The organism is uncultured Altibacter sp. (assembly GCF_963972995.1).
Lineage (GTDB): Bacteria > Bacteroidota > Bacteroidia > Flavobacteriales > Flavobacteriaceae > Altibacter.
Genome location: NZ_CAXAXI010000013.1, coordinates 1 through 57,671, shown reverse-complemented (window position 1 = coordinate 57,671; position 57,671 = coordinate 1). Strand labels below are relative to the sequence as shown.

The window sequence follows — 57,671 nt, the reverse complement described above, 5'->3', positions numbered from 1 at the left end:
TTGAGAACTGTGATTACATTGTTAACGATCACAAAGTCTTGACCCGAGGTGAGACGGATGGTAGCATTCTGATCTCCCGGTTGAATGTTGTTCTCGATATCGTAGAAATCGATGTCCATATTATACAGATCGTTCGCTCCCGTAAAACTGTTGGTGCTGTTAAATTGGTTATCTGCCGGATTCAGCGGTGGGTTGCTAATTACATTTCCATTGATTTCCAGTGTTTCATTTACAGCTAGCGATGCATCCCCTTCCCACGTAAGGAAACCGATCTTAGCACCCATATTATCCAACACATTCAAATTGTCCAAGGTGATAACTAATTCGCTGTTTACTGCTGAAACGAATTCGAACCCATCAAAAATATTTACCTGATTAAGTGGTAGTGTTGGATCCTCGTATATGATGTTAATAGCCCAACCCCCAAAATTCGTAGTACTACCGGCACAATAATTAATAATATCTGCTGTGATGTCGAATTCTGAAAGTGTATAGGTACCGTCACCTGTACTTTGTACAAGGTCCGTCACATCTGCGTACGCTCCAAAGTAAACACGTGTTGGATTTGTAATGAGCTCAAACGTGCGTTCGGCCACGATAGGCGTGCCGTTAAGTACTACCTCAAAGTCTCCTTCGCTCGAACCGGCCCAATAGAGTTGTGCGGCTATTAAAGTTCTTCCCGCTCCAAGAACATATTCGGCACTGCTCTCGGTTAAAATCTCGCAAGGTGCCGGATCCCCGTCTATCACAGTATTTTCGGTCAAGTTAAGCGTATTGCCAAACGCCAAGTAATCATAGCGACCATTGTATTGTTGAAAAAGTGTAACCTCCTGTGACAGTGCTGGGAAAGCTATCGATAGAAGTAATAGAATAAGTGTACATTTTCGGAATCCCATAGCGCATATTGATTGCTTTTTCAATATAGGGAAATTTATACTAGTTTCCGAAGAGAAAAGATCACTACTATTACAGATCTCTTCCTTTTAAGATAAGGAAGGACCAGTAAATAAATAAAAAAGTCCATACCAATGCGATGCCAATAGCAATGGGTGAAACATCATAACTTTTGGTAAAGGCATCTCCTAACTGACTCGCGGCAGATTGCACGGCCCCCAATCGCGAAAACGGTTCAATGATAAGATTTGACATCGCTTCCAAGGGAAAGAACTGCATGACCGTTTCTGCTACATCGCTGTCTCGAAACAACCTCCATTCCAATACGCCGTAAAGGATCTTTTCAATAATATACCAGATAATTAGGAACCCTAAGGCAAAAGCCGAACGTTTTACCAATACACCTAGAAATAGGCAGAAAGAAAAGAAGGCTACCAGCTTTATAAAATATGCCAAGATGTATTCAAAGTCACTAAAAATGATCCCTATCTCCTTGTAATCTGAAAAGCTCATCCCCAATATAAAGGATACTATAAAAAGAAATATCGTAGAAATGACGGCAAACAATAGCACCGTTAGAAATTTAGAGATCACAAACTCCCTCTTGCTCAAACCGTCTATTAGGTTTTGTTTTAGGGTTCTGTAGCTGTACTCATTGGACATCATAGAAACAATAACTATGGCTAAGAATATCTTCAGCAAAGCACCCATGTACGAGTTAAAATGCCATATAAAAGGGAAATTGAAGATCCCTTGATCGGCCACCCTAAAATTAAAACTTCCAAAATTAAATTCTATGGAAGCGATCAAAGCGATAAAGGTGATCAAAACAAAATACACAATGGATATCACCTTGGCCGCACGGTTGTATCTTAATTTTTGAAGTTCTATGTTGAGCAGTCGTAGCATGTTGTTAGTTTTGGTTTTTGGTAAGTTCAAGGAATTGTTCTTCAAGGCTTTCCTTGCGCTTTACTAAGTGGGAAACCACAATGCCTTTGTCAAACAAGAAGCGATTGAGTTCGGCACTGTCCATAGGGACATTCAAATAAGCGATCAATAATTCACCTTCACGCTTCAGCGTTCCAAAATTGGAATTTCCTTCGAGCGTAGTTTGTAATGCCGCCATATCTGCACTTTGCAACGTAAAGAAACCGTGACTGGCATTCATAGAATCAACACTTCCTACATAGAGACTTTTTCCTTTTCGAAGGATCACCACATGCGTACATACCTTTTCTACTTCATCTAGTAAATGGGAAGCCAATAAAATGGTTGTACCTTCTGAAGCAATGCGCTTGATGATCTCCCTAATTTGATGAATCCCCTGCGGATCCAAGCCGTTGGTGGGTTCGTCCAAAATAAGGATCTCAGGGTCGTTGAGCAATGCCGAAGCGATCGCCAAACGCTGTTTCATTCCCAAAGAAAAAGTACTGAATTTGCTGTTCTTTCGCTCCAGTAAACCTACGATTTCCAATTTTTCTTCCACCTTTGATGCATCGACCTCTTTAATCTTACATACCAGTTCCAAATTCTGAACGGCTGTCATATAAGGATAAAAATTGGGTCGCTCAATAATTGCGCCCACCTTCTTTAAAGCTTCGTGTGTGGTGCCTTTTCCATCGAACCAATGAAACGTTCCGCTGGTCTTATTCACTACATTGAGTACAATTCCCAAGGTGGTACTTTTCCCACTTCCATTGGGACCTAAGATTCCGTAGACATTGCCTTTCTCTATGGTGAATGTTAGATCGTCTACTGCCGTAATGGGTCCAAAACGTTTGGTTAGATTGTTAATGGTGAGAATGCTTTCCACAAGCTTGCGTGTTTGATTAGTTATCTATCTGACGATTGTCTCTAAGTTTTGTTACAAATTAGCTTTTTTGCTCTTGGTTGAAATATACAAGATAGTAATACATCTGCTTTTCCTCATCCCAACCTTTTTCAACGAATTTCTCGGCACTTTCGGCGTTGATAAAATCTAATTTAATTTGAATATTCGTATCGAGATTGATCACATTCTTGATTTTCTTTCGAGCAGCCGTGACCGCTGTATTGGCAATAGGAAAGGTGGTGAGGTCTTCGATGCTGTATTTGGGAGCACGTTCCGACTTGTAATGATTGAATTCAGGAATGAGGTCCGGGTTGTCTATCACTTCATTGACAAAGGCAGATTCTTCAAAAGTGTCGTTCTTTGCAAAATGATTGACTGCACGGTTCATGAACATCACCTCTTCCCTTTTATCTTCGGCAGGGAAAACAACATCTTTAGCGAAATCCTGACAAAATTTCAAATATTTCTTCGTCAAGAAATTCTCATCTTCAAAAGCATCAACACCCAAAAAACTTTCCAGCCAGTAGCGTGCATCGTAACGATTGCTGTCTACCGATAGTACTTTGTAACCCTCGTCCTTCTTTACGTTGAAGATCAAACAGCCCTTATCGAGCTTATTGAGATTCACCCCCTGCTGCAGGTTGGCTTCCAACTGATTCTCTTTTTCTGAAAACTGAAGGAAATCTTGTTTGATCTCCGATTTGAAAATGCCGATTCCGTCTACTTTTTCATTATCAATCTGAAGGTTCTCAAAGTATGCGACATACACTTCGCCACTCTTAATATGTGGATGTGTGGATTGGTCGTACAGGTGTTTGGTGATCTTCTTGGTCTGCTCATGAATGCTTTCCGGTTGCCCAAATACTTCGGAAGCAATGGTGAATAATTCATGAAATTCGAGATCGGTTTCATGCGTAAATTGATAGTAATTCTCTTCCTTGTCACGAAACGGTTTCAGAAAAAATTCCTTTAAGAGCGGGGTCAACTCATCGTTAGTTTTATATGGCTCCGAAGAAAGTAATATGGGTTCGTTTTTGCTCTTATTGCCTACGCGATGTATGGAAAGTGACGCAATATGCGCCGAATATAGATTTATCATTCGTTGGAATCGGGTTTTAAATATTTAGTGCGTGAAAAATGACGGGAATTATTTAGTTCCAATTCTCGTCAAAATCAAGGTTGTCATAATCTTCAGGGTCAAGATCGTATTCTTCGTCGAAGTCATCGTCCTCGTCTCCTTCTGCCAAAAACTCAGCTTCCGGAGCTTCTTCAGGGATCTCACCGTGTGCAAACATTAGATTGGGATAGATCATTCCTGCTTCTGCTTCCGCGATCGCTGCTAATTCCACTAAGAAGGTCCACATGGACAAAAAGTCGTAGATATAGATCATTTTGGTTTCCTCTTCAGAAACAACATCCTCAATAAGTGTTTCATTCATAACACGCAATGCACCGGGTTCTTCACTCATATCGAATAAAGCGATTTCCTCATTTTGCTCCCAAGCATCGTTACTGGTATAGAAGGAAGCCATTTCCTGACCCCCAAAACCGAACGCCTGGGTAATTGCATTGTGAAAATCTTCAAGAGTGTCACTTGCTTCAATTTCAATGTCTCGAAAAACATCTTCATGGGTGTCTAGAATTACTCTGAAACGATAGATCATGATACTGAAAAATTAAAGGGCAAAGTTACGAACTTTTCCACTCATTCCTTTGCTGAAAGACCTGTAAAACCATGTAAAATTGAATGCCGAATAGTACCGCAGCCAAAACCAGATGTATGGGTTGAGACAGTATAGGAAAATCGAAATAATACATAGAGATTCCTGTAATAGCCTCTGCGACCACTAGAAATAACAATAAAGTGGTTCGCTTTAAGCCGTAGTCTAAAACCCTGTTATAATACCAAATCACCAAATGCACCAGCACAATAAGTATTGAAAAACTGCGGTGAAAGTAAAATGTAAGATCGGGATTCGTAAGCCATTGCGATTTTGCTTCATACCCTACTAATGCGACCTGTTCATCCACAAATTGCCGTACTTGAGTGCCCAAAACGATCTGTGCAAAAGTGAAAATAAAAGCGAAGAGGACCACGTAGCGATACCCGAATGAGACATTGTAGTTTTTATGCTTTTTCTTGGCAATGTACAGCAAGTACAACAGCAGCGCAACGATCACGAGCGCCATGACCATGTGAACAGTGATCTTGGCAGGAGCCAATACCGAATATACCACTGTGGCCCCTAGCCAGGCTTGAAAACCCAATAAAAAGACGGCTAGCCAAGACAGCACGGGAATGCGTTTTTTCTGTTTCCACTTTCTGAAGGAAATTACGGCCATGATCAAGATCGCGAGACCGGAGAGCGCTCCAAATAATCTGTTGATATATTCGATCCACGTATGCCATACATTGAAGATGGCGTAGTCGTGTTTCGTATATGCCTTCCAAGAAGCAGGGTTATAGGTTGCCGAAGTTGTAAAATCTTCAACCGCGACCTTTAAACTATCATTGCGAATAATGACCTGTCCTTCTTTAAAACTTCGGTTAGGTTGCCACTCCAATTCTGAAGCATCGGTAGGAGGGATGTAATACCCAAAACATTTAGGCCAATCCGGGCAGCCCATTCCGGAGCCCGTCATGCGCACCATGGCTCCTGCAATGATTACCAAATAGACTAAGATGAGTGAAATTTTAACCCATTTACGGTACATTATTTTACAGGTGTTAAGTTAAGTTCAGCGCCTTTTTTCAGCATATAGTCTCGGGCAGCGGCATATTCATTAGGGATTTCTCCTTCGAGTATGGCCTCTTTAATAGCATCTTTAATGATCCCGATCTCACGGGAGGGTTTAAGACCGAAGGTTTCCATGATTTCTTCACCACTCACAGGGGGTTGGAAATTCCGAATGTGATCGCGCGCTTCTACTTCCTCGATCTTATCGCGTACTAATTTAAAATTATTTTGGTACTTGTTGAATTTCTTGGGATTCTTTGTGGTGATATCTGCTTCGCAGAGGGTCATAAGATCTTCTACATGATCCCCGGCATCAAAAATTAGGCGACGTACCGCGCTGTCGGTTACATCGCTGGCCAACACAATAGGACGAGAACTCATAAGGACCATCTTTTGAACAAATTTCATCTTATCGTTCAGAGGCATTTTCAACCGTTTGAACAATTTATACACCATTTTGGCGCCCACGAATTCATGCGCGTGAAAGGTCCAACCTATCTTTTTATCGAATCGCTTGGTTGGAGCTTTCCCTATGTCGTGAAGTAAGGCGGCCCAGCGAAGCCATAGGTCGTCGGTGGTCTTCGAGATGTTATCGACAACTTCCAAGGTATGCCAAAAATTATCTTTATGGCGTTGACCTTCTTTTTCTTCGATGCCTTCCAGTGCTACCAGCTCCGGAAAAATGTATGGTAACAATCCTGTTTTGTGCAAAAGGGTAAATCCCTTAGAAGGCTGATCTGCGAGCAGGATCTTATGGATCTCGTCTACGATTCGTTCTTCCGATATGATTTTTATGCGATCTGAATTTTTGGTAATGGCATCCAAGGATGCTTTTTCAATGGTAAAATCCAATTGTGTTGCAAACCGAATGGCACGCAACATACGTAGTGGATCATCACTGTACGTGATTTCAGGGTCGAGTGGTGTTCTAATTACTTTCTTCTCAAGATCCTCTCGTCCGTTAAAAGGATCTAAAAGCACTCCGTATGTATCCTTTTGAAGGCTTAGTGCCAATGCATTGATCGTAAAATCCCTGCGGTTCTGATCGTCTTCCAGGGTACCGTTCTCTACGGCCGGATTGCGGCTGTCTTCGGTATACGATTCTTTTCGAGCCCCCACAAATTCCAGTTCTATCGCTCCAACCTTCAGCATGGCAGTGCCGTAGGTCTTAAATATGGAAACCTTCGGCTTGCCGGGCAACAATCTGGCAACTTCTTTCGCCAAAGCAATGCCGCTGCCTACAGCAACGATATCAATATCCTTCGCATCTCCGCGGTTCAGAAGAAAATCCCTTACATAGCCTCCTATCACATAGCTATCCATTTTCAAATTACTGGCAGCTTGTGAGATCAAAGGAAAGATGGGGTGGTCTAATGCGGTTCTATACGTAGGATTTGGATGCATTCTTAAGGTCTAATTACGTGCACGGTACCATCCTTTTTTAGCTTGATGATCGACGAGGGCGAAACGGATTTTCTATCGCGATGCAAATTTACGACATAGTCCACGCCCTCCAAAATTTGAGGGCTCATTTCTTGAAAATGCATTGGGGTGGGTTCCCCGCTCATATTAGCCGAAGTCGATACCAAAGGTCGGCGCAACCTGCGGATCAAGCCGTTACAAAACGAGTCTTTGACTACGCGTATGGCGAGCGAGTTATCTTCAGCTATTAAATTTTCTGCCACGCGAATAGGGTCGTCATAAATAATAGTGGTGGGCTTATTGGCGAACTTCAGGATATCGTAAGCTACTTCCGGAATGCGCTCTACATACTGTTCCAACATGCGAAAATCGTTCACCAAACAGATCATGGATTTGCGCTCTTCCCGTTTTTTAAGTTGAAATATCTTTTGCACAGCGGCAGGTTGTGTTGCGTCACAGCCAATGCCCCAAACCGTGTCCGTAGGGTACAGAATGATTCCCCCTTTCTTTAAAACTTCCAAGCAATTGGTTATCTCTTGTTCCATTAGTACATTTTTTGAATTCTATTTTTTTCTGAAAGGTATTGAGGTGCGGTCTCGTGTAACGGGATGTCTTGCAGTATGCGCTCGTATAGAACGAGGTACTTTTTTGTCATCACTTCGGAATTAAACTTTGAAACAGCATACGCATGGCAATGTTCCGGATTGTATTGAAAGTCACGAATAGCTGTTACAAGTTCTTCCGAAGCATATGAAACCAACCCTACTTCGGGAATGATCAATTCCGGTAAGGACCCATTGGCGGATCCAAAAACGGCACAACCGGCATACAAACTTTCTATAATGGCAAGCCCAAAAGGTTCATGCCATTCTACCGGAAACACCAAGGCTTTGGATCGGGACATGATCTCTATTTTCTCGCGATCATGCACCCACCCTCTAAAACGGATCTTAGGATGAACAAGGTAACGAAAGCCTCGATGTACATTACGAAAGGTCCATCGGTCACCTCCCATTATATGTATGGGAATGTTAGATCTAACGGCAATGTTCGCAGCCCCGAACACGTTTTTTACCTTCCAAGAAACCTTTCCTAAGAAATGAAGGTATCTACGCTCATGATCTAGGACCGGCTCAGGATATTCACTCCAGTCCAATCCGTTATGCACAAACACTTCAGATCCGTAGCGCTGCGCCTGATTCTTGGATATGAAGACCGTATTAGGGTCTATTATTTCTCCAAGCGCGGGATTCCCGTGCATGGTGATGAGGTATGGCTTTTGTAAGGGACGGTCGGGTCTATAGTTCATGTGCACCACATCAATATCGTCCGGGATCTGTTCGTTAAGGTCCTTTGTGACATCTAACGGAAGGACTCGTGCAAATGTACCACCGGTTCCACCAGGAACCAAAAACGTAACTTCATGTCCCAAGGCATGCAAGGCTTTTCCCAAACCCCAGATCACACGTTCCGTTCCGCCATAGGTCGTAGCTGGAATTTTTCCCGAACGGTCTACAATCAATACCTTCATGAAGTTTTCTGTTAAAGCTCAAAATTACTATATATTTGTGACTTCAACGGCAGCAAATTCCTATGAAAATACTACACATTTCCGGAGCCCGAAGTTGGGGTGGTAACGAACAGCAGTTGGTCGATCTCATACCGGAACTGGAAAAACTGGATATCGAGAATACGATCTTTGGGGTTGCCGATGCTCCCCTACACAACTATATCAAGACAACCTCCATAGCCTTTATACCGTGTAAGGATCACAAGCTCAACAAGCGATCCAATTACAGGTATCTGAAAGAAGTAGTAAAAGAGTACGCTCCCGATGTGATCCATTTGCATACCAGTGACTCTGTAACTATCTTTACCATATCCGACCTGCTACATCGATTGAGAACACCGGCCGTCTTTTCAAAAAAAGGAATGGGAAACAGTATGAGCCGACTCAGTATTTTCAAGTACAACTACAAGAATATTAAAGCCATAATCTGCGTTTCCGAAGCGGTAAAAACATCCATGGAGCAGTTGGTGATGAAGCCTAAGAATGTACATAAATTAATGGTAGTCTACGACGGGATCAACACCAACAGACTCACTCCAAAACGATTCGAAAAACTTACCGAACTCTTTAATGTCCCCCAAGGCACACCGCTCATTGGTAACATTGCCAATCATGTAAATGCCAAAGACCTTCCGGTATTGCTCCGGGCGATCCATCACATGGTGCATGAATTACACTATACAAGCTTTCATTTGGTCCAAATAGGGGAGGGCAGCCGATCGACACCCGAGTTGGAACAACTAACAGCAGAACTTGGTATTTCATCGTATATTACATGGGCGGGCTTTCAAAAGAATGCCACCGATTTTCTACCTCAGTTCACCGTGTATGTGATGAGCTCACAGCGTGAAGGATTGCCGTTGACTATCTACGAGGCATTTTACAAAAAAGTACCTGTAGTGAGCACGCGCGCAGGGGGCATCCCCGAAGTGATCGCCGATGGTGACAATGGGTTTTTGGTTGCCATCAAGGATCATGAACATCTGGCAACGAAACTAAGAGATCTCTTGGAACACAAGGAATTGCAGGCACAGTTTGCAGAACGGTCGTATCAAAAATTTCTAGCACATTTTGAAGCAGCAAAAACGGCCGCAACTACGTTAAAGATCTATGAAGGGGTACTTTCCTAAAGATATTGATCCACACCTTTTTTAACATAAGTTAATTTTTTTTCAGTGGTCTCTTTTTCAATCACATCATTAAGGTGGATATGGTTCTTATCTTGTTCTTTGTGATAGATATGATACACGATCCCTTTGTACTTAAGGCGTTTGCCTTGTACTCCAATATTGATAAGACGTTGAATCATTTCACTGTCATCAAGTCCCCAACCTGTGAGATCTTCGTTAAATCCATTTACCTTAACAAAATCATCACGCCAAAACGACATGTTGCAGCCTCTTAATTTAGAAGAACGTTCATTCTCTTTTTGATATCGATTAGCTAAGAACGGGATATGTAATGTACGGCCTCTTTTTTTTATTCCTTTTGAAAAGAAATTAAAGTGTGTTCGTTTTTCTTTAAAAAGCGTTTCCAGATACTCCTCTTGAATATTTACCCGGCTCCCATATAGGAAGACATTTTTTTCGGCTAAAGAAAGATGGTCTTTTATAAACTCTTTGTGCATAATTATATCGCCATCGATTTCAATAATGTATTCATATTTGGCACTGGCAATGGCTTTGTTCATAATGGCTGGTTTCCGATTCTTGTTATCTTCGTGCCAAATATGATGCAAGGGAACCGGAAAGTTCTTTTGAAAATGTTGTATCAAACGGGTAGTCTCTTCTTTGGAGCCATCATCGGCAATAATCACCTCGTTCGGTAAATAACTTTGGTTCTTAACACTCAATAATAATAGTTCCAATGCCTCGGGCCAGTTGTAAGTAGGAGTCACTAGAGAACAAGTTGGAAAAGAAGATTCCTTAACGGACATAGGAACAGATTTAAGTGTTGAAATATAATTTTTAAAGGTATCTTTTTTTGAATAAAATAGAAACGAATTAATAAATGTATTTTTGTACAAAAGGATTAAAACCTGAATGAATTGAAAGATATTTCATACGGTGGTAAATTGAACTTGAAAGGAACTATCTGTGCCGGTTTTCAGCATAAAGTCAGTGAAATCGTCGAAATGATCACTCATTTTGAAACGAGAGGCACCCTCCTCGGCGACGGAGAACGGAACACGATAAAGCTTTTTAACTTGGACGAATTAACGGTCAATGTGAAATCGTTTAAACGCCCCAATCTCATTAATCGCATTGCCTATCGTTATTTCCGGAAGTCCAAAGCCGAACGTTCCTACACCTACGCCAACACCTTGTTGGAAAAAGGAATTGGTACGCCCCAACCTATTGCTTATTTCGAGAACCGCGATCTTCTTGGATTGAAGGATAGCTATTACGTTAGCGAACACCTGGACTACGACCTTACGTACAGAGAACTGGTGCATCAACCCGATTATCCCGATCATGAAACTATTTTACGTGCCTTTACGGCCTTTACCTGGAAGTTACACCAACATCAGGTGCTTTTTAAGGATCATTCTCCGGGTAATACGTTAATCGTTGAACAGAATGGTCAATACCAATTCTATCTGGTAGATCTAAATCGCATGATCTTTAAACCGCTTTCCTTTGAAGAGCGAATTCAGAATTTTGCCCGCCTTACACCAAAGAAGGAAATGGTTGCCGTAATGAGCGATGAATATGCCAAACTCACAGGCGAACCTTTTGAAAAAATATTCGGATTGATGTGGGACCTTACGTCCAAATTTCAAGAAAAATACCACCGAAAAGTGCGGCTCAAACAAAAGTATCTATTTTGGCGACGCAGACCGTAAACGCTTCAATTCTTTATAACGTTCTATTACGCTCAACGCATTCAGCTTGCTTATAATCCAGCCTTTTTTGCCGTCTAAGATTCCTAAACGAATTACATAATGGTTTAGGAATTTGTACAACGGCTTTAGGTATTGTTTGAATACAGTATAGCGCTCACCTTTCAAGAATAATTCTTTTCCTTTCAAACGACCGTAAGCGATCATCTTACCCTTATAGGTGTCGTAGTTGTCGTAAAAATAATGGAGCAATTTATGCTTCAGAATACCACTTTCGCCACATACCTCTAAATTTTCATGTACCAATTTCGACGGAATGTAGGTCGCCTTATCCTTCTGAAATAAGCGGTAGATCTTATCGCTCTGCAGTCCGCTAAACCGAAGCGGTTTTCCACAGAACATAAATTGCCGGTAAAAGTAATAAGCCGCTTTTGGCTGCGGAAGCACTAGTGTGTGTTCGATCTCCTTCCGAAGCGCATCGGGAATGCGTTCATCGGCATCAAGGAACAGGACCCATTCATAGGAAGCCAAGGAGAGGGCATAGTTTCGCTGGGAAGCATAATCCTCAAATTTCTTTTGGAATACCTGCACCCGCGCATCCTTTTGAAGAAACTCAAAGGTGCCGTCGGTGCTGTAGGAATCTACCACAATAATTTCATCTGCAAAAGAGACCGTATCTATGGCTTTCGGAAGGTGTTTCCGTTCATTGTAGACGATCATTAAGGCACTAAGTTTCGACATGAGCTGTGGTTCGCGATCAAAAATAGTTATTTTTGCACAATGGCAACGCCCAAACTTTCCGTAATCCTAAGTACGTATAACCAACCGGAATGGCTGGAAAAGGTGCTGTGGGGATATGAATACCAAACCGAAGCCGATTTCGAATTGATCATCGCCGACGATGGTTCTTCGGAAGAAACCCAACGAGTAATCAATCATTTTCAGAATCAATCTCAGTTAAAGATCGTGCATGTTTGGCATGAAGATAACGGCTTTCAAAAGACCAAGATCCTTAATAAGGCCATTAAAGCTTCCACTACCGATTATTTGCTGTTTAGTGACGGTGATTGCATTCCGCGTAAGGATTTTGTAGAAAAACACCTTCTCAACAGGGCTTTCGGTTATTTTTTATCGGGAGGGTATTTTAAACTACCCATGCACATTTCAGAAATGATCACCGAAGACGACATTCGGCACGAGCGATGTTTTGATGTAGAATGGCTAAAAAAGCATGGATTGAAGTCGTCCTTTAAGAACAATAAGCTCACTGCGCAAGGTGCCAAAGAAAAATTTCTCAACTGGATCACTCCTACCGAAGCAACTTGGAACGGGCATAACGCTTCGGGTTGGAAAGAGGATATTGTAAAGGTCAATGGATTCGACGAACGCATGCAATACGGAGGGGAAGACCGTGAGATGGGGGAGCGGCTCTTTAATTTGGGCATAAAAGCAAAACAGTTGCGTTATACGGCTATTTGTGTGCATTTGGACCACGCAAGAGGCTATGTAAAACCGGAGATGCTGAAGAAGAATGCCGCCATTCGGAAAACGACCAAAGAAACAAAGTCTGTCTACACGTCTTTTGGTATCCGGAAAAGTTAAGAGGTAATTGTATGTAAAAATGTTTTAAGCTCAGGAATGATGAAGTCCGGCGCAAACTGCTTGTAAAGCTGAGCACTTTGCTTTTTATACCTTTTAGGATGCTTCTGAAATAGACCGGGATAAAAATCCTTGAGGTGTACCGATCTATGTGTACCGTCACCTTCATAACTGTTCCAAGCCTCTTTTAATATCCAAGGAGCAAAAATAGAGAAGGTAGGAATATCCAATGCTTTGGCCATATTGACTGCGCCACCTTCGTTCCCTATAAGTGCATCACAATGCGCCGTAAGCGCTAAGAATTCCCGCAGATCGTTACCATACACATCTTTGTAAATATGCTGTCGGGTGGTTTTAGCACATAAGGATATGAGGTCATCGACCTTAGCTTGTTGTTTTGGAATATAATTGAAGAGTAGTTGCGCGTTGGTATCTGCGACAATAGCATCTAGAAGTGTTGCCATATAAGGCAACGGATATGTTTTTTCGGGGCCGCTACCTAAGACCCCTATCATAAATAAAGGAGACTCTCGTGGGATCTTTTTTTCTTGAAGCACCTTTTTGGCAGCATCCAATTCGGCAGTTTGCAGATAGATTTTTGGTCTTGGTATTTCCGAAACAGCACCAAGAAGAGGTTCCATCAAAAGCACCCGATTCTCAATGGCGAGCCCTTCATCTTTGTGTGAGGTGAGAGCAGGTTTAACGGTGTGTGTATACATATGCTGTGTATACCATTTAAAATAGGAGATACGCTTTTGGGCTTTCGTGGCTTTTGTCAACAAGGCACTTCTAAGTTTAGCATACACGTCGATCACGACATCGTACTTTTCTGCGACGATCTCCTTTTGAAAGGTGTTAGCCGCTTTCTTAGAGGTTTCTATTTCAGAAGTAAACAGCCATACCCTATCTATAAAAGGATGGTGCGCTACGACAGCTTGCGTGGAAGCATTAATAAGATAATCTAATTGTGCCGAAGGATATCGTTCTCGTAACAGTTCAAAAAGAAGCGATGTGGTAAGCACATCACCAATCATTTTATGTTGTATCACGAGAATTTTCATAGATTTCAGTTACACCGCCACATCGTATTCGCGCAGTGCATCATTCAATGACGTTTTTTTATTGGTACTTTCTTTTCGCTGCCCAATGATCAAAGCGCAGGAAACTTGATATTCCCCGGCCGGGAATTGTTTGGTGTAACTTCCCGGAATAACGACCGATCTCGCGGGAACAATTCCTTTCATTTCTTTAGGAGAGGAACCGGTGACATCAATGATCTTAGTAGACGCCGTAAGCACGACGTTGGCTCCCAATACGGCCTCGGTCTCTACCCGTACACCTTCCACCACAATGGATCGTGATCCAATAAACGCATTGTCCTCAATGATTACGGGGGCGGCTTGCAGGGGTTCTAGAACACCGCCTATCCCTACACCACCACTCAAATGTACATTTTTTCCAATTTGAGCACAACTCCCTACAGTGGCCCAAGTATCGACCATGGTTCCTTCATCTACATACGCACCAATGTTCACATAACTTGGCATCATGATCACACCTTTGGAGATATAGGCCCCGTGTCTTGCCACTGCATGTGGAACGACACGAATCCCTTTTTGGGCATATCCCTTCTTTAATGGGATCTTATCGTGATATTCAAAGATCCCGACCTCCATGGTTTCCATTTTCTGAATGGGGAAATAAAGGACCACCGCCTTTTTTACCCACTCATTAACTTGCCAACCTGTTTCGGTGGGTGCAGCACAGCGTAAGCTGCCCTCGTCACAAAGGCGAACGACTTCGCGAATGGCACGAATGGTATCCGGATCTTGCAGTAAGGAACGGTCGTCCCAAGCCTTTTCAATGGTATGTTGTAATGTAGTCATGTACGATTGGAATAGAGTTCTCAAGAAACCGGGATTGTTATCTGTTTTGATGCCCCGCGTTGTCCTGAAAAGTGTTCGTTAGTAGTACAAAGATACAGGTCAAAATGAAATGTATGTACTATTTAGCATACTATTATCGAAACCCTTATTTTTGCAGCATAATGGGACGCATACTCGCTATTGATTTTGGAACGAAACGCACGGGCATAGCCGTGACAGACGCATTACAACTAATTGCTTCCGGATTAACCACAGTTGCTACTGCCGAGTTGATCCCTTTTTTAGAGAAGTACATTGCTTCGGAAGGGGTTGAATTGGTGTTGGTAGGTGAACCCAAGCAGAAAGATGGGAGCCACAGCGAGGTCGAGAAAGAGATTCAAAAATTTCTGAAAGTTTTTTCAGAAACCTTTAAAACAGTACCGGTAGTAAGAGTGGATGAACGGTTTACAAGCAAAATGGCGTTCCAAACCATGATCGATAGCGGACTCAAAAAAAAACAGCGGCAAAATAAAGCTTTGATCGACGAGATTAGCGCGACCATACTTTTACAGGATTATTTGCTTACTTTGAATCGCTAATTTTTAAAAGCTCAAAAAGTACATGTCTCCATTGAATACATTAGAAACAATTTATTAAAATGATTTTACCCATAGTAGCATACGGAGATCCGGTTCTTCGAAAAAGGGGAGAGGAGATCTCCAAGGAATATCCTAAGCTTGATGCGCTTATCGAGAACATGTTCGACACCATGTACGGTGCGAGAGGCATAGGTTTAGCGGCACCTCAAATAGGTGTTCCAATTCGTTTGTTCATCGTGGACGCCACTCCTTTTGAAGACGACGAGGATCTTACTGAAGAGGAACAAAAATTTGTTTCTACCTTCAAAAAAGTATTCATCAATGCCAAGATCGTACAGGAAGAAGGAGACGAATGGGCCTTTAATGAAGGATGTTTGAGCATTCCTGATATTAACGAAGATGTGTTTCGGCAGCCTAAGATCACCTTGGAATACTTTGACGAGGATTTTAAAAAGCATACCGAGGTATATGAAGGAATTGTAGCAAGGATCATCCAACATGAGTATGACCATATTGAAGGAATTTTATTTACCGACAAACTATCCCCTCTTAAAAAACGTTTGATCAAAGGGAAATTGGCGAACATTTCCAAAGGCAAGATAGAACCCAAATACCGAATGCGTTTTCCCCTTGCTAAAAAGAAACGTTAACACTTTTGGAAATAAAAACGAAACCAAGCATATTTGCACCTTCCTTTTAAAATAACTTAAAGGACAGTTAATTATACAGGACTAATTTTATGAGTTTAGAAAAGATCTTATCTATTGCCGGAAAACCCGGTCTTTATCAATTAAAGACACAAACCCGAAATGGTTTTGTGGCCCAATCACTGCTCGATGGAAAGAAAATTACCGTAGGTACGCGACACAATGTTAGTTTGCTCTCAGAGATCGCCATCTATACGCTTACCGAAGAGGTTCCGTTGCGAGAAGTGTTCCAAAAGATTTCAGAGAAGGAGAGCGGTGGGGCAGCACTAAGTCACAAGGCTTCTAAGGATGAATTGGAGGAATATTTCTTCGAAGTACTCCCCGATTACGACGAGGATCGCGTGTACGCAAGTGATATCAAAAAGGTAATCCAATGGTATAACTTATTGCATAAGAGCGGGATCACCGATTTTTCTGAAACTGAGACGGATGCACCACAGGAGAAGGAGGCTTCTGAAGCAACAGCTTCGAAAGAGCCAAAGAAAAAGACGGCACCCAAAGCTGCGAAGCCAAAGACAGATGCTCCAAAAGCATCTTCAGCAAAAAAGGGAGGCGCCGCAAAGAATACGTCTGCAAGGAAAAAATAAAGTTTCAATCTCTACAACAAAGGCCTGTTACTCTTCGAGCGACAGGTTTTTTTGTTAGTACTTTTTAAAAGGAACAAGTGCATGGCCAATGCATTTCTATTACATTTGTTTTTATGAACTCTAGAAAAGATCAACTGGCTGCATTGGATCGACTGCTCACGATCATGGACGAACTCAGGGAGCAATGTCCGTGGGATAAGAAACAAACCATGCTTACTTTGCGGCATCTGACTATTGAGGAAACCTACGAACTGGGCGATGCCATCCTTGAAAATGATCTTCAAGAAGTTAAAAAGGAACTGGGAGACCTGCTACTTCATATTATTTTCTATGCAAAAATTGGAAGTGAAACAAACGATTTTGACATTGCCGATGTCGCCAATGATATTTGTGAAAAACTCATCTCACGTCACCCTCATATTTATGGTGATATCACTGTAGCCGATGAGGCCGAGGTGAAAAAGAACTGGGAAAATTTAAAGTTAAAAGAAGGGAAAAGCAGTGTACTCGAAGGTGTTCCTAATTCATTACCTGCCTTGGTAAAAGCAAATCGCATTCAAGATAAGGTAGCCGGGGTGGGCTTCGATTGGGAAGAACCCAAACAGGTTTTTGAAAAACTACAAGAAGAACTGGAAGAACTACAACAGGAAGTGGCTGCCGAGAATACTGCAAAGATCGAAGCGGAATTTGGGGATGTACTATTTTCCATGATTAACTATGCTCGCTTCCTAAAGGTCGACCCCGAGAACGCATTGGAACGTACCAATAAGAAATTTATAAAACGCTTCCAGTATCTTGAAAGCAAAGCGAAATCCATTGGGAAATCAATGAAAGACATGACCTTGGCCGAAATGGATGTGTACTGGGAAGAAGCGAAGCAGTTGAAGTAGTTTGGCGTAGTTGGGTAGGCGCGTTTGTGGATTTTTTTCTAACTCCTAATTTTCATTTTGTAAAATAGCTGAGCCGTCCCTCGATCTTCAAACTCGAAAACCCCAGATGCGAACGGATCCACTGCAAATTTTCTTCAGAATAAAAGACTACATGCGTAGGATCATTCTTGTAATACCAAGTTTCGAATGATTGTTTCTTCGGAAGAAGTTCCGTCATACAAAAAAGGACTCCGCCGGGGCGTATTAGGTTATATAATACTTTAAATTCCTTTAAAGGACGGTGAAAATGTTCAATCACCTCACAGCTTACGATAAAATCGTAGGTTTCTGAAAGTACGGTCGTTTTAGGATGAAAAAAGGGGTCGTAAAGCTGCATGGAATACCCTTTTTCTGAAAGCAATTTGGAGATCACCGGTCCGGTTCCTGCACCAAAATCCAGTCCGGATGCTCCTTGACGGAACGTGTCGGTTATGCGTTTTACGATAGGGGCAACAAAATTTTGATAATTGGGATCTTCCACATCGTTCTCATGGAGTAGATACCGTCCTTTTTCGGATTCAGCATCTAAAAAAACAGAGCGGTCCTTAAAAACGGTACTACAATTGTCACATTTCCAATACGAAATGGTATCATAGGTGCCTAGAAGCTCGACCTCACTGCTATGGCACAAAAGACATGGCACCACAGGCATGATCTACTAACGTAAGGATTTTATCTTGGAAAGTTTTTCCTTCCAAACTTCCAATTGTTCTTTATGTTTTGCGATGTTCTTGCGTACTTCTTTTACTAACGGATTATCACTTTTAGCGTCTTGGAAGAAGCCCAAATTATTTTCCAATTGCCTGATCTCATCTTTCGTTTCACTTATCTTTTTGGTGATAAAGAATTGTTCGTTCTGAAGTTTTCGCTCGTCTTCCTGTGAGACCATGCTATTCAACTTATTCTCGAACTTAATGAGATCGGCTTCTTTTTTACTCAGATCGAGTTTTTTGAACAGTCCGTCCAAGGTGGTGTTGAATTTCTGATCAATATCCTTTTTGTTGTACGGTACACGCCCCACCTTTTTCCAAGCGCTAATGGCCTGTTTGATCTTCGTAAGATCTTCTTTAGGATCATCGCTAAGTTCAAATTTTGAGAGAGTATCCAGTTGTTGTTGTTTGATTTCCAGATTTTCTTTCTCTTCTTTGCTGGCTTGATTCTTTTGTGCGTGCAAGCGATCAAAATAATGGTTGCAGGCACCCTTAAATTGTTTCCAGATTTTATCGCTGTCCTTGCGCGGTACGTGACCAATCTTTTTCCAGTCACTTTGGATCTTCTTCATAAGAGGGGTCACCTCATTGAAGTCGTCACTGTCCTTATGTTCTTCTGCGATCTTTATCAATTCAAGTTTCTTCTCAAGATTCTTGTATTGTTCCTTCTTCTGATTCTTATAGAACGAATTTTTCTCATGATTGAAGGATCGTGTCGCATCCTTGAACATGCTCCAGATCTCTTTGTTGTTAGCACGAGGGACCTTTCCGAGGGCAAAATAGGCATCGCGTAACGCTTGTACTTTTTTCATGGCATTTTGCCAAGATTGATGGTTTGGTTTTGTGTTGGCTGTAATGGAAGCGATCTCTTCCACCAATTCCTTTTTCTTTTCATAATTGACCACAAATTCTTTCTCCATCTCGGCAAGCTGCTCTTGCCTCCTATCGTGAATGACCTTGGTAGCAGCACTAAATTTATCCCATACTTCCTCGCGATATTCTTTGGCGACGGGACCAATATCTTCCTTCCACATTTTATGGAGCATCTGTAACTCTCTGAAAGCTTTATTGACGTCCTTCTCCTGTGCGAGCTCGTCTGCACGTCCTATTAATTTTAACTTTTGCTCGAGATTGTGCTTAAAGTCCAGGTCTCGAAATTCACGGTTGAGATGGAGAAAATCGTAAAAATTCTCAACATGATGGTGATAGGTATTCCAAACGATATTATACTTGTCGCGAGGAATGGCACCTGCTACGTGCCAGCGATCCTGTATGTCTTTAAAGTGTTTGTAGGTAGTATTTATGTTCTCTTCGGCATTGAGCAATCCTTTAAGTTCTTCAATAAGCTCTAAACGTTTATTGAGGTTTTCCTGCAGGTCTTTCTTTAGGCTCTTGTAATAATTGTTGCGCTTTTCCTTATAGTCAAAGTAAAGTGAATTGAATTCCTTTTTTAGAGGTGTGGTATATTGAAAATCGATAATATTCCCGCCTTCTTCCAAAAAGGCTTCCTTCTTCTGTTCCAGTTCTTCATTGAACTTTGCATTGAACTCGGTCTTGATCTCTTCTGCCTGATTCTTGATCTCCTGAACGGGTTTCGACTTTAAGAGTTTTTCAAATTCTGCGACAAGTTCTTTCTTTGTAAGGGAATGGTAATCGGTCTGTGCTTCGGAATCGTCGTTCTCATCATCTTCCTCCTCGTCCGATGAGCTTATTTCTTCCTCATCTTCCTGCGCGTGGTCCTCTTCCTCACCTTCGGGTTTTTCTGAAACTTTTTCGGTAGCAGATTTCTCTTCTTTTTCTTCCGAAGGAGTTTCAGTAACCTCTTTTTCTGAAGATTGCGCAGCTTCTTCTTCTGAAGCTTTTTCCTTTTTTTGAGCCCCAGCTTCTTCTACCAAGGCCGAAGCAAGTTCTTGGCTCTCAGCCTCCTTCTTTGGTGTTTCCGGTTTCTTTTCGGCAACTTTTTCTACCTCTTCCTGCAAGGCTTCACCAATGCCATTCTCACTTTCGAGAGCTTCCTTTTTTAAGGATTCTTTCGCAGCGGCCGATTCTTTTTCTTCAGGGATATCACTTTTATTCTTGTCAGACATATCTTTCAATGTTAGGTTCGTCATTCTTGAACGTTCAAGATACTAACAACTGTGCACTTGGCAAAGAAACCCTTTGAAATTTGGGTGAATTTTGAAGAAATTTATGATTTCCAGATACTGTAGGATTTCTTGGCTTGGTATTCGAGCATTTTCATGCCGTTGCACACGCGAGCTCCTTTGGCAAAGCCTCGTTTCATAAATTCGGTTTGTGTAGGATTATAAATTAGATCGAAGAGAAGATGATCTTTTGTTAGACTTTGATAGGGAAGCGAAGGAAATGCTTCGGTGTTGGGAAATGTTCCCAGAGGCGTGCAGTTTATGATGAGAAAATACCTTGCAATCATTTCTGAGGTCACATCGGTATAACGCAACTGTGAAGGAGCGGGTGTTCTCGACACAAAACGGTATTCAAAGTTCATCTCTTTCAGAACAAAAGCAATTGCTTTGGAAGCGCCGCCGGTTCCTAAAATCAAGGCTGTCTTAGCGCGCAGTGGCAAGAGGTCTGCCAGTGCTTTAGCAAATCCGTAATGATCGGTGTTGTAACCTACCAAAGTACCATCCTTATGTATTTTGATAGTATTGACCGCCCCAATCGCTGCTGCTTCCTTGTCGACCTTATCGAGATAGGGTAAAATAGCCTCTTTGTATGGAATGGTCACATTGAGTCCGCGCAAATCGTTGTATTTTTTAAGGATCTTTGGGAAGTCCGCTACCGTTTGGATATCGAAATTTTGATAGGTATCCGGGCGTTGTTCCTTCTCAAACTTATACGTAAAGAACGTTCGAGAGAAGGAGTATTCTATGTTCTTACCTACTAAACCGTATCTAGCCATGTTGTTGGGTTCTCGCTTTTTGGTACCAGTCCAAACTCAATACTAATAATATTCCTACAATGATAAAAAAAATGGCAATACCAACTTCGAGCGAAAATTCTGAAGGCCAATACCTATCGTACCCCATAATGATCTCTCTGCCATTGGCATCGAATTGAACTTTACCACTAAGGTCGTAGGCAAAGAGCTTTTCCTTCCAAGGCCAAACCACACCCAAAGAACCGGCAATAAAGCCAATGATCACCGCATAGGTGGCTTTTTTGAAACGCTTTAATACATACGCCAAAAGGTGCGATAGAGAGACCAAACCTGCAAGTGACCCCACCGCAAAGACTACCAGAACTTTCAGCAATTCAATCCTTCCGGTATTGTCCACAAAGCTGAAATCCCATTGGAAAATATCGGCAATGGTATCGAACAACGCATTGACCGAATCGACTAGTAACAATACATAATTTCCTAAGAGGATTAGAATAAAAGATCCGGAAAGGCCCGGCAAGGTCATACCGGAAACACCTATAATTCCGCAGAAAAAAACAAAAAAGAGGTTGCTGTTCTCCCGTGCAGGCTCTAAAAAGCTAATACTCACTCCGGCTAGGATTCCACAGAGCAGATACGCTACATACTTTCTGTTCCATTCACCAAAGTCTTTAGCGATAAAATAGATGGAGCCAATGATCATTCCGAAAAAAGCACTCCAAACATACAACTCAAAATGTACAATAAGATAATCAAGCACCTTTGAAACACTAAAATAACTTATCACCATTCCCAGTATAAGCAAACCCAGAAAGCGTCCGTTAACGTACCGAAAGAAACTCTTAAACCTGCCGTTTACTAGAAGGGCAAAGGCTTTTCTGTTTATTTTCTGAAGGGAATAAATAAATTCCTCATAAAAGCCTGCCACAAAAGCCACGAGTCCGCCGGAAACACCGGGAACCTTATTGGCAGCACCCATAGCCAAACCCTTTAAGACGAGCCAAACTTTATCTCCGAAGGAACGTTTTTCGTACATGGTAGCGTTTTTAAGCCGAACGTTTAAGTTTCAAACTCGGGTTTAGGTTACAGATGCAATGGTATTTTTTTACTGTTCTTCAATTTCATGATGTTTCTTTTTTCCAACAGCAATACGTTCAAGGACAAAGATGCTCAAAAAACCTAGAACAATGAAGACCAAGGCCATCAACAGTTGTGGGTCCTCAGTATATTGGGTTGGAAGGATGCTTCTTTCAATAAAAGGTACTTGAAGTCCATCGTGGCTGGTGCGATAGGAAAGCACTTCCTTCCAAGGCCAAATTTTATTGAGTGCACCTATCATAAATCCGGTTAAGACTGCCAAGATCATGTTCTTATGATGTTTGAACATCCAATTAAGAACCCGTGAGAATACTTTAATTCCAACGATAGCGCCTAATCCAAAGATACATATCTTTAAAAGGGCTTGCGAAAAGATGTCCCAGTTCGCCTTTGAGATTCCTTCGCCCAAATCGCTTAAGGTACCTATGATTGCTTGGTAAGCTCCTAGTAATAGTAAAATAAAGGCACCTGAGATTCCGGGAAGTATCATGGCTATGATCGCTATAAAACCGGCAAAGAACAAGAACCAAACACTATCCATCGATCCAAGTGGTTTTGCCAATGTTATGAGATAGGCAAAAACAGCTGCCAGAAGCAATGCAACGATCACTTTCCCGTTCCACCGAGCTATTTGCTTGCCCACAAATAAAATACTTGCGATCACCAATCCGAAAAAGAATGACCAAACAAGAATAGGATGGAACTCTAAGAGCCAAGTGATTAGTTTTGCGAAGGACAGGATGCTAATAGCCACTCCTAAGAACAAGGCCGTTAAAAAACCTAGATTGTAATGTTTCCAGGCGGCAAGAAAACCATTCTGTTTCCAAAGTTTGAAAAAACCAAGGTCGATGGCATGTATGGTAGCAATAAGTTCCTCATAGATGCCTGAAATAAATGCTATGGTTCCACCGGAAACGCCGGGAACGACGTCGGCAGCACCCATAGCCAGTCCTTTCAATGTTACAACGAGATATTGTGCGAGATTGCGAGAGGGCATACGTTTTTGGTTACCCTTCAAAAATACATAAATAAACCTGACAAGGTCTAGTGACTTTTTATAATTTCTTTCACTCGCTTATTTTGGAAGACCGTTGGGAACAATTCTTCAATTATTAAGATGTATTCAGGATCGTGAGAAAGTGCATTCTTTAAATGGAATTCGCCTTTGTTGTCTTCATTGAGATAGTAGAATAAACCCGCAAGTCGGTATTCGATTTCGGCATTTTCGGGATAGAATTCCATGGCTTGAAGGAGATTGTTCACGGCAGCTTCATATTCTCCTAATCGAATAAGGATGTCGGTTCGCGAGAGCCAGGTTTCCAATTCGTAATTGCCAAGCTCTATGGATCGTCTAAAACCATGCTCGGCCTCTTCAAATTTACTTAGCCTATTGCTAATCTTTGCATAACGTTTCCAATACAGTACATTCTCACTATCGATATTGATGGCTTTATCAATATAGTAGAATGCTTTTTGATAATTCTTACGCTTAAAGTAGAAGTCGGTAATGGCAATCCATCCTTTGTCCAAAAGAGCATCCTCCTCCACACATTTTGTGTAGAATTGTAAAGCAAGTTCGGCATCACCCAATTTCTCATAGCACTTTCCTATACGAAGTAAGGCAAATGAAGTGGGATCGTCTAGGCCCAGCGTTATGGTATAACTATCAATGGCCTCATTGAACAGTTTCAAGCGCTCCAGCACTTTGCCTTTTTCAAGATATGCACCAATAAACTTATCGTCACTTATGATGGCAAAATCGAAAGAAGCCAAGGCTTTCTTGTAGTCCTTAAGCTCCATGTACTGTTTACCAATTTGGTGCCACGCAACCTCACAATACGGGTTCTTGTTTAAGAAGTCATTGAGGTAATCAATGGCAGCTTCATGTTCTTCAAGGAAATCAAAACAGTAGATTATGTTGTAAAGCGCCGAATAATCTTGCTCATCCTCTTCCAGACACTTCATAAAATAGTGCTTTGCATTTTGAAAGTCTTCCAGAAAAAGATATTCCATACCTAGTAAGGACAGCACATCTGCTTGGTCTGCAGTGATCTCCAAGGCTTGCTCTAAAAGCTGTATCGCTTCCTTATGCTTATCGCGTCGGGAGTAAATATTTGCTTTTTGAATATAGATCTCCTCGTTAGACTGTTCCAGCACATAGAGTTCGTCCAACAATGCTTCGGCAGTGTCCAGTTGATCCTCAAAAATGTACATCTCAATCCGAAAGAGTTTGAGATTTGTAGAGGAAGGATGTTGCTCCAAACCCAGTTTGGTCGCCTTCTTGGCAAGGGCGATCTTTCCATTTTCAAGATAATAGTGAATGATCTCTTCGAATTCTTCAGAGTCGAAGAAGAGGACACTATTAGTTTTTAGCATGGATTCAAATCGGGTAAGTGAGAAGTTGTTATGCTCGTTAGGGCTCAATTGCATACGCAGCGGTTTAACTGTTTCTTCTATTTTAAAGATAATAATGTAATAAGGAATTCAATAGTTATGCCGCGATTGTTGTTAACAGGCTTATTAACAGAATTTTTAGCATTTAGTTTCTTGAGAATCAAAGGGCTGCTCGCTATATTTTTTTCTGAAGGGAATCAAGTACTTCGGTCAGAATGTCACACCCTTCGGTTATTTCGACTTCTGAAATTGTTAAAGGCGGGGTAATGCGTATCGCTCTGCCTTCAAAAAGCAACCAGAAGAGGATCAATCCTTTTTCTTGGCAGGCTAGTATTATTTCTGAAGCCATTTCCGAAGATTCCATCATCACAGCCAACATGAGACCTTTGCCGCGTACTTCCTGTATTAACGGATGCTTCAGTAATTTCCGGAATAATTTTTCCTTGCGAGACACCTGCTCCATAAGATCGGTTTGGGTAATCTCTTTTAATGTTGCCAATGCCGCTGCAGCAATTACAGGATTACCACCAAAGGTAGTAATATGACCCAATTTCGGTTGATCGCTAAGGGTAAGCATGTGTTCCCGTGAAGCGGAAAAGGCACCAATGGGAAGTCCGCCGCCCATACCTTTTCCCATGACCAAAATGTCCGGTATACAATTATAGTGTTCGAACCCGAAGAGTGTTCCTGTTCTTCCAAAACCGGGTTGTATCTCATCCAATATTAATAAAGTCCCCGTTGTATCACAGCGCTCACGCACTTTCTTTAAATAATCATTTTCGGGCACTACGAAACCTGCCCCGCCTTGAATGGTCTCTAAAATGACCGCCGCTGTTTTTGTGGTGATTCTTTCAAGGTCTTTTTCTGAATTGAACGCAATGGGGTGGCAATGCGGCAATAAAGGGCCAAAAGGGGTTTTTCGTTCTTCAAAACCCATAACACTTAGGGCACCATAGGTGTTACCGTGATAAGCGTGATGCGCATACAGAATCTCCGCGCGTCCGGTGACCCGTCGAGCCAATTTTATCGCGCCATCGATCGCTTCGGTGCCACTGTTTACCAAATATGTTGTTTCTAAAGGTTTCGGAAGGTTTTTAGCAAGCAGTTTTGCTAGGGCCACGGCAGGCGACTGAATATACTCTCCATAGACCATCACGTGCATATAGCGGTCGAGTTGTTCTTTTACAGCATTGACCACACGCGGATGACAATGTCCTAAGGAACAAGCCGAAACGCCCGCAACAAAATCCAAGTACCGTTTACCCGACCTGTCAAAAATATAACTCCCTTTGGCATGCGATACTTCCATAGCTAAAGGATGTGGAGTCGTTTGCGCCTGATATGAAATAAAATCCTCTAACATCACCTATTGTCTTTTTTTGCTGAAGGTCTTTTATTTCCTACACTGTCTTTTTTTGAAACCCCATCTTCTTCTTCCGAATCCTCTGTCAAGGGTTGAGGTGCTTCAGGATCGTTTTGTAAGTCCTTCGGTTTTAACTTAGATGCTTCGGGAATGTCAAGGTCTTCTTCCGATAGGTCATCAAAAAAGGCCCCTTCATCTTTAGGCAGAGGAATTCCTTTTATCTTGGGCAGTATGGGAGCGGGCTTGCCTTTAAAGAGATCACTCACCGAAAACAATCGCTCGTCGCCTCTCCAATTAAATCCGGGTAAAAGCCGTGCGTTCACCGGGAATTCGGAAGGCGGATAGATCTTCCCTTTTGCTTGTTTTATAAACTTTATGCCACTTATTTGCTGTGCTTCCAAATAAAGCTGAATAGCACTAGAGACCGTATTATTAATACCAATAAGTTCCTGTTTGTCATTACGCGGATAATAGATTACCTGCGCATTCTTGATGATATTCACCGTATCCAACTCGTTATTGGTAAATAAGCCTATAAGGCGCTCTCCCGACACCTGATTATATCCCGCACTGTCCTTTTGTATTAAAAAAGCATTATTGAAAACCTTGAGCGTATCAAGCTTTTCGGTTTTGGTGTTGGAAAGTATATGGATGGTATCGCCTATCATTTGATTCTCACCACTCCACAGGACAGGATTCCGAAGTAATTTGGTAATACCTTTCTGTTCATTGACATAGATGGAATCACATTTCCCGCTGGTAGGATCTTCGCCCGGCAGCCCTTTTTTAAAGAGTCTCGCCCTGTAAAACCCTTTGATGATACGTTGGTCCTGCTTTCCCGTCACTTGCAGGGTGTCCGCATGTACATAGATAGAGTCGTTGTCTCTAAGCGTAACTGCAACGGCTCGTTTTGTGATAAAAACGGAGTCTTTGTCCCGAAAAACTTCAGCGTAATGGCCTCTTATAATGCTTTTGTTGAGCGTGTCCAGAACACGAATATTATTAGTAGCCGAGGCAAAGCTCTTGTTCCTGTCGAAATAGATACTGTCACCGTACAAAATCCTGTTGTTGTAATCGACCCTAGAATTCTTCACAAAATAACCGGTGTCATTTCGAGTGTCGTAATACCCACGTTCACAGTATACCGTACTCGTCTCACTTACAATAGTGGATTCGCCATAGAGATACGCACCCCCGGTTTCGGAATAGAAATCCAGTTGCGGACTGTGAACCGTATATTTCGGATTTACGATATTAACATCCGATAAGAACTGGTATTTTTTTGTCTCAGCGAAATATCTGCCAATGCGGCTGGTGAGGGTACTCGCAGTATCGCGTACGGTTCCCCCGGTGCGATAATACGCCTGTTGTTTTATACGATCAAAATATAGCGTATCTGTACGGAGGGTAGTCTTGGGTTCAGTAAGCAAAACATCACCACTGGCAAAAGCAAATTGTGTATTACCGTTATACTCGGCATATTTGCTGTTCATGGATACAGTATCGCCTTGTGTGATGCGTACCGTTCCGTAGGCTTTTACAAAATTGTCCTTTAAATAAACAAAGGCTTGATCGCACCACATCTCAACCCCTTCGTGAATGATGTATACCTGACCGGCTTCATCCTTGGTATAAATGACAGCATCGGGAAATTCGGGTTTTTTTTCCAGATAACCCGATTGAACGGAAACCACTGTCTTTTCCTTATCGGTTTGTGCTTTCGTAACACTTCCGAAGAAAAAAAGGACAAACAGGACTATGTATCTTGATAGTTTCAAAAAGCGTGTTTTATGTGTAAACGTCAACTATCAACGAAACCGTATGTTATCTGTGGATCGTTTGAGTTCTGTCCGGACCTACCGAAACGATCTTGATAGGTACTTCCAGTTCCTTTTCCAGGAATGCTATATAGTTGTTTAAGGCTTTTGGCAGTTGAGATGCGTCGTTCATCTTGGTAAGATCCTCTTTCCAACCTTCCATTTCGGTATAGATAGGAGTTACGTTCTCAGCTTCGATATTATAGGGGAGGTGTGTTATCTTTTCTCCCTTATAATTGTAGGCAGTACAGACTTTCAGCTTATCGAAACCGCTCAATACATCCCCTTTCATCATCATGAGTTGTGTGACGCCATTCACTTGAACAGCGTACTTTAATGCGACAAGATCCAACCAGCCACAACGTCTGGGTCGGCCGGTAGTAGCACCAAATTCGTTTCCTACGCGGCCCATGGTTTCTCCATAGCTATCAAAGAGTTCGGTGGGGAACGGTCCGCTCCCAACGCGGGTGGTGTATGCTTTAAAGATCCCGAATACTTCGTTGATCGCTCCCGGAGCCACGCCCAATCCCGTGCACGCACCGGCAGCCGTTGTGTTCGATGAGGTTACAAACGGGTACGTTCCAAAATCGATATCTAGTAAAGAACCTTGGGCTCCTTCAGCAAGTATGGTTTTATTATTCTTCTGAGCTTGGTGCAGGTATTCTTCACTGTCAATAAACTGAAGTGTTTTAAGCACTTCAATGGCTTCGAAGAATTCGGCTTCCAGCTCGGCCAAGTTGTATTGAAGATCGACATTGTAAAAATCGATCATGGCTTCATGTTTATTTGCCAGATTGCGGTATTTATCTTGCCAGTTGCTCAATTCAAGGTCTCCTACACGAATTCCGTTGCGGCCTGTCTTATCCATATAGGTAGGGCCAATTCCTTTAAGCGTGGAGCCAATCTTGGCCTTTCCTTTGGAAGCTTCGGAAGCTGCGTCCAGTAGACGATGTGTGGGTAAAATAAGATGGGCTTTTCTGGAAATAAGCAGATTTTTGGTAAAGTCTCTGTTGAATTTTGCCAGATTGTCCAATTCCTTTTTAAAGATCACAGGGTCGATCACGACCCCATTCCCTACCAAATTCACGGCATTATCGTGGAAGATGCCACTGGGAATGGTGTGCAAAACATGTTTAATGCCGTCGAATTCTAAGGTGTGGCCGGCGTTGGGTCCTCCTTGAAAGCGCGCGATGATATCATAGTTTTTGGTAAGTACGTCGACGATCTTTCCTTTTCCTTCGTCTCCCCATTGTAATCCGAGTAGTAAGTCTACTGCCATAGTTATTTAAGAATTGCCCCGTGTTGCATCGGGTGTTTTTCTGTTTCCGTAGAAATACAACGAATGTTTTGTAATTTCTATATCGAAAACCTCTTCGATAGTCTTTTTTATAGTTTGAATACGTGGATCGCAGAACTCTATCACTTCTCCATTAGAAAGGATGATATGATCGTGTTGGCGATCGAAATACGATTTTTCGTAATGAGCTTGGTTTTGACCAAATTGATGTTTACGAACCAAGCCGCATTCTAACAAAAGTTCAATAGTATTGTACAAGGTAGCACGACTCACGCGATAGTTCTTATTCTTCATATTGATATACAAAGATTCAATATCGAAGTGATCATCGTGGTCGTAGATCTCTTGCAGGATGGCATAGCGTTCCGGTGTTTTACGATGGCCTTTCTCTTCTAAAAAGCCTGTAAAGACATTCTTGACGATCGCTTGATTATTTTGGTCTGTTTTCGAACTCATTGCAAAGCAGCAAAGTTACTCAATTATGAGCGTGTAACTTTATCAATTCCGTTTATTTTTTTTATGTTTTCTACAAGGTTGTCAAGAATGGATTTGTTCTTTACTATGACCACAATCTTTCCGGTAAAAACTCCGTCATTACTATCAAAATGAACACTTTTCATATTAATGTGGAGGTTGTTAGAGATCACCTTGGTCACTTCGTTCACCAAACCAATTGTATCAATTCCTGTAATAGAAAGTTCTGCTTTGAACTCACGCTGTGTAGAATCGATCCATTTTGCCGGCATGATGCGATAACTGTAATTACTTCGAAGTTGCACTGCATTGGGACAATTCTTCTTATGCACTTTAATTCCTTCGTTCACGGTTACAAAGCCAAAAACGTCGTCTCCGGGAATAGGATTGCAACAATTGGACATCTTGTAATCCAATTTTTCTTCTTCTTTGCCAAACACGAGTTGGTCAAATTTTTCGGTGATCTCGTCTTTATTTATCTCTTCAAGATTTCCGGGCTTTCGGATACGGTTCTTAAAGAAACTTACAAAGGCATTGCTTCGGGAAGCGGCAAAATCCTTTAATTTTTGATTGTCTATAATCCCTGCGCCTACGCGGTAAAACAGGTCTAAACTAGTTTTAACTTTAAAATACACCACAAGCTGATTAATAGTCTTCTCGTCGAGCGTTATTTTTAATGACTTAAGCTTGCGTGCCAATACCGCTTTGCCTTCTTCGGCAATTTGCTTTTGCTCTTCTTTTAAAGAGGATTTGATCTTGGATCTTGCGCGCCCTGTGGTGGCGTAGTCCAACCAGTTGACTGTAGGTTTGGCTTTTTCGGAAGTCATGATATCTACTTGATCACCGCTCTTCAGCTCATGGCTTAAGGGAACCAACCTACCATTGACCTTGGCACCCCGAGTATGTAGCCCTACTTCGGTATGGATGTGAAAAGCGAAATCCAAAGCCGTTGACCCTTTTGGTAATGAGTAAAGGTCTCCTTTGGGAGAAAAAACAAAGATCTCTTTTGCGTAGAGATTCAATTTAAATTCTTCCACAAAATCAACCGCATTGATCTCGGCATTTTCAAGGGTATCTTGTAACTTATTCAACCAGTCGTCAAGTCCGCCGTCCTCTTTTTCCTTGTTCTTGTACTTATAATGCGCTGCATACCCTTTTTCGGCGATTTCGTTCATACGTTCACTGCGAATCTGTACCTCTACCCATCTCCCTTTTGGACCCATTACCGTGATATGAAGGGCTTCGTAACCTGTTGATTTTGGAGAGGAAATCCAGTCGCGAAGCCTACTGGGGTTGGGTCTAAAATGGTCGGTGACTATAGAGTAAATCTTCCAAGCTAGAAATTTTTCGGCTTCTATGGTATCGCTCTTGTAGATAATTCGTACTGCAAACTTGTCGTACACTTCGTCAAAGCTCACATTTTGTGACATCATCTTTCTGCGGATGGAAAAGATGGATTTAGGGCGTCCTTTGATGGTATAGTCCAGATTTTCGGCATCCAAAGAATCTTTGAGGATCTGAGAAAAGGTGTCAATATACTCATCTTGTTTCTCCTTGCTTTCACGTATCTTACTGTGAATGTCTTCATACACCTCAGGTTCGGTATATTTTAGACCTAGATCCTCTAATTCCGTTTTAATATTGTAAAGCCCGATACGATGGGCCATAGGAGCGTAAATATAAAGCGTTTCGGAAGCGATCTTTGCCTGTTTTTCTGCAGGCATCGACTCCATGGTTTGCATGTTGTGGAGTCTGTCGGCTATTTTAATGATGATCACGCGAATATCCTCATTCAAGGTAAGCAGCATTTTTCTGAAATTCTCTGCCTGTAACGACACATCTTTGTCATACGGCATGTTCGATATCTTAGTGAGTCCGTCGACAATACGCGCTATGGTCTCTCCAAACATTTGTTCGATATCTGCCAATGAATAGGAAGTGTCCTCCACAACGTCATGAAGCAAAGCGGCCGCAATAGAGGTTGCATCCAAACCTATTTCGGAAGCTACGATCTTCGCTACAGCAATAGGATGGAAAATATAAGCTTCACCCGATTTTCGCCGTTGGTCTTTATGTGCGTCTACGGCAACATCAAAGGCAGATCGGATCAACTTCTTATCATCGCCCGAAAGCGTACGATAACTGATCTTCAATAATTGCTTATACTGTTTGGCGAGCTCTTTTTTCTCTGCTTCTAGCACCTCTTCTGTCATACCTCTAAAGTACAATTTACCAATGGAACAAACAACAAAAGTTATCCCTCAATGCTGCGCTTTCGCAAAGGATTTAAACAGCTATCTGCGTTTTAAATTCTGAAAACGTTGCAACAGCGGCGGGTGTGAGTAGTGGGCAAAAACATACGCCGGATGCGGTGTTAAGTTGCTAAGGTTATTGCGGGATAATTTTTTTAGACCCGAAATCAAGGGTTTGTACTTGTAGGTCGCTTTTGCGTAATTATCGGCTTGAAATTCAAACTTTCGGGAGATGTAATTAAGCACAAGGCCGATCACTTCAGAAATAGGGGAGTACAGAACTCCGAAAGCGATCAAGCCTATATGAAAGGACGGTGTCGCGACGCTCAATGCTTTCGAAAGTACTGCGCTGTCAACTAATAATGAAAGCAACCAGAAAGTAAATCCTGTAGTAAGAATCGAGATGACCAAGTTGATAATGATATGATTGCGCTTGTAATGTCCTACCTCGTGTGCAAGTACAGCGACAATCTCTTCCTCGTCCAAGTCCTTTAGTAACGTGTCGTATAAAGTGACTCTTTTTTCCGTCCCGAAGCCAGAGAAATAAGCGTTAGCCTTTGTACTTCGCTTGCTTCCGTCAATTATAAAAATTTTTTCTAATTGAAAACCTACCGTTTGTGCATAGGCTTCGATCTTAGTACGCAGGGCTCCGGGTTCTAAGGGTGTTTGCTTATTGAAGATAGGCACGATAAGCCTGGCGTAGAATAAGTTCATAAGAATGGTCACCACAGTTACGATCGCCCATGCATAGATCCAAAAATTAGGTCCGGTGGTTTCATAAAACCATATGATAGCAGCTAGCAGAGATCCGCCCAAGATGGCAAGCATCACCCATCCCTTCAGCTTATCAAGAAAAAACGTTGAGAGGGTTGTTTTGTTAAAGCCATATTTTTCTTCAATTACAAAGGTATTGTAATAACTAAAAGGCAGGCTAACCAGATCACTGGCAAAAAGAATGCTTCCGAAGAAAATAAGGGCGACCACAATGCTATTCTCGCTAAATGAGCGGGCCCAGCTATCTACCCAAGCAAAGCCATCGAGAAAGAAAAAAGAGAGCGTAAGCAACAGTGTGAAAGTACCGGAAAGGAGTCCAAAACGATACTTTTCGCTTTTGTATTTCTGAGATTTCCGATAAGTAGGTTCATCGTAAACGTCTTCTAATTCTTCGGGTACGGGATCGTTAAAGTGTTTGGCATTTAGGTAGTCTAGTATGGTATCTATACCAAATGTAAGGACCAATATGCCTATAATAGTGTAAAATAGAATTTCCGGCGTCATGGGTTCTAATGAAACGGGGATTAGGTTGCTGCTTACTAATTACTGGTTTTGCTTCGACATTGCTAAAATCTGAATCTGCACTAAGGGCAACGGTTCATTATTTAAAACCACGTTGCCGTTTTGCTTCAAAGATAAGAATTCCCGCCGCTACCGAAACATTCATGGAATCAATTTCTCCCTGCATGGGGATGATGATGTTTTGATCACTGTTTTCCAACCACTGTTTAGACAGGCCGTCGGCTTCAGTACCTACCACCAAAGCGAGTGCTTCCGTAAAATCACAAGTATGATAAGAAACGGAAGCTTGCAAGGCGGCACAGTAAATCGAAATGTTCTTTTCCTTCAGAAATGCGATAATCTCAGAGGTCGTGCCGGTTGCTACCTTGTTGGTAAACAAACAGCCCACGCTGCTGCGAATGATATTGGGATTATACACATCGGTCTTAGGATTGGCGATAATAACAGCATCGAGGCGGGCCGCATCGGCTGTTCGCAATAACGCGCCAATATTTCCCGGTTTCTCGGTAGCTTCGGCAACCAGTATCAAGGGTTTTTGGGATGTTAGATGGAGGCGGTCCAAGGAGAGTGATTTTGCTTCGGTTATGCCCAAAATCCCTTCCGTGGAACCCCGATACGCTAATTTTTGGTAAATTTCGATAGTGATCTCGATGAATTCCGCTTTCGTATTGGCAACCTCTTTGACCACGTAGAGGTCCTCTTCAGAAATAATATCGGAACAGAATAATACCGATCGTAAAAAATAACCTCCTTTTAAGGCTAAGAGAATCTCACGCTGTCCTTCAATTACGAACAGCCCCGATTTTTTGCGTTCGCGGGACTTTTCGGAAAGCTGAAGCACTTGCTTTACCAAGGGATTCTGAAAACTGGAGATCGTTTTTTCCATACTACAAAGATAGTAATGGAAATACTATGTATTTATTGTTATCTTTCGAAAAAAATAGTGATTATGAAATCATGGTTCCCTATCGTTCTTATCGTTTTTATTTCTAATTGTATAAATGCTCAAGTAACAGCGGGGGTACCGGACCCAATCATTTTATGTGATGTTAATAATCCGGGAGACGAAACTGAAGTATTTGACCTTACTATTCGAGAAGGACAAATTATAAACGGGCAAAGCAACGTGGTAGTGACCTATCATACAACTTCCGGTGATGCCTTAAGTGGCACCAATCCGTATCCTAACCCTATGGCGCTTACCAATATTGCAAATCCGCAGGTGGTATTTGTACGACTCCAAAGTACGGCAGGACAGGGTTGGGATGTCACCACTTTGGACCTTATCGTTCCATTGATTCCCGTGGTAGCAGCGGTTCCTGACGATATTATTTTGAACGAGGGAGATAATGACGGTAGTGCAATTTTCGACCTAACTATGAATGAATCTCAAGCATTGGGTTCTCAAGATCCTTTTAGGTTCCAGTTTAAATATTTCCGGATTGAAGCAGATGCAATTGCAGATGAGAATCGCATTGAAGATCCTGAAAATTTTCAAAATACGGCAAACCCTCAAACGATATTTGTGCGCATGGCACCGCTGGAAGATCAATGTGATTTTGAGATATACAGTTTTACTATTGAAACCGATGGCATTTTAGGTATTTTAGACCTTGATTTGAACCATTGCAGCATTTATCCTAACCCTGCTTCAAACATGGTCACTGTGTCATTCAACGAAACGGTTTCGTCGGTTCATGTTATTCTCTATGACATGCTGGGAAAGAGAATATTTTCTGAAACTATTTCGGTAAATAACGGCCAAAGCGCAATTGATGTATCGACATTGCCTAAAAGTATGTATTATCTATCGATCACTTCCGAAGCACAAACGATCGTTAAAAAATTCATTAAAAATTAGCTTCCGCTAGGGTTACTTTTTCCGTCGGGTTTTAAAACGATCTGAGAAGATTTCCGAAGCATGGCTCCTGATTTCGCTTCCTTAACATCCAGTTCGTTTTTTTGTGAATTGAAGTCTGCTTTAAAAAATATGGGAGTACTTCCCGGTCGTTTCACTGCCTTTACCTCAAAGGCAAAAGTTTCCCCTTTTTTGGTACCGGTGCCTTCCATAATAAGGCGGCCGTTGGTATTGAGAATATGGATGCGATATCCCGAACCCGCTTCCTTGTTTGCGAGTACATGATAGCGCACGAAATGTCCGCCGGGACAATAATCATCTTCTGTAATAGCGGCCAGGATACCGTTGGTATCGAAGTTGTAAGTGTGTTCCACTAGCTGTTCATTGAAGAGCAGTGCCAGTTCTTTTCCTTGACAGATAAGCTTTTGTGCTTTTGTTGTGGCCAGAGGAACAGCGACGTGTTCCTGCTGTAAGTCATTCAGGATTTTGGTCGCTTTAACAACAGAGAGCTTCTGTTTTTCGATAGGTTCTGCTTTGATCCTGCGAAAACTTTCCATTTGTTCTGCTTCAGAAGAAGAGAGAACCACGTTATTGTCACCCAAGCGATAACTGATCATCGTTTTGGCGAATTGAGCCTTTTGCGTGATGAGTTTGTCTTGCTTAGCATCCTTAAGCAAGGCATCTATCTTCTTATAACTGCCGGCATCCCCTTTATAAGCGAGTACATGCAGGATACTTCGGGTCACCGGGCCTTCTACTTTTCCCAAGAATTTTTCAAGGACCGATACCTTTTTCAGTTGGGCTCCCAACCGCAGTACCATGGTGCTCTTTATGGGAACCGTTTCTTTTTTATCCTTCAGTACCGCTGAAAACAATTCCGAGGGATCCAGATCCTTTTTTCTGCTCAATAAATTTAACGCGTTGATACGTTTTTCGGGCGCGATCTCGCGCGAACGACTCAATTCCACTAATTTGTTCTTGGTCGTACGGCTACTTATTTTTCCAATATCGTTACTATACATGATCGTATCTTTTAATTAACAACCCGAGTTCATCAAGCAATGACTTTTCATATCATTTCCCTGTGCGTTGGTGAGATTTACGGAAGTTCTCATGTTCCCGCTGGGAACGCTTCCGCTTTGCTGCATCAAGTTGTTGTTCGTGCTGTTCTTGTGTTTCAGTTTTAAATAATGGCCTACCTCATGAGCAAAGGTTCGTGAGGCTTGTTCGGGTCCCCACAGCCCGAAAACAGAACCGTTCATCCCCTTGTCGTCCTTGTCTTCGCAAGGTCCGTTGACCGCAGATCTTCCCAAAATTACTCCTGTTCCGCTGGGAACATTCAAAATGATGGGTACAAAGGTGTCGATCCCGTCATTGTTCACCGTCCAAGTGTCTGTGATGTCTTCCATTTCGCCCTTGGTAGTGCAGTTTTCATGACCCTGTGCGTCTGCAGTATCGACAGAAAAATGAAGGATGCGACCCACACCTACGCCCCGTTGGCGGTAGATGTTCCTAATGCGGTAGATACAATAATCTATAAGGTGGAAATGATCGTTGGACGGTAAACTGGTCGCCGGATTGTTGTCCACTACAAACTGATCTGCTCCGATCTTAACGATATTCAAATTTACGAAATCATCGTCCAAGTCGTTCGCCAGTTGCAATAAAGAAACGGAAGCCGTAGCACTTCCGGTTAAACCTTCGTCTGCGGGTACCCGTGATCGTCTAAAACCGAAGAAATCTCCTAAAATCGAAAAGTTTCCTGAAGTGTCCATGCCTGCACAATTTGCTAATGCTCGTATTGATGCCATGTTGCTGTTATTGAAGGTTAACTAAAATGTCTACAAAGCCTTTTCCATGAGCCAACGGGCTCAGTGCTTTCCCTATAATAGTTCCGGGTTTGGCATTCGCCTCTGCCCGCATGGCATGTCCTTTCGTTAGAGAAGTTGTCAACATGTCGCCAATCTCAATAGGCGCGTAATCGGCATCTACTTTACAAGAAACTTTTCCCAGCATAGCTACCGGCGAACGGTTTTCCCTTTCGGGATGCCGGTCGAGGATCATTCCGGGCTGATAGTTCCCGGCCCCGGAAATCACGCCCACTACCGTTGTATCATACCCCACGGTACAAGGTTTTAGTTTTCCTTTTTTGTCAATGACCACTACCGATCCCGGATCGACTCCTGAAGCGGGCAGTACATCGAAATCCTCAGCAAAATCGGCGTTCTTTAAGATGATATCTCCGGTATCGCCGTTAAGCTCGATGGTTCGATCGCCGTTGGAGTTATTGATGAGCAGATCGCCGTCATGACCATTCGCACCTAGTTCAATATTTCCATGCTCTCCATTGAGATGAATAGTTTGCACCCCGTCTGAAGATTTCATAAAGATGTCTCCATCACGTCCATTAGCTCCAAGCGTAATATTGCCTTCTTCTCCATTGAGTTGTATCGTTTCTATATTCCCCGCATTTCTAAGGCTAATATCTCCATCGTGTCCACGGCCCCCCAGTCGTAAGTTTCCGTGGTCACCGTTTAAGTGAACGGTATTGACCCCGTCGGAGGCAAATAGTGTGAGATCTCCATCACTTCCTGCGGCACCTAAAGAAATATTCCCATGATCACCATCCAAATGTATGGTTTGTACATTATTTGAATTTTGAAGCGTGATATCGCCGTCGTGGCCTTCTCCCCCCAGTCGCATGTTACCGTGGTCACCGTTGATGTGCACCGTGTTAGTGCCGTCGGAAGCGAAAAGAGTGATATCACCATCGTGTCCTTGAGCACCCAAAGAGAGATTTCCATTGTCTCCATCCAGATGAACAGTTTGTACGTTGTTTGAATTTTTAAGGAAGATATCGCCGTCATGTCCTTGTCCACCCAATCGCATGTTCGAATGATCGCCGTTGAGGTGAACCGTATTGGTGCCGTCTGAGGCAAAAAGGGTGAGATCACCGTCGTGGCCTTCGGACCCAAGACTTATATTTCCGTTCGCTCCGTCAATAAAAACCGAGTTGACACCCTCACTATCTCTAAAGTACATACGCCCAGCAGTTCCTGTTCGTCCTACATAACAATTGGCCGAATTCCCTAGAAGTTTGATCGTATCTTCATTAGCGGCATTGATTATGTTAACAGTTCCTGCTTGATCGGGTCCACCTACGCTAAGGGTGCCGTTGGAAGATTGGATGGAGCAAATGGTATTTCCTGAAGTATCCTTGATAATAAGGCTTCCGTTTGCTCCCGTTGTCCCAATGGTCACTTCGGCGGTATTACCATCGAGCGAAATGGTGGGGACTTTGTTGGTATCGTGTATGGTTACCATACCTTCATGTTCAACAGCCATAATTTAAAAATTTAAGTTAGTAATTGTTTTTCTGAATTAGGCAAACAATGGTTGTACTCCTAATTTATTGTAAAGCTACACCAACACCTTTATTGAATATCAGGGCATTAGATCCATTTTCAATAAGGATTTTCCCTGTTTTTCTAAGGCTTTTCTGAAAAGGAAGGTTTTTAGTTAAAGGTTTCTGAAGATGAAACGACCAAGGAAGAAGAATTTTTACTTTTATACTTCAACCGAAAAACACAACTTATGAAAACTAGCTTTCTATGTATTCTCGGCCTGTTCGTCCTTACTGCTTGTAAAAACGAAAAAAAGGAAATTCCCCTTTCCGAAGCACCTATTACCGAAGCACCCGTTACCGAAGAAACACAAGATGATGCACGCTCTTATCCCATTGCCTTGTCCCATGTTTTTAAAGCGCACGGAGGTATGGATCGTTGGGAGCAAATGAACAACCTTTGTTTTGAACTGAACGGCTCCGGCGAAACCGAAGTTCACACCGTCGATTTAAATGAACGACACACCAAAATTGAGACCAAAACTTGGACTATTGGGTACGATGGTGATGCCGTATGGCTTCTTGAGAATAAAAAGGATTCATATAAGGGCAATGCTCGTTTTTACCACAATCTTATGTTCTATTTTTATGCGATGCCGTTTGTGCTTGGGGATGATGGCATTGTATATACAGAAATGGAACCTACTATTCTGGATGGTGTTAGTTACGGTACGCTCAAGATAGGGTATGAAGCAGGGGTAGGAGATTCTCCGGACGATGAATATATGCTGTATTATGATACTGATACCTACAGAATGGTCTGGTTGGGTTATACTGTTACCTATGGAGAAGGTGAAAAGAGCGATGATTGGCACTTTATAAAATACGATGACTGGCAAACCGTAAATGGGGTGGATCTGCCTAAGAAGTTAACATGGTACCATGTTGAAAACGGCACACCCACCAATGAGCGCAATGACCTTAAGTTTGAAAAGGTCACCCTTACGGAGACGAAGTTGGAAGCATCAGTATTTGATAAGCCGGAAGGAGCTGTGGTTGTAACTCAGTAATAATAAAGCCGCTTAAAAAAGCGGCTTTATTTGTTGTTACTCTGCGGTGCCTACCAATTCCAGTTCAAAAACCAGATCGGTATTGGGCGCGATTGTTGGCGGATAACCTCGTTCACCATACGCCAAATGCGAAGGGATAAAGAGCGTTATCTTGTCGCCTGTTTGCATACTCAATAATCCTTCTCTAAAACCCGGGATCAATCTGGCATCGGTACTGTACACTGTGGTGACCGGGGCATATTGTCCCGCCGCTTTTCTTCCTTCATCTACCATATTAAATCTTTCGGCCACTTCAAGTAAGTTCGAATCGAACAACCTTCCGTTCTCGAAATAACCTGCGTAGTTCATAAGCACTTCGCTACCTTCTTTTGGTTTGGGACCTTCTCCTTTTTGATTGTAGTAGATCATAATTCCGGAAGGCATTGTTTCGGCTTTTTCCTTTACGGCAGCCAATTCCTGTGCTTTCACTGTGGCGATCTTATTAAGTGCTTCTTCCTTCTCTTGTTTTTCCTTCTCTATGGCTTCCATTTGGGTCGTGAAGTTGGGAACCTTTGCCCCTTTTTTAACGATGATATTTACCTCCTGCATCACCACAGGATCTACAGGTTTGTCGCCGGGTTTGGTTGTTTCTACTTGGCCAATAGCGTCTACGATGTCCTGACCTATAACAATTTCACCAAACACCGTATGCTTATTATCCAACCATGGTGTTTCTTTCAACGTAATGAAAAACTGGCTTCCATTGGTAGCAGGACCCGAATTGGCCATGGACAGGATTCCTTTTGAATCGTGCTTTAAGCTGTCTACAAACTCGTCCGGGAATCGGTATCCAGGGTTTCCGCTTCCGTCTCCTTTTGGATCTCCTCCTTGGATCATAAAATCTTTTATCACCCGGTGAAATGAAAGTCCGTTGTAAAATTTCTTTCCTTTATATGTTGAATCTACCATGCTGTTATTTCCTTCGGCAAGTGCCACGAAATTGGAAACCGTAAGCGGAGTTGCCTCATGATATAGTTTAGCGACAAAAGTTCCCTTGTTGGTAATAAATTCAGCATATACCCCTTTGTCAAGATCGGGGTACTTATCTTCGCAGGCCGCAAAAGACAGGGTTACTAATAATAAGAGCAATGTGATTTTTTTCATAGGTTCTATTAATTTTCTTTTGGTTCTTCTATTGATTTTAAGGTAACTGTACTTTGCACGGGAATGTTGGTGCCAAGTTTATCTTCGATGCCATAATAGCCAAATGCTTTGTACGAGGGGAAAAGAAAGGTTACTTGCTCACCTTCTTTCATGAGTTTGATCCCATCGCGTATCCCTGAGATTAGTTCTTGATTACTTTGGTCTACGATATAGGTTTGCAGTCCGTTCTCATCTTCGGAAAGGATGGTAGTGCCGGCAAGGTCTTTAATGTCGAAGGTGAAGGTAACTTCATCTCCAAATTCGGGCATTTTCACACTTGTGGTGTCCTTTATATTGTAAAAATACCAAAATCCGCTTTCTGAAGCTATATAGTCCCGCTCGGGATTTGCTTTCATGAGTTTGGTAATGCGTGCTTCTTCTTTTTGGAAGATTTTTTTGTTGCGTTCGGCAGATTCCTTGATAAAACTTCCGGACTTCTGTTGCACGGGGCGTCGTGCTTCAGGCGTCTTGCATGCCGAAAGGCTTAGTGTTAAGAAAGCCAGTATAAGTAGGTTACGATACATGAGTAAGTTCGTTTTTATAGCTAGGCAAGATACTAATAAATTCAGTAATTGTGTCGGTTAATGATTTTGAACTTCTCCCTCCTGCGGCATTTATATGACCGCCACCGTCATAGTGATTGCGGGCAAAGTCGTTTACCGAGAACGACCCTTTACTTCTAAAAGACATCTTTACAATGTTTTCCTGTTTATTCTCTATAAAGATCACGGCAAAATAAATCCCTTTAATGGACAAGGCATAATTTACGAAACCTTCGGTATCGCCTTTCTTGAAGTTATGTGCATCCAATTCCTGCTGTGTCAAGGTAATATAAGCCGTATGCAAATCCGGAAGGATAGTAAGGTTGTTCAAGGCTGTTCCTAGTAACTTCATTCGTTCGGGGCTATTGGTATCGTAGACGGCCTCATGAATCTGTGCATTGGAAGCCCCGGCTTCAATAAGTTTGGCTATAACCTTATGCGTCATAGCGGTAGTCGATGGAAAACGGAACGAACCTGTGTCGGTCATAATACCGGTGTACAATTGTGTGGCAATGGTCTTGTTCACCTTATTCAATCCTTCCAGCGATTCCATAAAATGATATACCATCTGTGAGGTGGAACTCATTGTAATATCGCTGTATGTGGCTTTCGCATAATCATCAGGGGCTTGGTGGTGATCGATCATGACAAAATCTGCCTCGCTTTCTTTAAGGATTTGTTGTAGGTCGCCCGTTCGGTCCAAACTGTTAAAGTCCAGCGTGAAGATTACATCTGCTTCAGAGATCAATGCTTCACTTCGTGAAGTATCCTTTTCATGAATAACAAGTTGGTCGCAACCCGGTAACCATTTTAAAAAATCGGGAAAATCGTTGGGCATCACTACATGGGTATCGTGGCCCAATTGCTTCAGAAAATTTGCAAGGCCCAAGCAAGAGCCCACGGCATCACCGTCGGGATTCTTATGACCAATGACCACTATTCTTTTTTGTGTTGCAAGCAGTTTTTTAACTGTGGACGTTGTTTCAGCATTCATAGGCTGCGAAGATACAATTAATTCGCATTTTTGGCTTCAGCTACTTAAAAACGATTCCGAAAGGTAGTGCGTATTAAACTATTGTAAATTACTTGTTTTTGTAGCTAAATGGGTTACTTTTGCACAAAATTTAAAAAAACCATGCAAACAAATAGAACGTTTACAATGTTAAAGCCCGATAGTGTTGAAAAAGGACACGTTGGAGCTATTTTGGAAAAGATAAATGCTGCCGGTTTCAGAATCGTAGCCATGAAGTTAACACAGATGACGACTGCCGATGCGAAGGCCTTTTATGCGATCCACAAGGAGCGCCCTTTCTTTGGTGAGTTGGTAGCCTATATGACCCGCGGTCCTATTGTTGCTGCCATCCTTGAAAAAGATAATGCTGTGGAAGATTTCCGTACGCTTATTGGAGCGACCAATCCTGCCGACGCTGCCGAAGGAACCATCCGCAAATTATATGCAGCTTCTATTGGAGAGAACGCGGTGCACGGAAGTGACAGCGATGAGAATGCTGCTATTGAAGGCGCGTTCCATTTCTCAGGGAGAGAAATGTTCTAGAGTATAACTCAAAAGAAGAAGGACTGTATAATAGCCTGTTCGGGTTTTTATACAGTCTTTTTTTTACCGAAGGATCAGCTTCTTAATCAAGTCTTTCCCTAAGGATTCATTAAGCAATCTAATGATCTTTTCTTTACCGTAGCTCAATTCTTCTCGCAACACCGAAGAGCTTAAAGATACGTAAAGCGTATTGCGATCCAATTGCACCTGAAGGGTATATTTATCGATCGTTTCACCCATGACCGCATGCCACGCATCTTTCACCGAAACCTTGTCCAGTCCGGGCTGAAGACGATTCGCCTCAATAAAACTTTTGAGGACTTCTCCCAAGGTATTTTCTCCGTCGCGTTTTGCCATACTTTTTTATTCTGAAAGGTTAAACTTCCGATAGCGCCGGTAAGTATACTCCTTTTGATCTTGGTTCTTTACTTTCAACATGCTGTCCTTGACAAACACCACTGTTTCTTTCCAACTGTCGAAAGCGGTATTGTAATATATACGCAAACTATCGTCTTCTATTGCTAATTGAAATTTTTCTGAAGAATCGGTCACTGTAAAGCCACCGTCAAATTTAGGAGCGACCTTCTTTCTAATACCGCTGTCGCCCGTTACTTCTATAAAATCGATCACGGGACTCATACCAAAATCACGCTTCGTACCATCCGCCAAAGTCACCGATTCGATTTCCCAATAGCCTCCCAATCGCTCTTTTTGATCTTCAGGCGTTTGGGTGTCGCAGGAGAACAAGAGAGCTGAAAATAATAAGATGCTAGACAGAGTTAATTTCATGGTGTATCAGTTTGATCGAACTTTCCCAAGGGAAACATTTTGTAAGTTTGATGTACTTTTTTTACGACTTCTTCTGTGCGGTTCGCATGTGTATCACTTATAAAGAGCTGCCCAAAATCTTCGTTGTCTACCAAAGAGATGAGGTGCTCCACCCGCTGCTCGTCCAATTTATCAAAAATATCATCCAATAACAATATGGGTGTGACTTTGCTTTGTGATTTTATAAAATCGAACTGGGCCAATTTCAAAGCGATCAAGTACGACTTTTGTTGCCCCTGCGATCCAAATTTTTTTATGGGGTGTCCGTCGATCTCAAAAAGGAGGTCGTCCTTATGAATTCCAACGTTAGTATACTGGGTGACCTTGTCTTTAGTAAGATACTCCTGAAAAAGCGTGAGTAAAGGCTTTTCCTGTATTTGGCTGGTGTAATTGAGGGATACGGTCTCACTCCCGCTACTAATGGATGCATATCTTTTCAGAAAGATAGGCGTAAATGCTTCCAAAAATTCGGTTCGTTTCTCGAAGATAGGAGTGCCAAGGGTATGCAGTTGTTGGTTGTATACCTCTAGTGTGTCTTGGTTATAGGTATTGTTGGCAGCAAAATACTTTAAAAGGGAATTGCGCTGAAGCAACACTTTGTTATAGTTGATCAATTGCTGCAAATAGTGTGAATCTCCTTGCGATATCACGCCATCCATAAATTTTCTTCGGGTCTCGCTGCCTTCAATGATAAGGTCTCTATCTGCCGGAGAAATAATTACCAGGGGCAGGAATCCTATATGTTCACTAAATTTATCGTAGGCTTTTCCGTTGCGCTTGATAAGTTTTTTTTGTCCGCGCTTTGCACTCACGACCACCTTTTCATCGTGCTCATTCTTTTTGTAAAGTCCTTCAATAACAAAAAATTCCTCGCCATGACGAATATTTTGTGTGGTGATAGGATTGAAGTAGCTCTTTCCGTAGGAAAGATGATAGATCGCATCGAGCACATTGGTCTTTCCAATACCGTTATTTCCCACAAAACAATTGATTTTAGGATCGAAGGAAAAACTTTCCGACTCAAAATTCTTGTAGTTTACTAATGATAATGATTGTAAGTGCATGCGAATGAGACTACTATGTTTCAGGGTTCGGGTGTCAACTTTTCAGAAAAAAAACAAAAAGCAGGCTGCAAATTATCGAAAAATAAGGAATCTTTTCCCTTTTAAATTCTAATAAAAATTTTATTTTTGCGCTTCAATAAAGAAATCTATGGCAACCTACAAGAAAAGAGGTGGTAAACCGAAAACAAAAGTCGAAAAGCAATCTCAATTAGAAGAGAACAGTACAACAGCAGAGGTATTCAATACTTTAGATGAAGGGGCCTCCAGAACCGAGGCTTGGGTTGAAAAGAACCAAAAGTATATTCTCATTACAGTAGGTGCTGTGGCGTTGTGTGTCTTAGGATATTTAGGATATCAGCAATTTATCCAAGGTCCCAAAGAAAGCGAGGCTATGAATGAGATGTATCAAGCTCAGGACTATTTTGAGCAAGCTTTGACCGCAACGGCTAAGGATTCGCTTTATAACCTGTCCCTGAACGGTGGTGAAGGTCAATACGGTTTCTTGGATATTATTGATAATTATGGCGGGACTCCGGCAGGAAATCTTGCCAATTATTACGCAGGAATGGCATACATCAACACAGGTGAATATCAAAAAGCCATTGACCATTTGGACGACTTTAAAAGCGATGATGCGATGCTCGGACCCTTGGCCAAAGGCGCTATTGGCGATGCATTCGCCCAATTGGGACAGCCCGATGACGCATTAGGTTATTATGAGAAGGCGGTATCGTTAAGCGATAATGAAGTTACAGCGCCTCGTTTTCTTCTGAAAGCCGGCCTAACAGCCATGAGCCTTAACAAATTTGATGTTGCCTTGAAGCATTTTAATCGAATTAACGAAGAGTATCCAAAATCGGCTGAAGCCACAAAAGCCAACCTGTATATTGGTCAGGCCGAAGCAATGCAAGAATAGATGGCTACAAACCATAAAAATTTATCAACCTACGATAAAGACACGATCCCAAACGCGAAAGACTTTCGGTTTGGGATCGTTGTTTCTGAATGGAACCATGAGATCACCGAAGGTATGTTCCAAGGAGCTTTCGATGCGCTAAAAGACTGTGGAGCAATCAATGATAATATTGTGCGTTGGAATGTACCCGGAAGCTTCGAACTTAGCTACGGCTGCAAACTCATGCAACAAAGCTACGATATGTTAGATGCTGTTATTGCCATAGGAAGCGTGATCCAAGGTGAAACCAAGCACTTCGATTACGTGTGTGAAGCCGTAGCGCAAGGAATCAAAGACCTGAATGTACAGAATAACATTCCTGTGATCTTTTGTGTACTTACCGATAATAACCGTCAGCAGGCAATGGACCGAAGTGGTGGAAAACACGGCAATAAAGGCACTGAAGCTGCGATTGCTGCGATTAAGATGGCGCAGTTGCGAAAGGATTCTAAATTTTAAAATTTCAGGACGGTTCCACATTCGGAACGATAATTGTTTACAAGAATGGACGGCAAAGTACTTCTAAAACTGCCGTAATTTAAGTACATTTGAAAACGATTAGTTATGGGAATTTTAAAATCACGCAAGAACAAAAAATTTAGTTATAATCCGCGTTACTACAAACACGAAGGCGAAGGAAACCCTTATGAGATACGTCATAAATTTGATGCGTTTAGATCGACTGTTGGGACGTCTCCCGGGTTGAAAGGGAAATTCAAAAACGCGTGGGAAGAACTCAAGGCTTCTAAGAACCGCGGTGTCAATAAACGCATTATCCTTATCACGGCTGCTCTGGTCTTGCTATTCCTGTACATTATCGATTTCGATTTGTCCATATTTTTTCAGCAATACTAATGACTGATATCATTCAGCTTTTACCGGATCATGTTGCCAATCAAATTGCAGCCGGAGAGGTCGTTCAACGTCCTGCTTCCGTGGTCAAGGAACTGCTGGAAAATGCCATAGACGCCGGCGCGACCAAAATAACCTTGCTGGTCAAGGATGCAGGAAAGACGCTTGTACAGGTCACCGATGATGGTATTGGGATGAGCGTTACAGACGCACGACTTTGTTTTGAAAGACATGCCACCTCCAAGATAAAAACGGCCGACGACCTTTTCAACTTACATACCAAGGGCTTCCGCGGTGAAGCTTTGGCTTCCATTGCTGCCATTGCGCATGTGGAATTAAAGACCCGCACCGAAACTTCCGAAGTGGGAACGAAGATCTGTATCGAAGGTAGTGAGGTTACCTCTCAGGAGGCAGCTGTAGTGCCTAGAGGCACGACCATTTCAGTAAAAAATCTTTTTTATAATATTCCGGCGCGCCGAAACTTCCTAAAAAGTAATCCGGTGGAAACACGGCATATCATTGATGAGTTCCACAGAGTTGCATTAGCGCATCCCCAAGTGGCTTTTTCAATGTTGCACAACGGGAACGATGTGTTCAATTTACCTGCGAGCAATGCGCGGCAGCGTATCGTGAATATCTTCGGAAGTAAGACAAACGAAAAATTAGTACCCGTTTCTGAAGAGACCGAGATCGTAAAAGTGGAAGGGTTTGTCATTAAACCACAGTTTGCAAAAAAAAGTAGGGGCGAACAGTTTTTTTTTGTGAACGATAGGTTCATAAAGAGTCCGTACTTACATCATGCGGTAAGTAACGCCTTCGAAGGACTGCTCAAGGACGGGGCACAACCGGGTTATTTCTTGTTCCTTTCGGTAGATCCGCACTCCATCGATATTAACATTCATCCCACGAAGACGGAGATCAAGTTTGACGATGAGCATGCCATTTATGCCATGCTTCGGGCAACGATTAAACATAGTCTGGGGCAATTCAGTATTGCTCCAGTATTGGATTTTAATAAAGATTCGGGTTTCGAGACCCCATACGAGTACAGTAAAAAACAACCTGTCGCACCAACCATAGAAGTCGATAAGAATTTTAATCCATTTCAAAAAGAAGGTGCGCAACGCAATATTTCTTTCCCATACAAACGTGAGAAAGGCGCTTCTTGGGAATCGCTGTATGTAGGATTGAAACAGGAAGAAGGGGTTGTTTCAGGCTTAGAAGACATAGAATTTGAAAGTGAGGAAGTAAGCGGTCGCCTGTTCGAAACGACCGCCGATGTTGAAGGACAGATCACCTTTCAGCTCCACAATAAATATATTATAAGCCCTATTAAAAGTGGTATGATGGTGATCCACCAGCATTTGGCGCACCAACGCATTTTGTATGAAGAATTGCTGAAGAACATAACAGTACAAGAAGCCGTAAGTCAGCAGCTATTGTTTCCGTTGACACTTCATTTTTCGACTCCCGACTTGGAAATTCTCGAAAAAGTAAAAGAACAATTGGAGCATACCGGCTTTGTCTTTTCAGAAATAGGAGAAGAGCAGCTGAGTATCAACGGTATTCCGGTGAATTTGTTAGAGAGTCAGGTAGCCGGCGTATTGGAACGTCTCATCAATGATATTAAAGAAGAAGTACCGGATGCAGGCTTCAGCCAAAACGACCTATTGGCGAAATCCATGGCAAAAAGTATGGCGGTACGAACCGGAATTGCCTTGAACCGAAGCGAACAGGAACACTTGGTGAATCAACTGTTCGCTTGCAAGGAGCCAAGTATTGCTCCCAACAACAAACCAGTGTTAGTTACGTTTGATGTAACCGACTTTGACAAAAAATTTAACTAGATGGGAAGAATCACTGAAACCGTTAAAGTATTAATTATCATCAACGCATTGTTCTTTATTGGAACTTTGATGTCTGAAGATATTTCATACCGGTTATTCTCCTTGTTCTATTTTGAGAACCCTAACTTCAAGTTTTGGCAGCCAATAACGCACATGTTCATGCACGGCGGATTCATGCACATTTTGTTCAATATGTATGCGCTTTGGGCCTTTGGTTCACCATTGGAAATGCGATGGGGACGTACGAAGTTCCTCTTTTTCTATTTCTCAGCCGGATTGGGGGCGGCATTGATACATTCACTCGTAGGGTATTTACAGTTTCACAGTGGATTTGATACGTTAAGCGCATTAGGGGCGAGTGATGCCGAGATCTGGGATATGCTTAACAAAACTTTAGAACCAGGAAGTTGGCGGGATATCTCCAATGTGAGCAGTGAAGCTATGAAGCAATTCTTTGGCGCATGGAATGTTCCTGCGGTAGGAGCTTCTGGAGCGATCTATGGGGTTTTGGTAGCCTTTGGTCTTATGTACCCCAATGTGGAGCTTATGTTGATCTTCCTTCCGGTGCCTATTAAGGCGAAATATTTTATTCCGGCTTTGATCCTATTGGATCTGTTCTCCGGAGTAACAGGCTTTTCATTATTTGGACAGAATATTGCTAATTGGGCCCATATTGGAGGCGCATTGTTTGGGTTTATTATGGCGTATTACTGGAAAAAGAATAGTTTTGATAACACACGCTGGTATTAACTATGGCGGCAAACAATCTATCATATCAATTTAAAACGGCTTCGGTAGCGATCAAATTGATCGTTATCAATCTGGCGATCTTTTTGGTGGTGAATCTGGTAGCCTTCTTATTCGATATCCCGCGAGAACAGTTGACAGCCTGGTTCGTGCTGCCGGATTCTTTCGGAGAGTTCATCCTGCAACCCTGGTCGTTTCTAACGTACAGCTTTTTACATTTTGGCTTTTGGCATTTGTTCTGGAATATGCTGTGGCTGTATTGGTTTAGCAACTTTATTCTAAACCTGTTTAGTGCAAAACGTTTTCTTGCAGTATATCTTTTGGGCGCCCTTTGCGGCGGACTCCTTTACGTGCTTTCGTACAATTTGTTTCCTGTATTTTCCAACAGCAGGGGGTATCTATTAGGAGCATCGGCGGCCGTTACGGCGATTGTAGTCTTTATTGCCACCTATACACCAAACACTCAAGTGCGAATTATCTTTTTTACCGTGAAACTGTGGCACATTGCTGCATTCTTTGTCATCAAGGATCTGGTTCAACTTCCCGGTTCGGGGAATGCCGGCGGATTGCTAGCACATTTAGGCGGAGCTTTATTGGGGTACGTGTATGCCTTGCAATTGGCGAAAGGAAACGATATTGGTAAATGGTTTGAAACGATCATGGACAAGGTGGAAGCGTGGTTCACGCCACGGACTAAAAAGCCGTTTAAAAAAGTACATCGTACAACACCGCATAAAACAGCACGTTCTAAAAAGACAGAAGACAAGACGGGCTATCAGAAAAAAGTAGATGCTATTTTAGATAAGATAGGAAAGAGCGGGTACGACAGCCTTACTAAGGCTGAAAAAGATTTTCTGTTTAAAGCAGGAAAAGAAGACTAACCAATGCGTTCAAAAAAGGGGTTATTACATTCGGTGATTTACTGGTGCAATATCATTGCCGTGATACTGCTAGTGATCTCTTTTGTGTTGCCCTATCTTAGACCATCGGACTTTCCAACACTTTCGTTACTAAGTCTGGCAGTTTCGCCTTTATTGTTGCTTAATGTGTTGTTCATGATCTACTGGATGTTTCGGGGGAAACGTACATTTCTAGTATCGATGGTGGTATTGATCATCGCATACTTTCATTTTAATCCCTTCTTTGAATTTTCTTCTGAAGGGGATGCTTCAGAATATGCACAATCCCTGTCGTTGCTAAGCTACAATGTGCGACTTTTCAATGCTTATGAGAAAGATCCTTCCGAAGGGGTTTCAGAAACCATACACAACATCATTCAAAACGATACACCGGATATTATCTGTATTCAAGAATATTACAGGGAGAGCACCTTCGACTTTTCAGAATATCCTTACCAGTTCATTCATTTTAAAGACGGGAATAACAAATTGGGCCACGCCATTTTTTCAAAATTCCCATTTGCGAAAACGGGGGCATTCGATTTTGACAATTCGCATAACAATACCCTTTTTGCCGATGTGGTAAAAGGGAAAGACACGGTTCGTATTTACAATTTGCACTTGCAATCACTGGGCATTCTTCCCAGAGTGGAATTTCTTCAGGAAGGAGATAAGGAACGGCTGCGTAAACGTATGTCACGGGCATTCGTGATGCAGGAAGGGCAGTCGGCCGCTATATTGGCGCATAAAGCGATGTCTCCGTATCCGGTGATAATATGTGGTGATTTTAACAACACACCCTTCTCGTATGTCTACAGAAAACTCCAAGAAGAAATGACCGATGCATTTGTAGAGCGAGGTAGGGGAATTGGGACCACCTTTAAATTTGACGGCTATCCTATGCGTATTGACTATATTCTCGCTTCAGATAGGTTTGATGTCCTTCAGTTTAAGACAATAAAGAAATCCTTCTCAGATCACTATCCTGTAAAGGCAACGCTAGGGTGGGGAACACAATCTTCTACCCCTTCAGATGACTAAAAATTAAGTTGTTGGGATTCCAGATAGGATAAGGAATTAGGACCTTCATTGCACAATAGATCCAAAACGGAAAGATTGGGTAAAAAATCATGGTGTGCTTCTAAAACCTGTGTATAGGTCTCCAGGTCATAATTCTTTTCCCTGCGTGCATTTACCATGTGCCGTAGATCCCGTTGTAAAGGAGATTTATAATATTCGGTTGTGGTGGAAATGGAAGTTTCTATGCCGAGCAGATCACATAAAACCAAAAAAATGCGCAGATTGTGTACTTGCAATCCGGCGACTTCTTCAGTAAAAAAAGGTGCCAGTTCATCTTCGTAGAATTCAAAAAAAGGAGAGGTTCTATAGGCCGTTTGTATCGATCTCCAATGTTGTTTCTGCCAGTTGAAATCATTCTCTACTATCACCTCTTTTGTCTTTTGACGCATTCCGTCGGATGCATGTTTAACAGGCACATTGAGCAGTAATCTTCCGTTATTATGAGCAATATAGGCGCGATTACGATAGGTCTGTTTCTGGTAGTTGTCCTCAAGTTCCAACACCACTGCATCTGCCTGTGCCACCGCTACCATCTGCGCAATGCAAGGAAAATAAGTTGGATAAATGAGAATCTCTTTCAACATGGTTGATTTGATTATTTAGCACACGTACAAAGAAAGGTTTACGAATTCACCTTTTGTTTTTTTCTTCTTTTTCTGAAGAAATCGAAAGCAAACCAAGCGATCACTGCAAGAAGGAAATACTTGAAGTAAGAGACCGGTTCGCCGGTACCTCCAACAGTAGTGAACATACGCTCCCATCTAATTTTATTGGCTATACCTTTCCCATTGCTGTTCCAGCTCATCCAAACGAATACCGGTTTTCCAACTACATGGTTAAATGGAACATATCCCCAAGTGCGTGCATCTTGAGAATTGTTACGGTTATCTCCCATCATCCAATAGTAGTCCATTTTAAAGGTATACTCGGTAAGTGCTGCGCCGTTAAGCATAATTTGAGTACCCGATTGTGTGATCTTGTTATCAATACCTAGTTCACTTCCCTCATACACTTCAATAATCCGCTTATAGAAAGGAAGACTTTCAGGTGTGATGGCAACTGTTGCTCCTGCCTTCGGAATGTAGATAGGGCCAAAGTGATCGTTGTTCCATTGATAGTTCGCATCGTACGGAAAAACAGACTTGCTCCATTGCCCTTTTGGCGCACCGGTTTTAACGATGGTATCGAGATTAGGATAATTCTTGAACTTCTCGTATTCCTCGTTAGTCATATGTGTTTGGAACACCCTATACGAAGGAGGATCGTCCAACGGGTACAGATCGGTAAGATTGTATTGTTCTGCCGCAAACTTTGGATTCAATGGTTTTGAGGTCGCAAATTGGTATCCGAATTGTAATTTGGCGCGATCGGGAAGTTGGTTCTTTTCTCCATTTATATAGACATAGCCGTCTCGCACTTCCAGGGAATCCCCTGGCAATCCCACACAGCGCTTAACGTAATTCGATTTTTTATCGATGGGTTTTTGTACACTGCCCCGCATGGTACCCGGATTGATATCGATCAAGGTATCAACCGGCCAACTAAAGACTACAATGTCGTTGCGCTCGATCTCCTGAAATCCCGGAAATCTGAAATACGGGATTTGCGGTTCCGGGAGGTAGGAGCGGGTCTTTACCACAGGGATGGTATCGTGCACCATTGGAAATGAGATAGGTGTCATAGGAGCTCTTGCACCATAATGATATTTGCTTACAAAAAGAAAATCACCAACGAGTAAAGTTTTCTCTAAGGAAGACGTAGGTATGGTAAACGGCTGCATAAAGTAGGTATGCACAATAGTGGCAGCTACCACCGCAAACAGGATGCTGCTTACCCATTCACCGGTTGAGGTTCGAGGCTTGAGACTTCGGTCCTTGATGTGGGAGATTTGCTGTGTATAGTTAACATAATAGATGTAAAGACCGAAGGTCACTAAGACCAATGCGGTGTCTGTGGCACTGTTTCGTCCGAAACTGCGCAACGTTTCCACCCAAACCACAGGAAACATGATGAGGTTCACTATAGGAACGAAAAGAAGAAGGGTCCACCACCAAGGTCTGTTAATGATCTTCATTAGGACCACCGCGTTGTAAATGGGAATAGCAGCCTCCCAAGCTTGCCTTCCGGCGATCTTATATAATTTCCAAGTCCCTAAAAAGTGAACTACTTGTACCAGTAGGATAAACAAGAACCATTCTGTCCAACTCATATATGTTTTTTTTCTGAAGGCTTTGCCTTCGGTTTACTTTGGTTATTTAATTTGAAGCACATCTTTCATACTGTAAATGCCTTTCTTTCCTTGTAACCATTCCGCAGCAAGGATGGCTCCTTTTGCGAATCCGTCTCGGGAATGTGCTTCATGTTCCAGTGATATCGAATCTATGGCAGAGTCATATCGAATGATATGCGTACCTTTAACATCTTCAATACGCTTTGCGGTGATGGTTAGGGCATCATCACTTTGCCTGTCCAGTTTCCACTCCTTTTTATCGGAATGCTCTAAAATGCCTTCTGCCAACGAAATGGCGGTGCCACTGGGGGCATCCTTCTTTTGTGTGTGATGGATCTCTTCGATCGATGCGGTATACTCTTTCCAAGGTTCAAACAACTTGGCGGCGTATGCATTGATACTAAAAAAGAGATTTACGCCAATACTGAAGTTTGACGCATAGATAAAGCTAGCGTTACGGTCTTTACCTATTTTTAATACTTCTTCATAGCGATCTAACCAACCGGTAGTGCCGGAAATCACTGGAATACCGTGCTCAAAACAGCTTGTGATGTTTTCGACGGCAGCTTCAGGAGAGGAGAATTCTATCGCGGCTTCGGCGTCCTTCAAATGCCCTTCCGAAGTACTACTGGATCGTTTATAGACGATCTCATGCCCCTGTTCTTTCGCAAGTCGTTCAATGGTCTGTCCCATTTTGCCGTATCCCAGCAGTGCTAACTTCATTTTAGTTGAAATTTTAAGGAGAGTCCGTAGTTTGGATGCGAGTCGATACGATTTAACTCAAAACTAGGCTCCAGTGACAGGTCATCACTCACATTGAATTGTTTTAAATGTGCATCCACATTGGCGTCTACAATATTGACCAGATAGAACGCCAAAGCCACGATGATACTTACATCTTTGTTCTTTTGCGCCGTGCGTTGCGCATCGATTAAACGGTCGGTCGAAATGCCTTGAAACTCGTCATCGGTAAATCCGGCTAACCTGCGCTTATAGGCATCGCGAAACCGGTCGTAATCGTTGTCGTTGTCTATGTAGAAATACACGCCTGTAGCGATGCCGGCATAGATAATAGGAATTTTCCAGTATTTTTTGTTGTAGGCTTGTCCCAGTCCCGGTAGGACGGCGGAGTAGAAGGCAGCTTTGGAGGGCGCCAACGGATTGTAGGCTTCTTTGGACGTGCCGGGATCTTCAACGATCAATACTTTTTCTTCAGTTACTGAAAGTGAATCCGTAGTTTGGGAAAACATACTTCCATAGCCTATGATGAGCAAGAAGATATGGCGTATCTTAATCTTCACGTTTAATTAGCTTGAGGATACGTTGCAGGTCTTCCTTGTTCTTAAAAGGAACGATGAGTTGGCCTTTCCCTGAATTTGACACTTTTACATCTACCTTACTGTCGAATAAAGCCGCCAGATCTTTTTTGGCTTCTTTGGCAAAGGAAGGAACAGATTTTTGTTTAGCGGTATCGGAATTGGTAGGCGATTTGTGTTTTCGAACTAAGGCTTCTGTATCGCGAACCGATAGCTGTTGTGAGAGGATCTTTTCGTAGATCTCCAATTGGTCGTTAGTGTCTTCAATGTTAATAAGCGCACGTCCGTGTCCCATGGATATAAAACCGTCCCGCATACCTGTTTGCACAATGGGATCCAATTTTAAAAGGCGCAAATAGTTTGCAATGGTAGAGCGATTCTTCCCAACGCGATCACTTAGTTCTTCTTGGGTAACCTCGATCTCTTCTATCAATCGCTGGTAGGAGAGGGCGATCTCAATTGGGTCTAGGTCCTGACGCTGGATATTTTCCACCAACGCCATTTCTAAGGACTCTTGGTCGTTCGCTATGCGGATATAAGCAGGTATGGTCTCCAGACCAATAAGTTTTGATGCACGGAATCGTCGTTCCCCGCTTACCAACTGAAATTTATTGAAGTCCATTTTTCGAACCGTAATGGGTTGAATGACGCCTAATTCCTTAATGGAAGAGGCTAATTCCCGAAGCGATTCTTCGTTAAAACTGGTTCTTGGTTGAAAAGGATTGACCTCGATGGTATCCAACTCCAATTCTACAATACTTCCTACTACTTTGTCTGCGTTCTTGTCGGTTGCAGAACGAATATCGTTAGACGGATCTTTCAGCAGGGCAGAAAGTCCGCGTCCCAAAGCTTGTTTTTTAGTTGCTTTTGCCATGAGCCCTTATTGATTTTTTTCAATTAATTCTTGTGCCAAGCTTAAGTAATTATTGGCTCCTTTACTGCCGGCATCATAACTAATAATACTCTCGCCATAACTAGGGGCTTCACTTAAACGCACGTTTCGCTGAATGATTGTTTTGAATACCATCTCATCGAAATGTTTTTTCACCTCATCGACTACCTGATTTGAAAGTCGGAGACGCGAATCGTACATAGTGAGCAACAGACCTTCAATATCCAATTGCTCGTTATGGATCTTCTGTACGCTTTTAATGGTATTAAGCAGTTTCCCTAATCCTTCCAATGCAAAATATTCGCACTGAATGGGGATGATCACACTGTCGGCCGCCGTAAGGGCATTCAATGTCAACAATCCTAGTGAGGGCGCACAATCGATCAAGATAAAATCATACTCGCTTTTAAGACCTTCAATGGCTTTTTTCAGCATCGATTCACGATTCTCCTTATCCACCAATTCAATCTCTATGGCTACAAGATCTATGTGTGAGGGAATGAGATCTAAATTGGGAGAACTGGTTTTTATAATTGCCTCTTTTGCTTTTATCGTGTGCTCGAGCAATTGGTAGGTGCCAATTTCCACGTTCTCTACATCAATGCCAAGACCCGAAGTTGCATTGGCTTGAGGATCTGCGTCTATTAGTAAAATCTTCTTTTCCAAAACGCCCAGAGAGGCGGCCAAATTAACGGATGTTGTGGTTTTTCCCACTCCTCCTTTTTGGTTTGCGATCGCAATTATTTTACCCATCAATTTCCTACAAGATTAAGGGTTAAAAATACGATTAATTATGCGGATAGAAAATGAATTTTGTTAACAGGAAGTAAACATGGAAGCGAATGGCTAAATGGCCTAGTATTTGGGAGATTCTGAAAGAAAATAACAAAAATATAGTCTCTTTTTGACTAAAAGAAATCTAAGATTCGACGCAACGACTCTCATTTCTGTATCTTTATGCCATTAAAGTTAGCACCTTGAAGAAAATACGGATAGTCTCGCTGAAAGGAATGTTGATTCTTCTTGCCACATGTGTAGTGGTAGGGATTATTGGTTATTTCTCGCTCTCTAACCGGCATCAGGCGATCGTTAAGACAACCTTGCTTCATACCTTCAGGATTATAGATCACGATTGGGAGATCCAACGCAAGGACGGCTTGGTCACCCTAGAATCGCCCGACCTGCTAGTTGATAATATCTATCAGTCCATGGATGGTCCTCAAGCAATGCTCAATTTGGATCTCAACCCCGATTCGGACAGGCTGAAATGGATCACAGGCTTCAAAGCTGAAGTATACCGAGAGGGTACAAACGTTCACAACAACGATTTTTTATGTCATACCAACATCGATTTCTTTGACCCGATCCACTATAAGAATTTGAATTTCCCACAGCGCATCAATGCGCAATATCCCCGTTTGGGTACTTTATCCAACGGGATCAACCAATTGCAATTCCCAAAAGGATTTGGATTTCCGGTGGCAGCCAACGATAAGTTCATTGTAGCGTCCAGAACACTTAATCATAACATTAAGGATGCCTTTTTTAAAGTGAAGCATCATATCTCGTTCGAGTTCGCTCCACCCCAAAGTCAATTAAAACCTTTAGTACCCAGAGCATTGGTCCTATTGCAGGACTACGATAGGGAGAACCCTTACAATCCCAATAAGAAGAAGGATCCCACCTTGTGCACGCCCATAGACCTTAAGAACCATTCCTTCTTAAATAAGGACGGCGAAAAATTATCTGCACACTGGATCTTGCCCGAAGGAAACTATCACTATGAGTTCAATGTCACGTACCAGTTGGAGTTAACGGAAGACACCACCATTCATGCTATGGCTGCCCATTTACACCCGCACGCCCAATCTTTCACACTCTATGATATTACGGCAGATACTGCCGTGTATACCTTTCAATGTGAGAACTACGACGGTAAAATAGGACTGAAGAAAGTCCCGGTCTATGCCAGTGAAGAAGGCTTGACGCTCTATGCCGATCATGATTACAAATTAATTCTTGAAACCAGCAATCCAACCGAAGGCTTCAGCGATATGATGGCCGTGCTCTTTGTGTACCTGTACGACAGAGAAATGGACGAACATTTACGATTGCAGACGTCGCTTAGTAGTGTGGTGGATTGATAGCTTGCAAACCTCGGCTATCATTGGATCGTATCATGGCAAGGTATTTTTGTAACGCCAAAAGCCTAAAAATGGTTGCGCTGC

The 57,671-nt window shown here is 42.3% G+C and carries 58 protein-coding genes and 1 pseudogene (1 of these 59 running past the window's edge); 18 read left to right on the top strand and 41 right to left on the bottom strand.

What is annotated here, in order from left to right; all coding sequences use genetic code 11:
- The 9 genes from AACZ11_RS07425 to AACZ11_RS07385 all read right to left on the bottom strand — a co-directional run.
- Positions 1-896 carry the beginning of a gliding motility-associated C-terminal domain-containing protein gene (locus AACZ11_RS07425; RefSeq protein WP_290625434.1) on the bottom strand. It extends 1,540 nt beyond the left edge of the window, so the window shows 896 of its 2,436 coding nt (coding positions 1-896); the start codon lies at positions 894-896; the stop codon falls past the left edge of the window.
- A 70-nt stretch (positions 897-966) separates the two neighbouring features.
- Positions 967-1,803, bottom strand: coding sequence for an ABC transporter permease (locus AACZ11_RS07420; protein ID WP_290625432.1), 837 nt, complete (start codon positions 1,801-1,803; stop codon positions 967-969).
- A gap of 4 nt (positions 1,804-1,807) precedes the next feature.
- A complete protein-coding gene (locus AACZ11_RS07415) occupies positions 1,808-2,707 on the bottom strand; it encodes an ABC transporter ATP-binding protein (protein WP_290625430.1) in 900 nt (299 codons plus the stop codon).
- 58 nt (positions 2,708-2,765) lie between these two features.
- Positions 2,766-3,824: a nucleoid-associated protein gene (locus AACZ11_RS07410; protein ID WP_290625428.1), complete on the bottom strand. Its 1,059-nt coding sequence runs from the start codon at positions 3,822-3,824 to the stop codon at positions 2,766-2,768.
- A gap of 52 nt (positions 3,825-3,876) precedes the next feature.
- Positions 3,877-4,389 carry a hypothetical protein gene (locus AACZ11_RS07405; protein ID WP_290625426.1) on the bottom strand — a complete coding sequence of 171 codons (513 nt, stop codon included), beginning with the start codon at positions 4,387-4,389 and terminating at the stop codon, positions 3,877-3,879.
- Between the two features lie 25 nt (positions 4,390-4,414).
- Positions 4,415-5,440: a COX15/CtaA family protein gene (locus AACZ11_RS07400; protein WP_290625424.1), complete on the bottom strand. Its 1,026-nt coding sequence runs from the start codon at positions 5,438-5,440 to the stop codon at positions 4,415-4,417.
- The gene (locus AACZ11_RS07395; protein ID WP_290625422.1) at positions 5,440-6,867 is read right to left on the bottom strand and encodes an HD domain-containing protein; all 1,428 of its coding nucleotides are present in this window, start codon (positions 6,865-6,867) and stop codon (positions 5,440-5,442) included. Before AACZ11_RS07395 ends, AACZ11_RS07400 begins: the two co-directional genes overlap by 1 nt.
- A 2-nt stretch (positions 6,868-6,869) precedes the next feature.
- Positions 6,870-7,430, bottom strand: coding sequence for an L-threonylcarbamoyladenylate synthase (locus AACZ11_RS07390; protein ID WP_290625420.1), 561 nt, complete (start codon positions 7,428-7,430; stop codon positions 6,870-6,872).
- Entirely contained in the window at positions 7,430-8,416 is a 987-nt protein-coding gene (locus tag AACZ11_RS07385) for a glycosyltransferase (protein WP_290625418.1), read from the bottom strand. Before AACZ11_RS07385 ends, AACZ11_RS07390 begins: the two co-directional genes overlap by 1 nt.
- Positions 8,417-8,478: 62 nt before the next feature.
- Between AACZ11_RS07385 and AACZ11_RS07380 the strand changes: the two genes are divergently transcribed.
- Positions 8,479-9,585: a glycosyltransferase gene (locus AACZ11_RS07380; protein WP_290625416.1), complete on the top strand. Its 1,107-nt coding sequence runs from the start codon at positions 8,479-8,481 to the stop codon at positions 9,583-9,585.
- Here the strand turns inward: AACZ11_RS07380 and AACZ11_RS07375 are convergent.
- Positions 9,582-10,391 (bottom strand): glycosyltransferase family 2 protein, encoded by an 810-nt coding sequence (locus AACZ11_RS07375; RefSeq protein ID WP_290625414.1) that lies wholly within the window; start codon positions 10,389-10,391, stop codon positions 9,582-9,584. The two genes, AACZ11_RS07380 and AACZ11_RS07375, sit on opposite strands and share 4 nt — an antisense overlap.
- Before the next feature lie 111 nt (positions 10,392-10,502).
- On the opposite strand from AACZ11_RS07375, the gene AACZ11_RS07370 reads away from it, so the two are divergent.
- Complete coding sequence (locus AACZ11_RS07370; RefSeq protein ID WP_339832000.1) at positions 10,503-11,300, top strand: lipopolysaccharide kinase InaA family protein; 798 nt, start codon at positions 10,503-10,505, stop codon at positions 11,298-11,300.
- Here AACZ11_RS07370 and AACZ11_RS07365 read toward each other — a convergent pair.
- Entirely contained in the window at positions 11,277-12,038 is a 762-nt protein-coding gene (locus AACZ11_RS07365) for a glycosyltransferase family 2 protein (protein ID WP_339831998.1), read from the bottom strand. The genes AACZ11_RS07370 and AACZ11_RS07365 overlap by 24 nt on opposite strands.
- Before the next feature lie 39 nt (positions 12,039-12,077).
- On the opposite strand from AACZ11_RS07365, the gene AACZ11_RS07360 reads away from it, so the two are divergent.
- Complete coding sequence (locus AACZ11_RS07360; protein WP_339831995.1) at positions 12,078-12,899, top strand: glycosyltransferase family 2 protein; 822 nt, start codon at positions 12,078-12,080, stop codon at positions 12,897-12,899.
- On the opposite strand, the gene AACZ11_RS07355 is transcribed toward AACZ11_RS07360, so the two are convergent.
- Positions 12,896-13,957: a glycosyltransferase family 9 protein gene (locus tag AACZ11_RS07355; RefSeq protein WP_339831993.1), complete on the bottom strand. Its 1,062-nt coding sequence runs from the start codon at positions 13,955-13,957 to the stop codon at positions 12,896-12,898. The genes AACZ11_RS07360 and AACZ11_RS07355 overlap by 4 nt on opposite strands.
- Before the next feature lie 9 nt (positions 13,958-13,966).
- Positions 13,967-14,782: a 2,3,4,5-tetrahydropyridine-2,6-dicarboxylate N-succinyltransferase gene (locus AACZ11_RS07350; RefSeq protein ID WP_290624885.1), complete on the bottom strand. Its 816-nt coding sequence runs from the start codon at positions 14,780-14,782 to the stop codon at positions 13,967-13,969.
- Between the two features lie 161 nt (positions 14,783-14,943).
- On the opposite strand from AACZ11_RS07350, the gene ruvX reads away from it, so the two are divergent.
- The 4 genes and pseudogenes from ruvX to mazG all read left to right on the top strand — a co-directional run bounded on the left by ruvX (position 14,944) and on the right by mazG (position 17,544).
- Positions 14,944-15,360 carry a Holliday junction resolvase RuvX gene (gene ruvX / locus AACZ11_RS07345; protein ID WP_290624888.1) on the top strand — a complete coding sequence of 139 codons (417 nt, stop codon included), beginning with the start codon at positions 14,944-14,946 and terminating at the stop codon, positions 15,358-15,360.
- Between the two features lie 59 nt (positions 15,361-15,419).
- Positions 15,420-16,010, top strand: a complete 591-nt coding sequence (def, locus tag AACZ11_RS07340) for a peptide deformylase (protein WP_290624884.1) — start codon at positions 15,420-15,422, stop codon at positions 16,008-16,010.
- An 89-nt stretch (positions 16,011-16,099) separates the two neighbouring features.
- Positions 16,100-16,486 (top strand): annotated as a pseudogene (locus tag AACZ11_RS07335) (DUF5606 domain-containing protein); the annotation flags it as partial.
- Between the two features lie 281 nt (positions 16,487-16,767).
- A complete protein-coding gene (gene mazG, locus AACZ11_RS07330; RefSeq protein WP_290624883.1) occupies positions 16,768-17,544 on the top strand; it encodes a nucleoside triphosphate pyrophosphohydrolase in 777 nt (258 codons plus the stop codon).
- Positions 17,545-17,596: 52 nt separating this feature from the next.
- Here the strand turns inward: mazG and AACZ11_RS07325 are convergent, their stop codons facing one another.
- From AACZ11_RS07325 to AACZ11_RS07265, 13 genes are all read right to left on the bottom strand, one after another.
- The gene (locus tag AACZ11_RS07325; RefSeq protein WP_290624882.1) at positions 17,597-18,235 is read right to left on the bottom strand and encodes a class I SAM-dependent methyltransferase; all 639 of its coding nucleotides are present in this window, start codon (positions 18,233-18,235) and stop codon (positions 17,597-17,599) included.
- Between the two features lie 6 nt (positions 18,236-18,241).
- Complete coding sequence (locus tag AACZ11_RS07320; RefSeq protein ID WP_290624881.1) at positions 18,242-20,404, bottom strand: DUF349 domain-containing protein; 2,163 nt, start codon at positions 20,402-20,404, stop codon at positions 18,242-18,244.
- Between the two features lie 77 nt (positions 20,405-20,481).
- Entirely contained in the window at positions 20,482-21,213 is a 732-nt protein-coding gene (locus tag AACZ11_RS07315; protein ID WP_290624880.1) for a shikimate dehydrogenase, read from the bottom strand.
- The gene (locus tag AACZ11_RS07310; protein ID WP_290624879.1) at positions 21,206-22,228 is read right to left on the bottom strand and encodes a DUF368 domain-containing protein; all 1,023 of its coding nucleotides are present in this window, start codon (positions 22,226-22,228) and stop codon (positions 21,206-21,208) included. The genes AACZ11_RS07315 and AACZ11_RS07310 overlap by 8 nt, the downstream gene beginning before the upstream one ends.
- Positions 22,229-22,297: 69 nt before the next feature.
- The gene (locus AACZ11_RS07305) at positions 22,298-23,287 is read right to left on the bottom strand and encodes a DUF368 domain-containing protein (protein WP_290624878.1); all 990 of its coding nucleotides are present in this window, start codon (positions 23,285-23,287) and stop codon (positions 22,298-22,300) included.
- 47 nt (positions 23,288-23,334) lie between these two features.
- Positions 23,335-24,720 (bottom strand): tetratricopeptide repeat protein, encoded by a 1,386-nt coding sequence (locus AACZ11_RS07300; RefSeq protein ID WP_290624877.1) that lies wholly within the window; start codon positions 24,718-24,720, stop codon positions 23,335-23,337.
- 139 nt (positions 24,721-24,859) lie between these two features.
- Entirely contained in the window at positions 24,860-26,047 is a 1,188-nt protein-coding gene (locus AACZ11_RS07295; protein WP_290624887.1) for an aspartate aminotransferase family protein, read from the bottom strand.
- Positions 26,047-27,825, bottom strand: coding sequence for an OstA-like protein (locus AACZ11_RS07290; protein ID WP_290624876.1), 1,779 nt, complete (start codon positions 27,823-27,825; stop codon positions 26,047-26,049). The genes AACZ11_RS07295 and AACZ11_RS07290 overlap by 1 nt, the downstream gene beginning before the upstream one ends.
- A 46-nt stretch (positions 27,826-27,871) precedes the next feature.
- On the bottom strand, positions 27,872-29,143 hold the full coding sequence (locus AACZ11_RS07285; protein WP_290624875.1) for an adenylosuccinate synthase: 1,272 nt from the start codon (positions 29,141-29,143) through the stop codon (positions 27,872-27,874).
- Positions 29,144-29,149: 6 nt separating this feature from the next.
- Entirely contained in the window at positions 29,150-29,617 is a 468-nt protein-coding gene (locus tag AACZ11_RS07280; protein ID WP_290624874.1) for a transcriptional repressor, read from the bottom strand.
- 23 nt (positions 29,618-29,640) lie between these two features.
- The gene (locus AACZ11_RS07275; protein WP_290624873.1) at positions 29,641-31,848 is read right to left on the bottom strand and encodes a RelA/SpoT family protein; all 2,208 of its coding nucleotides are present in this window, start codon (positions 31,846-31,848) and stop codon (positions 29,641-29,643) included.
- Positions 31,849-31,929: 81 nt separating this feature from the next.
- The gene (locus AACZ11_RS07270) at positions 31,930-33,165 is read right to left on the bottom strand and encodes a M48 family metallopeptidase (RefSeq protein ID WP_290624872.1); all 1,236 of its coding nucleotides are present in this window, start codon (positions 33,163-33,165) and stop codon (positions 31,930-31,932) included.
- 97 nt (positions 33,166-33,262) lie between these two features.
- Complete coding sequence (locus tag AACZ11_RS07265; protein ID WP_290624871.1) at positions 33,263-34,069, bottom strand: RNA methyltransferase; 807 nt, start codon at positions 34,067-34,069, stop codon at positions 33,263-33,265.
- A 63-nt stretch (positions 34,070-34,132) separates the two neighbouring features.
- On the opposite strand from AACZ11_RS07265, the gene AACZ11_RS07260 reads away from it, so the two are divergent.
- Entirely contained in the window at positions 34,133-35,044 is a 912-nt protein-coding gene (locus AACZ11_RS07260; RefSeq protein ID WP_339831983.1) for a T9SS type A sorting domain-containing protein, read from the top strand.
- Here AACZ11_RS07260 and AACZ11_RS07255 read toward each other — a convergent pair.
- Genes AACZ11_RS07255 through AACZ11_RS07245 form a run of 3 tightly spaced genes read right to left on the bottom strand, consistent with a single transcriptional unit; the run spans position 35,041 to position 38,386 of the window.
- Complete coding sequence (locus AACZ11_RS07255; RefSeq protein WP_290624869.1) at positions 35,041-36,063, bottom strand: hypothetical protein; 1,023 nt, start codon at positions 36,061-36,063, stop codon at positions 35,041-35,043. The two genes, AACZ11_RS07260 and AACZ11_RS07255, sit on opposite strands and share 4 nt — an antisense overlap.
- 15 nt (positions 36,064-36,078) lie before the next feature.
- Positions 36,079-36,852 carry a hypothetical protein gene (locus tag AACZ11_RS07250; protein WP_290624868.1) on the bottom strand — a complete coding sequence of 258 codons (774 nt, stop codon included), beginning with the start codon at positions 36,850-36,852 and terminating at the stop codon, positions 36,079-36,081.
- Between the two features lie 7 nt (positions 36,853-36,859).
- Positions 36,860-38,386, bottom strand: a complete 1,527-nt coding sequence (locus tag AACZ11_RS07245) for a hypothetical protein (protein WP_290624867.1) — start codon at positions 38,384-38,386, stop codon at positions 36,860-36,862.
- 249 nt (positions 38,387-38,635) lie between these two features.
- Here AACZ11_RS07245 and AACZ11_RS07240 point away from each other — a divergent pair, with 249 nt between their 5' ends.
- Positions 38,636-39,454: a DUF6503 family protein gene (locus AACZ11_RS07240; RefSeq protein WP_290624866.1), complete on the top strand. Its 819-nt coding sequence runs from the start codon at positions 38,636-38,638 to the stop codon at positions 39,452-39,454.
- Between the two features lie 36 nt (positions 39,455-39,490).
- Here the strand turns inward: AACZ11_RS07240 and AACZ11_RS07235 are convergent, their stop codons facing one another.
- Genes AACZ11_RS07235 through AACZ11_RS07225 form a run of 3 tightly spaced genes read right to left on the bottom strand, consistent with a single transcriptional unit; the run spans position 39,491 to position 42,172 of the window.
- Positions 39,491-40,597 (bottom strand): peptidylprolyl isomerase, encoded by a 1,107-nt coding sequence (locus AACZ11_RS07235; protein WP_290624865.1) that lies wholly within the window; start codon positions 40,595-40,597, stop codon positions 39,491-39,493.
- 8 nt (positions 40,598-40,605) lie between these two features.
- Positions 40,606-41,160, bottom strand: coding sequence for a gliding motility-associated peptidyl-prolyl isomerase GldI (gldI, locus tag AACZ11_RS07230; RefSeq protein WP_290624864.1), 555 nt, complete (start codon positions 41,158-41,160; stop codon positions 40,606-40,608).
- Entirely contained in the window at positions 41,150-42,172 is a 1,023-nt protein-coding gene (locus AACZ11_RS07225) for a bifunctional oligoribonuclease/PAP phosphatase NrnA (RefSeq protein WP_290624863.1), read from the bottom strand. The genes gldI and AACZ11_RS07225 overlap by 11 nt, the downstream gene beginning before the upstream one ends.
- A 141-nt stretch (positions 42,173-42,313) precedes the next feature.
- Between AACZ11_RS07225 and AACZ11_RS07220 the strand changes: the two genes are divergently transcribed.
- Positions 42,314-42,733 (top strand): nucleoside-diphosphate kinase, encoded by a 420-nt coding sequence (locus AACZ11_RS07220; protein WP_290624862.1) that lies wholly within the window; start codon positions 42,314-42,316, stop codon positions 42,731-42,733.
- Between the two features lie 63 nt (positions 42,734-42,796).
- Here AACZ11_RS07220 and AACZ11_RS07215 read toward each other — a convergent pair whose 3' ends face one another.
- Genes AACZ11_RS07215 through AACZ11_RS07205 form a run of 3 tightly spaced genes read right to left on the bottom strand, consistent with a single transcriptional unit; the run spans position 42,797 to position 44,625 of the window.
- Positions 42,797-43,090, bottom strand: coding sequence for a DUF721 domain-containing protein (locus AACZ11_RS07215; RefSeq protein WP_290624861.1), 294 nt, complete (start codon positions 43,088-43,090; stop codon positions 42,797-42,799).
- 6 nt (positions 43,091-43,096) lie between these two features.
- Positions 43,097-43,522: a lipocalin family protein gene (locus AACZ11_RS07210; protein ID WP_290624860.1), complete on the bottom strand. Its 426-nt coding sequence runs from the start codon at positions 43,520-43,522 to the stop codon at positions 43,097-43,099.
- On the bottom strand, positions 43,519-44,625 hold the full coding sequence (locus AACZ11_RS07205) for a DNA replication/repair protein RecF (protein ID WP_290624859.1): 1,107 nt from the start codon (positions 44,623-44,625) through the stop codon (positions 43,519-43,521). The genes AACZ11_RS07210 and AACZ11_RS07205 overlap by 4 nt, the downstream gene beginning before the upstream one ends.
- Positions 44,626-44,773: 148 nt before the next feature.
- On the opposite strand from AACZ11_RS07205, the gene AACZ11_RS07200 reads away from it, so the two are divergent.
- The 7 genes from AACZ11_RS07200 to AACZ11_RS07170 all read left to right on the top strand — a co-directional run bounded on the left by AACZ11_RS07200 (position 44,774) and on the right by AACZ11_RS07170 (position 50,966).
- Entirely contained in the window at positions 44,774-45,541 is a 768-nt protein-coding gene (locus AACZ11_RS07200) for a tetratricopeptide repeat protein (protein ID WP_290624858.1), read from the top strand.
- Positions 45,542-46,039 carry a 6,7-dimethyl-8-ribityllumazine synthase gene (gene ribH, locus AACZ11_RS07195; RefSeq protein WP_339831974.1) on the top strand — a complete coding sequence of 166 codons (498 nt, stop codon included), beginning with the start codon at positions 45,542-45,544 and terminating at the stop codon, positions 46,037-46,039. It abuts the gene before it with no gap.
- Positions 46,040-46,144: 105 nt separating this feature from the next.
- The gene (locus tag AACZ11_RS07190; protein ID WP_290624856.1) at positions 46,145-46,435 is read left to right on the top strand and encodes a riboflavin synthase subunit beta; all 291 of its coding nucleotides are present in this window, start codon (positions 46,145-46,147) and stop codon (positions 46,433-46,435) included.
- Complete coding sequence (gene mutL, locus AACZ11_RS07185) at positions 46,435-48,279, top strand: DNA mismatch repair endonuclease MutL (RefSeq protein ID WP_290624855.1); 1,845 nt, start codon at positions 46,435-46,437, stop codon at positions 48,277-48,279. Before AACZ11_RS07190 ends, mutL begins: the two co-directional genes overlap by 1 nt.
- A complete protein-coding gene (locus AACZ11_RS07180; protein WP_290624854.1) occupies positions 48,280-49,029 on the top strand; it encodes a rhomboid family intramembrane serine protease in 750 nt (249 codons plus the stop codon).
- Positions 49,030-49,031: 2 nt separating this feature from the next.
- Positions 49,032-49,907: a rhomboid family intramembrane serine protease gene (locus AACZ11_RS07175; protein WP_290624853.1), complete on the top strand. Its 876-nt coding sequence runs from the start codon at positions 49,032-49,034 to the stop codon at positions 49,905-49,907.
- 3 nt (positions 49,908-49,910) lie between these two features.
- Complete coding sequence (locus AACZ11_RS07170) at positions 49,911-50,966, top strand: endonuclease/exonuclease/phosphatase family protein (protein ID WP_290624852.1); 1,056 nt, start codon at positions 49,911-49,913, stop codon at positions 50,964-50,966.
- Here the strand turns inward: AACZ11_RS07170 and AACZ11_RS07165 are convergent.
- From AACZ11_RS07165 to AACZ11_RS07140, 6 genes are read right to left on the bottom strand one after another with little or no spacing between them, the layout of a single operon-like run.
- Entirely contained in the window at positions 50,963-51,589 is a 627-nt protein-coding gene (locus tag AACZ11_RS07165) for a WbqC family protein (RefSeq protein ID WP_290624851.1), read from the bottom strand. The genes AACZ11_RS07170 and AACZ11_RS07165 overlap by 4 nt on opposite strands.
- 38 nt (positions 51,590-51,627) lie before the next feature.
- Positions 51,628-53,214 carry a signal peptidase I gene (lepB, locus tag AACZ11_RS07160; RefSeq protein WP_290624850.1) on the bottom strand — a complete coding sequence of 529 codons (1,587 nt, stop codon included), beginning with the start codon at positions 53,212-53,214 and terminating at the stop codon, positions 51,628-51,630.
- A gap of 42 nt (positions 53,215-53,256) precedes the next feature.
- On the bottom strand, positions 53,257-53,958 hold the full coding sequence (dapB, locus tag AACZ11_RS07155; RefSeq protein ID WP_339831969.1) for a 4-hydroxy-tetrahydrodipicolinate reductase: 702 nt from the start codon (positions 53,956-53,958) through the stop codon (positions 53,257-53,259).
- Entirely contained in the window at positions 53,955-54,536 is a 582-nt protein-coding gene (locus AACZ11_RS07150; RefSeq protein ID WP_290624848.1) for a DUF5683 domain-containing protein, read from the bottom strand. The genes dapB and AACZ11_RS07150 overlap by 4 nt, the downstream gene beginning before the upstream one ends.
- Positions 54,526-55,425, bottom strand: a complete 900-nt coding sequence (locus tag AACZ11_RS07145; protein WP_290624847.1) for a ParB/RepB/Spo0J family partition protein — start codon at positions 55,423-55,425, stop codon at positions 54,526-54,528. Before AACZ11_RS07145 ends, AACZ11_RS07150 begins: the two co-directional genes overlap by 11 nt.
- A gap of 6 nt (positions 55,426-55,431) precedes the next feature.
- Positions 55,432-56,196, bottom strand: coding sequence for an AAA family ATPase (locus tag AACZ11_RS07140; RefSeq protein ID WP_290624846.1), 765 nt, complete (start codon positions 56,194-56,196; stop codon positions 55,432-55,434).
- 224 nt (positions 56,197-56,420) lie between these two features.
- Here AACZ11_RS07140 and AACZ11_RS07135 point away from each other — a divergent pair, with 224 nt between their 5' ends.
- On the top strand, positions 56,421-57,587 hold the full coding sequence (locus AACZ11_RS07135; protein ID WP_290624845.1) for a hypothetical protein: 1,167 nt from the start codon (positions 56,421-56,423) through the stop codon (positions 57,585-57,587).
- The last annotated feature ends 84 nt before the right edge of the window (positions 57,588-57,671 follow it).

Bases quoted from the DNA above. Each gene is read 5' to 3' on its own strand.
- AACZ11_RS07420 (WP_290625432.1), bottom strand. From the start codon at position 1,803: ATGCTACGACTGCTCAACATAGAACTTCAAAAATTAAGATACAACCGT.
- AACZ11_RS07410 (WP_290625428.1), bottom strand. From the start codon at position 3,824: ATGATAAATCTATATTCGGCGCATATTGCGTCACTTTCCATACATCGC.
- AACZ11_RS07405 (WP_290625426.1), bottom strand. From the start codon at position 4,389: ATGATCTATCGTTTCAGAGTAATTCTAGACACCCATGAAGATGTTTTT.
- AACZ11_RS07400 (WP_290625424.1), bottom strand. From the start codon at position 5,440: ATGTACCGTAAATGGGTTAAAATTTCACTCATCTTAGTCTATTTGGTA.
- AACZ11_RS07395 (WP_290625422.1), bottom strand. From the start codon at position 6,867: ATGCATCCAAATCCTACGTATAGAACCGCATTAGACCACCCCATCTTT.
- AACZ11_RS07390 (WP_290625420.1), bottom strand. From the start codon at position 7,430: ATGGAACAAGAGATAACCAATTGCTTGGAAGTTTTAAAGAAAGGGGGA.
- AACZ11_RS07385 (WP_290625418.1), bottom strand. From the start codon at position 8,416: ATGAAGGTATTGATTGTAGACCGTTCGGGAAAAATTCCAGCTACGACC.
- AACZ11_RS07380 (WP_290625416.1), top strand. From the start codon at position 8,479: ATGAAAATACTACACATTTCCGGAGCCCGAAGTTGGGGTGGTAACGAA.
- AACZ11_RS07375 (WP_290625414.1), bottom strand. From the start codon at position 10,391: ATGTCCGTTAAGGAATCTTCTTTTCCAACTTGTTCTCTAGTGACTCCT.
- AACZ11_RS07365 (WP_339831998.1), bottom strand. From the start codon at position 12,038: ATGTCGAAACTTAGTGCCTTAATGATCGTCTACAATGAACGGAAACAC.
- AACZ11_RS07360 (WP_339831995.1), top strand. From the start codon at position 12,078: ATGGCAACGCCCAAACTTTCCGTAATCCTAAGTACGTATAACCAACCG.
- AACZ11_RS07355 (WP_339831993.1), bottom strand. From the start codon at position 13,957: ATGAAAATTCTCGTGATACAACATAAAATGATTGGTGATGTGCTTACC.
- AACZ11_RS07350 (WP_290624885.1), bottom strand. From the start codon at position 14,782: ATGACTACATTACAACATACCATTGAAAAGGCTTGGGACGACCGTTCC.
- ruvX (WP_290624888.1), top strand. From the start codon at position 14,944: ATGGGACGCATACTCGCTATTGATTTTGGAACGAAACGCACGGGCATA.
- def (WP_290624884.1), top strand. From the start codon at position 15,420: ATGATTTTACCCATAGTAGCATACGGAGATCCGGTTCTTCGAAAAAGG.
- mazG (WP_290624883.1), top strand. From the start codon at position 16,768: ATGAACTCTAGAAAAGATCAACTGGCTGCATTGGATCGACTGCTCACG.
- AACZ11_RS07325 (WP_290624882.1), bottom strand. From the start codon at position 18,235: ATGCCTGTGGTGCCATGTCTTTTGTGCCATAGCAGTGAGGTCGAGCTT.
- AACZ11_RS07320 (WP_290624881.1), bottom strand. From the start codon at position 20,404: ATGACGAACCTAACATTGAAAGATATGTCTGACAAGAATAAAAGTGAT.
- AACZ11_RS07315 (WP_290624880.1), bottom strand. From the start codon at position 21,213: ATGGCTAGATACGGTTTAGTAGGTAAGAACATAGAATACTCCTTCTCT.
- AACZ11_RS07310 (WP_290624879.1), bottom strand. From the start codon at position 22,228: ATGTACGAAAAACGTTCCTTCGGAGATAAAGTTTGGCTCGTCTTAAAG.
- AACZ11_RS07305 (WP_290624878.1), bottom strand. From the start codon at position 23,287: ATGCCCTCTCGCAATCTCGCACAATATCTCGTTGTAACATTGAAAGGA.
- AACZ11_RS07300 (WP_290624877.1), bottom strand. From the start codon at position 24,720: ATGCAATTGAGCCCTAACGAGCATAACAACTTCTCACTTACCCGATTT.
- AACZ11_RS07295 (WP_290624887.1), bottom strand. From the start codon at position 26,047: ATGTTAGAGGATTTTATTTCATATCAGGCGCAAACGACTCCACATCCT.
- AACZ11_RS07285 (WP_290624875.1), bottom strand. From the start codon at position 29,143: ATGGCAGTAGACTTACTACTCGGATTACAATGGGGAGACGAAGGAAAA.
- AACZ11_RS07280 (WP_290624874.1), bottom strand. From the start codon at position 29,617: ATGAGTTCGAAAACAGACCAAAATAATCAAGCGATCGTCAAGAATGTC.
- AACZ11_RS07275 (WP_290624873.1), bottom strand. From the start codon at position 31,848: ATGACAGAAGAGGTGCTAGAAGCAGAGAAAAAAGAGCTCGCCAAACAG.
- AACZ11_RS07270 (WP_290624872.1), bottom strand. From the start codon at position 33,165: ATGACGCCGGAAATTCTATTTTACACTATTATAGGCATATTGGTCCTT.
- AACZ11_RS07265 (WP_290624871.1), bottom strand. From the start codon at position 34,069: ATGGAAAAAACGATCTCCAGTTTTCAGAATCCCTTGGTAAAGCAAGTG.
- AACZ11_RS07260 (WP_339831983.1), top strand. From the start codon at position 34,133: ATGAAATCATGGTTCCCTATCGTTCTTATCGTTTTTATTTCTAATTGT.
- AACZ11_RS07255 (WP_290624869.1), bottom strand. From the start codon at position 36,063: ATGTATAGTAACGATATTGGAAAAATAAGTAGCCGTACGACCAAGAAC.
- AACZ11_RS07250 (WP_290624868.1), bottom strand. From the start codon at position 36,852: ATGGCATCAATACGAGCATTAGCAAATTGTGCAGGCATGGACACTTCA.
- AACZ11_RS07245 (WP_290624867.1), bottom strand. From the start codon at position 38,386: ATGGCTGTTGAACATGAAGGTATGGTAACCATACACGATACCAACAAA.
- AACZ11_RS07240 (WP_290624866.1), top strand. From the start codon at position 38,636: ATGAAAACTAGCTTTCTATGTATTCTCGGCCTGTTCGTCCTTACTGCT.
- AACZ11_RS07235 (WP_290624865.1), bottom strand. From the start codon at position 40,597: ATGAAAAAAATCACATTGCTCTTATTATTAGTAACCCTGTCTTTTGCG.
- gldI (WP_290624864.1), bottom strand. From the start codon at position 41,160: ATGTATCGTAACCTACTTATACTGGCTTTCTTAACACTAAGCCTTTCG.
- AACZ11_RS07225 (WP_290624863.1), bottom strand. From the start codon at position 42,172: ATGAATGCTGAAACAACGTCCACAGTTAAAAAACTGCTTGCAACACAA.
- AACZ11_RS07220 (WP_290624862.1), top strand. From the start codon at position 42,314: ATGCAAACAAATAGAACGTTTACAATGTTAAAGCCCGATAGTGTTGAA.
- AACZ11_RS07215 (WP_290624861.1), bottom strand. From the start codon at position 43,090: ATGGCAAAACGCGACGGAGAAAATACCTTGGGAGAAGTCCTCAAAAGT.
- AACZ11_RS07210 (WP_290624860.1), bottom strand. From the start codon at position 43,522: ATGAAATTAACTCTGTCTAGCATCTTATTATTTTCAGCTCTCTTGTTC.
- AACZ11_RS07205 (WP_290624859.1), bottom strand. From the start codon at position 44,625: ATGCACTTACAATCATTATCATTAGTAAACTACAAGAATTTTGAGTCG.
- AACZ11_RS07200 (WP_290624858.1), top strand. From the start codon at position 44,774: ATGGCAACCTACAAGAAAAGAGGTGGTAAACCGAAAACAAAAGTCGAA.
- ribH (WP_339831974.1), top strand. From the start codon at position 45,542: ATGGCTACAAACCATAAAAATTTATCAACCTACGATAAAGACACGATC.
- AACZ11_RS07190 (WP_290624856.1), top strand. From the start codon at position 46,145: ATGGGAATTTTAAAATCACGCAAGAACAAAAAATTTAGTTATAATCCG.
- mutL (WP_290624855.1), top strand. From the start codon at position 46,435: ATGACTGATATCATTCAGCTTTTACCGGATCATGTTGCCAATCAAATT.
- AACZ11_RS07180 (WP_290624854.1), top strand. From the start codon at position 48,280: ATGGGAAGAATCACTGAAACCGTTAAAGTATTAATTATCATCAACGCA.
- AACZ11_RS07175 (WP_290624853.1), top strand. From the start codon at position 49,032: ATGGCGGCAAACAATCTATCATATCAATTTAAAACGGCTTCGGTAGCG.
- AACZ11_RS07170 (WP_290624852.1), top strand. From the start codon at position 49,911: ATGCGTTCAAAAAAGGGGTTATTACATTCGGTGATTTACTGGTGCAAT.
- AACZ11_RS07165 (WP_290624851.1), bottom strand. From the start codon at position 51,589: ATGTTGAAAGAGATTCTCATTTATCCAACTTATTTTCCTTGCATTGCG.
- lepB (WP_290624850.1), bottom strand. From the start codon at position 53,214: ATGAGTTGGACAGAATGGTTCTTGTTTATCCTACTGGTACAAGTAGTT.
- dapB (WP_339831969.1), bottom strand. From the start codon at position 53,958: ATGAAGTTAGCACTGCTGGGATACGGCAAAATGGGACAGACCATTGAA.
- AACZ11_RS07145 (WP_290624847.1), bottom strand. From the start codon at position 55,425: ATGGCAAAAGCAACTAAAAAACAAGCTTTGGGACGCGGACTTTCTGCC.
- AACZ11_RS07140 (WP_290624846.1), bottom strand. From the start codon at position 56,196: ATGGGTAAAATAATTGCGATCGCAAACCAAAAAGGAGGAGTGGGAAAA.